Source organism: Thermogemmatispora tikiterensis, from assembly GCF_003268475.1.
Lineage (GTDB): Bacteria > Chloroflexota > Ktedonobacteria > Ktedonobacterales > Ktedonobacteraceae > Thermogemmatispora > Thermogemmatispora tikiterensis.
Genome location: NZ_MCIF01000002.1, coordinates 3,235,639 through 3,293,309, shown reverse-complemented (window position 1 = coordinate 3,293,309; position 57,671 = coordinate 3,235,639). Strand labels below are relative to the sequence as shown.

41 protein-coding genes (1 of these 41 running past the window's edge) are annotated in these 57,671 nt (G+C 60.6%); 11 read left to right on the top strand and 30 right to left on the bottom strand.

All coding sequences use genetic code 11. The annotated features are described in order from the left end of the window. Positions 1-200: 200 nt before the first annotated feature. From A4R35_RS13270 to A4R35_RS24710, 3 genes are all read right to left on the bottom strand, one after another. Complete coding sequence (locus tag A4R35_RS13270) at positions 201-2,480, bottom strand: serine/threonine-protein kinase (RefSeq protein WP_112430112.1); 2,280 nt, start codon at positions 2,478-2,480, stop codon at positions 201-203. Between the two features lie 263 nt (positions 2,481-2,743). Then, on the bottom strand, positions 2,744-3,664 hold the full coding sequence (gene rsmA, locus A4R35_RS13265) for a 16S rRNA (adenine(1518)-N(6)/adenine(1519)-N(6))-dimethyltransferase RsmA (protein WP_223258325.1): 921 nt from the start codon (positions 3,662-3,664) through the stop codon (positions 2,744-2,746). Positions 3,665-3,707: 43 nt separating this feature from the next. Further along, positions 3,708-4,499, bottom strand: a complete 792-nt coding sequence (locus A4R35_RS24710; RefSeq protein ID WP_223258523.1) for a hypothetical protein — start codon at positions 4,497-4,499, stop codon at positions 3,708-3,710. Between the two features lie 258 nt (positions 4,500-4,757). Here A4R35_RS24710 and A4R35_RS13250 point away from each other — a divergent pair, with 258 nt between their 5' ends. Together A4R35_RS13250 and A4R35_RS13245 are read left to right on the top strand one after the other, a co-directional pair. Next, positions 4,758-7,139 (top strand): transglycosylase domain-containing protein, encoded by a 2,382-nt coding sequence (locus tag A4R35_RS13250; protein WP_112430108.1) that lies wholly within the window; start codon positions 4,758-4,760, stop codon positions 7,137-7,139. 238 nt (positions 7,140-7,377) lie between these two features. Then, on the top strand, positions 7,378-7,980 hold the full coding sequence (locus A4R35_RS13245; RefSeq protein ID WP_112430106.1) for a hypothetical protein: 603 nt from the start codon (positions 7,378-7,380) through the stop codon (positions 7,978-7,980). A 139-nt stretch (positions 7,981-8,119) separates the two neighbouring features. Here A4R35_RS13245 and A4R35_RS13240 read toward each other — a convergent pair whose 3' ends face one another. Further along, positions 8,120-10,129: a WD40 repeat domain-containing serine/threonine protein kinase gene (locus A4R35_RS13240; RefSeq protein WP_189361771.1), complete on the bottom strand. Its 2,010-nt coding sequence runs from the start codon at positions 10,127-10,129 to the stop codon at positions 8,120-8,122. An 86-nt stretch (positions 10,130-10,215) separates the two neighbouring features. On the opposite strand from A4R35_RS13240, the gene A4R35_RS13235 reads away from it, so the two are divergent. Further along, on the top strand, positions 10,216-10,956 hold the full coding sequence (locus A4R35_RS13235) for an MBL fold metallo-hydrolase (RefSeq protein ID WP_112430102.1): 741 nt from the start codon (positions 10,216-10,218) through the stop codon (positions 10,954-10,956). A 35-nt stretch (positions 10,957-10,991) separates the two neighbouring features. Here A4R35_RS13235 and A4R35_RS13230 read toward each other — a convergent pair whose 3' ends face one another. Both A4R35_RS13230 and A4R35_RS13225 read right to left on the bottom strand, forming a co-directional pair. Beyond that, complete coding sequence (locus A4R35_RS13230; protein ID WP_112430100.1) at positions 10,992-14,384, bottom strand: glycosyltransferase; 3,393 nt, start codon at positions 14,382-14,384, stop codon at positions 10,992-10,994. A 36-nt stretch (positions 14,385-14,420) separates the two neighbouring features. Then, complete coding sequence (locus A4R35_RS13225; protein ID WP_112430098.1) at positions 14,421-15,218, bottom strand: glycosyltransferase family 2 protein; 798 nt, start codon at positions 15,216-15,218, stop codon at positions 14,421-14,423. Positions 15,219-15,563: 345 nt separating this feature from the next. Here A4R35_RS13225 and A4R35_RS13220 point away from each other — a divergent pair, with 345 nt between their 5' ends. Continuing rightward, positions 15,564-16,535, top strand: a complete 972-nt coding sequence (locus A4R35_RS13220) for a DUF488 domain-containing protein (protein ID WP_112430096.1) — start codon at positions 15,564-15,566, stop codon at positions 16,533-16,535. A gap of 69 nt (positions 16,536-16,604) precedes the next feature. Here the strand turns inward: A4R35_RS13220 and A4R35_RS13215 are convergent, their stop codons facing one another. Next, positions 16,605-17,423 carry a lipoate--protein ligase family protein gene (locus tag A4R35_RS13215; RefSeq protein WP_112430094.1) on the bottom strand — a complete coding sequence of 273 codons (819 nt, stop codon included), beginning with the start codon at positions 17,421-17,423 and terminating at the stop codon, positions 16,605-16,607. 32 nt (positions 17,424-17,455) lie between these two features. Next, positions 17,456-18,694, bottom strand: coding sequence for a tRNA guanosine(34) transglycosylase Tgt (gene tgt, locus A4R35_RS13210; RefSeq protein ID WP_223258324.1), 1,239 nt, complete (start codon positions 18,692-18,694; stop codon positions 17,456-17,458). Between the two features lie 510 nt (positions 18,695-19,204). Here tgt and A4R35_RS13205 point away from each other — a divergent pair. The 3 genes from A4R35_RS13205 to A4R35_RS13195 all read left to right on the top strand — a co-directional run bounded on the left by A4R35_RS13205 (position 19,205) and on the right by A4R35_RS13195 (position 25,695). Then, positions 19,205-19,510 (top strand): zinc-ribbon domain containing protein, encoded by a 306-nt coding sequence (locus A4R35_RS13205; protein WP_112430092.1) that lies wholly within the window; start codon positions 19,205-19,207, stop codon positions 19,508-19,510. 431 nt (positions 19,511-19,941) lie between these two features. After that, positions 19,942-22,572 (top strand): RelA/SpoT family protein, encoded by a 2,631-nt coding sequence (locus tag A4R35_RS13200; protein ID WP_112430090.1) that lies wholly within the window; start codon positions 19,942-19,944, stop codon positions 22,570-22,572. Between the two features lie 540 nt (positions 22,573-23,112). Then, complete coding sequence (locus A4R35_RS13195; RefSeq protein ID WP_189361769.1) at positions 23,113-25,695, top strand: RelA/SpoT family protein; 2,583 nt, start codon at positions 23,113-23,115, stop codon at positions 25,693-25,695. Between the two features lie 163 nt (positions 25,696-25,858). On the opposite strand, the gene A4R35_RS13190 is transcribed toward A4R35_RS13195, so the two are convergent. From A4R35_RS13190 to der, 18 genes are all read right to left on the bottom strand, one after another. Then, the gene (locus tag A4R35_RS13190) at positions 25,859-27,328 is read right to left on the bottom strand and encodes a helix-turn-helix transcriptional regulator (protein WP_112430086.1); all 1,470 of its coding nucleotides are present in this window, start codon (positions 27,326-27,328) and stop codon (positions 25,859-25,861) included. Between the two features lie 243 nt (positions 27,329-27,571). After that, positions 27,572-28,384: a pseudouridine synthase gene (locus A4R35_RS13185; RefSeq protein WP_112430084.1), complete on the bottom strand. Its 813-nt coding sequence runs from the start codon at positions 28,382-28,384 to the stop codon at positions 27,572-27,574. After that, positions 28,381-29,604 (bottom strand): DUF2851 family protein, encoded by a 1,224-nt coding sequence (locus A4R35_RS13180; RefSeq protein ID WP_112430082.1) that lies wholly within the window; start codon positions 29,602-29,604, stop codon positions 28,381-28,383. Before A4R35_RS13180 ends, A4R35_RS13185 begins: the two co-directional genes overlap by 4 nt. An 88-nt stretch (positions 29,605-29,692) precedes the next feature. Further along, positions 29,693-31,705, bottom strand: a complete 2,013-nt coding sequence (locus A4R35_RS13175; protein ID WP_112430080.1) for a hypothetical protein — start codon at positions 31,703-31,705, stop codon at positions 29,693-29,695. Between the two features lie 609 nt (positions 31,706-32,314). Next, the gene (locus A4R35_RS13170; RefSeq protein WP_112430078.1) at positions 32,315-32,809 is read right to left on the bottom strand and encodes a DUF3054 domain-containing protein; all 495 of its coding nucleotides are present in this window, start codon (positions 32,807-32,809) and stop codon (positions 32,315-32,317) included. Positions 32,810-32,927: 118 nt separating this feature from the next. Continuing rightward, positions 32,928-33,074 (bottom strand): CcmD family protein, encoded by a 147-nt coding sequence (locus tag A4R35_RS13165; RefSeq protein WP_112430076.1) that lies wholly within the window; start codon positions 33,072-33,074, stop codon positions 32,928-32,930. Between the two features lie 102 nt (positions 33,075-33,176). Beyond that, positions 33,177-33,869, bottom strand: a complete 693-nt coding sequence (gene ccsA, locus A4R35_RS13160; RefSeq protein ID WP_112434180.1) for a cytochrome c biogenesis protein CcsA — start codon at positions 33,867-33,869, stop codon at positions 33,177-33,179. Between the two features lie 134 nt (positions 33,870-34,003). Further along, positions 34,004-34,690 (bottom strand): heme exporter protein CcmB, encoded by a 687-nt coding sequence (locus A4R35_RS13155; protein ID WP_112430074.1) that lies wholly within the window; start codon positions 34,688-34,690, stop codon positions 34,004-34,006. Continuing rightward, entirely contained in the window at positions 34,690-35,514 is an 825-nt protein-coding gene (ccmA, locus tag A4R35_RS13150) for a heme ABC exporter ATP-binding protein CcmA (RefSeq protein WP_112430072.1), read from the bottom strand. The genes A4R35_RS13155 and ccmA overlap by 1 nt, the downstream gene beginning before the upstream one ends. A 102-nt stretch (positions 35,515-35,616) precedes the next feature. Next, positions 35,617-37,029 (bottom strand): carboxypeptidase-like regulatory domain-containing protein, encoded by a 1,413-nt coding sequence (locus tag A4R35_RS13145; protein ID WP_146747214.1) that lies wholly within the window; start codon positions 37,027-37,029, stop codon positions 35,617-35,619. After that, positions 37,004-37,402, bottom strand: a complete 399-nt coding sequence (locus A4R35_RS13140; RefSeq protein ID WP_112430068.1) for a hypothetical protein — start codon at positions 37,400-37,402, stop codon at positions 37,004-37,006. Before A4R35_RS13140 ends, A4R35_RS13145 begins: the two co-directional genes overlap by 26 nt. Further along, on the bottom strand, positions 37,402-37,968 hold the full coding sequence (locus tag A4R35_RS13135; RefSeq protein WP_112430066.1) for a cytochrome c-type biogenesis protein: 567 nt from the start codon (positions 37,966-37,968) through the stop codon (positions 37,402-37,404). Before A4R35_RS13135 ends, A4R35_RS13140 begins: the two co-directional genes overlap by 1 nt. Further along, complete coding sequence (locus tag A4R35_RS13130) at positions 37,965-40,103, bottom strand: heme lyase CcmF/NrfE family subunit (protein ID WP_112430064.1); 2,139 nt, start codon at positions 40,101-40,103, stop codon at positions 37,965-37,967. The genes A4R35_RS13135 and A4R35_RS13130 overlap by 4 nt, the downstream gene beginning before the upstream one ends. A 138-nt stretch (positions 40,104-40,241) precedes the next feature. Continuing rightward, on the bottom strand, positions 40,242-40,700 hold the full coding sequence (locus tag A4R35_RS13125) for a cytochrome c maturation protein CcmE (protein WP_189361766.1): 459 nt from the start codon (positions 40,698-40,700) through the stop codon (positions 40,242-40,244). Between the two features lie 201 nt (positions 40,701-40,901). Next, positions 40,902-41,381: a CopD family protein gene (locus A4R35_RS13120; protein WP_112430060.1), complete on the bottom strand. Its 480-nt coding sequence runs from the start codon at positions 41,379-41,381 to the stop codon at positions 40,902-40,904. Between the two features lie 125 nt (positions 41,382-41,506). Further along, positions 41,507-42,151, bottom strand: coding sequence for a TlpA family protein disulfide reductase (locus tag A4R35_RS13115; RefSeq protein ID WP_112430058.1), 645 nt, complete (start codon positions 42,149-42,151; stop codon positions 41,507-41,509). 305 nt (positions 42,152-42,456) lie between these two features. Further along, positions 42,457-43,020 carry a type 1 glutamine amidotransferase domain-containing protein gene (locus A4R35_RS13110; protein WP_112430056.1) on the bottom strand — a complete coding sequence of 188 codons (564 nt, stop codon included), beginning with the start codon at positions 43,018-43,020 and terminating at the stop codon, positions 42,457-42,459. A 276-nt stretch (positions 43,021-43,296) separates the two neighbouring features. Continuing rightward, entirely contained in the window at positions 43,297-44,724 is a 1,428-nt protein-coding gene (gene der / locus A4R35_RS13105; protein WP_112430054.1) for a ribosome biogenesis GTPase Der, read from the bottom strand. Between the two features lie 355 nt (positions 44,725-45,079). On the opposite strand from der, the gene A4R35_RS13100 reads away from it, so the two are divergent. Then, positions 45,080-45,556 carry a Clp protease N-terminal domain-containing protein gene (locus A4R35_RS13100; RefSeq protein WP_112430052.1) on the top strand — a complete coding sequence of 159 codons (477 nt, stop codon included), beginning with the start codon at positions 45,080-45,082 and terminating at the stop codon, positions 45,554-45,556. A gap of 82 nt (positions 45,557-45,638) precedes the next feature. On the opposite strand, the gene A4R35_RS13095 is transcribed toward A4R35_RS13100, so the two are convergent. Together A4R35_RS13095 and A4R35_RS13090 are read right to left on the bottom strand one after the other, a co-directional pair. Next, positions 45,639-49,085, bottom strand: a complete 3,447-nt coding sequence (locus tag A4R35_RS13095; protein ID WP_112430050.1) for a hypothetical protein — start codon at positions 49,083-49,085, stop codon at positions 45,639-45,641. Between the two features lie 210 nt (positions 49,086-49,295). Further along, entirely contained in the window at positions 49,296-50,588 is a 1,293-nt protein-coding gene (locus A4R35_RS13090) for an NAD(P)/FAD-dependent oxidoreductase (protein ID WP_112430048.1), read from the bottom strand. 620 nt (positions 50,589-51,208) lie between these two features. On the opposite strand from A4R35_RS13090, the gene A4R35_RS13085 reads away from it, so the two are divergent. From A4R35_RS13085 to A4R35_RS13075, 3 genes are all read left to right on the top strand, one after another. Next, a complete protein-coding gene (locus A4R35_RS13085) occupies positions 51,209-52,153 on the top strand; it encodes a phospholipase D-like domain-containing protein (protein ID WP_112430046.1) in 945 nt (314 codons plus the stop codon). 331 nt (positions 52,154-52,484) lie between these two features. Further along, on the top strand, positions 52,485-53,273 hold the full coding sequence (locus A4R35_RS13080) for a helix-turn-helix domain-containing protein (protein ID WP_112430044.1): 789 nt from the start codon (positions 52,485-52,487) through the stop codon (positions 53,271-53,273). A gap of 708 nt (positions 53,274-53,981) precedes the next feature. Continuing rightward, positions 53,982-56,264 (top strand): transglycosylase domain-containing protein, encoded by a 2,283-nt coding sequence (locus tag A4R35_RS13075; protein ID WP_112430041.1) that lies wholly within the window; start codon positions 53,982-53,984, stop codon positions 56,262-56,264. A 17-nt stretch (positions 56,265-56,281) separates the two neighbouring features. On the opposite strand, the gene A4R35_RS13070 is transcribed toward A4R35_RS13075, so the two are convergent. Then, positions 56,282-57,088, bottom strand: coding sequence for a PHP domain-containing protein (locus tag A4R35_RS13070; RefSeq protein ID WP_223258323.1), 807 nt, complete (start codon positions 57,086-57,088; stop codon positions 56,282-56,284). Between the two features lie 280 nt (positions 57,089-57,368). Continuing rightward, positions 57,369-57,671, bottom strand: partial view of a response regulator transcription factor gene (locus A4R35_RS13065; RefSeq protein WP_223258322.1) — the final stretch only. It continues 432 nt past the right edge of the window; only the last 303 of its 735 coding nucleotides appear in the window; its start codon lies beyond the right edge, outside the window; its stop codon occupies positions 57,369-57,371.

The window sequence follows — 57,671 nt, the reverse complement described above, 5'->3', positions numbered from 1 at the left end:
CGTGAGCAGCCGGTGCCACGCGTTAAGATGGGATGAAAGAAGAGCAGAAAAGAAGGGGGGGGAGAAGAGGCAAGCTGGCCGAGAAAATGAGGCCCGCGATCTGGTGGTCCCGCCGCGCCACCCGCGCGCCAGGGGAGGGAGCGCCTGCACTTTGTTTGAGTTTAGCAGTGCCAGGAGGATGTCCGCGGGCCTGTGGTGGCCTAGCCACGCAAGCGCGCGGCTTCGGCCTCGGCCTGGCGTGCCTCGCGCTTCCGTCGCAGCTTTTTGAGGACCTCGGCTTTCCGTTCCCAGTGATCAGGATCATGGGGGGCGATTTGGATGGCGCGCTCGGCGGCCTCCAGGGCCTCATCATAGCGTCCCAGCTCCTGGCAAAGGAGCGCTTTATTATGCCAGGCTGAGGCAAGCTGAGGATCACGTCGCAGGGCCTCATTGTAGGCTTCGAGTGCCTGGCGATAGTATCCCAAACGATAGAGCGTATTCCCTTTCCCGTTCCAGCAGAGGGTCAGGTCCCGGTTCAGCATCAGAGCCTGGTCGTAGGCGCGCAGCGCTTCGGGAAAGCGTTCCAGCGCATACAAGGCGGCGGCTTTGCCTTGCCAGGCCAGAGCATGGTTCGGGTCGAGAGCCAGGGCGCGGTTATAGCTTTCCAGGGCAGCGGCGTGGCGGCCTTGCTCGCTCAGAATGGCGCCGCGCCGAATCCAGGCTTTGACATAGCCTGGATCGTACTTGAGGGCCTCGTCCAGCATATCCAGCGCCTGGCGCAGGCGATGCTGGCCGTAGTAGATCTGAGCAATGCCATACCAGGCGGGGGCATAGTGAGGATCGAGGGTGCGCGCTCGCTCGAAGGCGCTGAGTGCCTCTGGCCAGCGCTGGAGGTCGTAGAGGGCCGCGCCCTTACCGGCCCAGGCGGGAACAAGGTCGGTCTGCAGTCGAGTTGCCTCCTCAAAGGAGTCGAGCGCCTGGCGTACCTGACCTAGCTCGTGGAGCACCTGTCCCCTGCCGCACCAGGCCAGAGCCTGCTGATTATCGTAGCGCAAAGCTCGCTCGAAGGCGTCGAGAGCCTCGCGCTGGCGCCCCCGGCGACTGAGCAGTAGTCCCTTGTTGTACCAGGCGCGGGCCATGCCGGGGTCGTAGCGCAGGGCAGTCTCAAAGGCGGCCAGGGCCTCTGCCTCACGATGCAGACCGGAGAGCGCTGCCCCTTTTCCATTCCAGGCGGTGGCGTTACGTCCCTCAAGCTGGAGTGCGCGCTCAAAGGCCTGAAGCGCTTCCTGATAGCGATGGAGGGCGTTGAGCGCCGTGCCCTTGCCAATCCAGGAGGTGACCAGCGTGGGGTCCAGATTGAGTGCCTTGTTAAAGGACTCCAGGGCCTCGCGGTGCTGGGAGCGTGCGCCGTAGGTGAGGCCGCGCCCCTGCCAGGCCAGAGCCTGCGAGGGGTCGCGAGCAAGGACGCGCTCATAGAGTTCGAGCGCCTCTGTCAGGCGGCCCTGCGACCGTAGCTGGCGAGCCTGTTCGATCAGGCGACTGGTGTCGCTATAGGCATGCGTTTGTGGAGAGCTGCCTGGCTCACGGCACTCGCGCAGGACCTCCAGCACATCCTGAGTGCTGGCGGGGCGCTTCTCCGGGTCCATTTCCAGCATGCGCTGAAGAAGGGCTTCCAGAGCAGGGGGAACAGCCGGGTTCAGCTCGGAAGCGGGCCGGAAAAAGAAAGGCTGGTCCGAGGGATCAACGCCGGTGAGCAGATGGTGCAACAAAGCTCCCAGGCTGTAGATATCGGAGCGGGGGGTCGATTGCGCCTTGCCATACTGCTCCGGAGCCGCATAGCCTGGGGAGCCGAGGGCCGTGGTGTCGCGCGATTGGCCCGGCTTAAAGAGGCGCGCGATGCCGAAATCGATCAGATAGAGGCGCCCGCTGTTATCGATCATCACATTAGAAGGCTTCAGATCGCGGAAGACAATCGGCGGCTGATGGCTGTGCAGGTAGCCGAGCACATCGCAGAGCTGCTCGGCCCAGGTCAGCACCTGGTCAACTGGCAAAGGACCACCGCCCTGGCGCGCCAGATATTCCTCCAACGACTCGCCCTCGATGAAATCCATGACCAGATATGAGCGATCGTTTTCGGTAAAGTGATCGTAGATGCGCGGCAGATTGGGGTGGCGCAGCTCGGCCAGCAAGTTGGCCTCGCGCTCAAAAGCCTGTTCGGCCTCCTGGACGCGCGCCGGGGTCAGGCCGACTTTGCTCATCTCTTTCACTGCCACCGGACGATTATTCAAGCGCGTATCAGCGGCTTTGTAGACGGCTCCCATCCCTCCCTGACCGATCAAGCTCAGCAGCTGATAGCGCCCGGCCAGCAGTGTCTCCTCTGTCAGGGTTCCTGTCGTATGCTGGAACGGCAGGGCGGCGGCGCAGTGCTGACAGAAACGCGCCGTTGGAGGATTGGCCATGCCGCAGCGATCACAAAAGACTTCCTGCTCCTGCGTTGTCATAAAAAAACCCGTCACTCAGGCTCGAACTGCAGCGGTTCCCACTGGCGGGCAGGGGCGTCGCATCGCACTCTTCACCCACCCTATATCATAGCACAGCTAGCCAGGTCGCGGTCGCTCTGCGGGCACCCACTCTGCCATTCCTCACGATACGATCGCCGCTGATCACACTTCCCCGCCCTGCCCTGCCTCTCGCGCCGCTTCCGTAGCAGAGAGCCAATCTATGTACATGCATCGCTGTGGGCGACACCATCCGCAGCTGCTCTCTAAGTCTCATCCGGTCCCCTCTGCCCGGGTCCTGGAAGCACGGACGCCGTCCTCTCCTCCTGGCTGCCGGGCGCGGAGGAAGGCAGGGTACGCCACAGCTGCAGCCATTCATCGAGGCTCAAGGTTTCGGCGCGGCGCTCTGGCGCGATCCCGGCCTGACGTAGCCAGCTCTGCACTGTCTCAGCTGGCAAGCCCAGTCCACGTGCGAGGGCGTTGTGCAGCTGCTTGCGTCGCTCTCCAAAGCCAGCCTGAACCAGGCGGAAGAAGAGGGTGCGCTCCGCGGGGGTCAGCGCTGCCCGCGGCTGAACCTCGATGCGCACAATGGCGGAGTCGACGCGCGGCGGTGGGTAGAAAGCCCGCGCCGGTACGCGGGCGATAAGCTGCGGACGCCCGAAGAGCTGGACGCTCACGCCCAGCAGACTCAGGTTGCCGGGCGCGGCCACGATGCGCTGCGCGACCTCGTACTGAATCATTACAACGATCAGCTGGGGGGGATGCTCGCTCTCCAGAAAATGGCGAAAGGTGGGTGCGGTGATATAGTAGGGCAAATTGGCCACCAGCTTGTAGGGCTGCCTCTCAAAGAGGGCGCGCGGATCAACAGTCAACAGGTTCTGGGCCACCACCTCGATATTGCCAAAGGGAGCGGTGGTTTCGGCGAGCAGACGCAGCATAGAGCGCTCCAGCTCTACAGCAACTACCCGTCCTGCACGGTGGGCCAGCTCGCGCGTTAAAACGCCAGTGCCTGCCCCTACCTCAAGCACCGTATCAGTTGGGGCCAGCTCTGCCGCGTCCACAATGCGCGCCAGCACGCCGCGGTCGACCAGGAAATGTTGCCCGAACGACTTCAAAGGCCGCATGCCGTGCTGCTGGAGTAAGGTGCGCAAGGTACGCGGGCTGGTCAGATCAAGCTCTTCGGCCATCGTTGAGCGCACTCACCTCATGTCTATCATGGCTAGTGTTATGTTAGAGTTTCCCCGCGCCGGGACGACGCTGTGAGCCTTGTTGATGGGTGTGGACCAGCAGCCAGACGATCACCCCCCCGATGGCGAGGGGAAGCGCACACAGGAGGCAGACCACCAGCAGCGCGATGATGAGACCGACGGCGGCCCCAAGCAGGCCAACAATCAGGCCAATGAAGCCGCCGACCAGCCCCACGATGAGACCCACCCCACCCAGCAGCAGGCCGAAGATAAGCGCGCCAACCCAGGGGAGCAGCTTGAGGAGCAGCGCCAGCAGGATCAGGAAAAGCACGATCCAGATAAGGTGATGGCCCCGCTGTGGCTGAGGCCGTGCCCACCAGGGGGGCGGTGACCATCCAGGGCGAACACTGGCCCTCCAGGCCTGAGGCTGAGACTGATGGACGAAGGGTTTCTGGCCTGGCTCCGCTCCCGGGTGTGCTCTCGGCTCAGGCTGACCTGAGACTGCTGCTGGCCAACGCTCGCCAGCTTCGCCCAGAGATGCAGCAGGCCCGGCTGATTCGGAGGCCGCCGGAGCCAGGCCTTCCTCCTCGCGATGCGGATAGTCTTGGGCCGGATAGCCACGCCGATAGCTGTAGTCATGCAACGGCTCCGCATACTGCCCGGGCGGCTCCTGGTGCAGTTGTCGACTCTGATCTCGCCCACGCTTGCGACTCAGAACGCTCCAGAATGAAGAATGCTGGCTGGCTGCTTCGCCCTGGGAATCAGTGACATGCTGCTCACTCGCCCTTCCTGATTCATGCTGCGGCGCTTGCCAGTCCTGCTCTTGCTGCTGCATAGATCTCGCTCCTTGTTGCCCTCACTTGCTGCTGGTACTGGCCCCTTTTTCCCTGACGCTGACCACGCTGATACAAAGCCCCTCCAGGGAACGATCTATTACCATAGGATACGCAAAGGGGCTACCGGGGTTGCAGAGTGGTCTCGAATTACCTATGATGATACGTGAAAACACATCGATCGTTCTCTAAATGGAAGAGGGCATTGGTGCATTCGCCACCATCCGATCTGCTTGCAAGCCGAGGAGAGGAAGGGAGCAATGGATTACCACGAGAGTCAAGCCGCGGGGGGACCCGAGCGTGGTGGATCGCTCAGCCCCAGGGTCCCGGGGCTGCATCTGCCAGCTCGTCACCTTCCTGGAGCCAGCGGGCAGCCACCTGTCCTGGCTCCGTTACCCACTACGGACGGGGGGAATGGAATGCCTCCGCTACGTCGCTGGCGCGCCAATCGCATTCTTCTGCGCAAGCGCTGGCGCAGGCGTTTCTATCCGCGCCGCACGCCGCGCTGGGCAGTAATGCTCCTGGTGGCCACGCTGCTCGGTCTCGCCCTCTTTTCGAGTAGCGCTGGAGCCGTTTACGCCTATTATGAGGCGCAGCTGCCCTTGCTGCGCAATATTGCCAATAATAATGCGCTCTTCCAGACGACGCGCATCTACGATCGCAATGGCAACCTGCTCTATGAGCTGTTTGATCATAGTGCCGATCATGGTCGCCGCACTTATGTCAGTTATACCGATATCTCCCCGCTCTTGATCAATGCCACGGTGGCCGCGGAGGACCATACCTTCTGGGAGAACTCGGGTGTCGATCTGCAGGGCATTCTGCGCGCTGTCTTCTCGAATCTCCAGAGCCAGAGCGTTGTTCAGGGCGGCAGCACGATTACGCAGCAGCTCATTAAGAACGAGCTGTTCAGCAATCAGCCTCGAACGCTGGGCGTGAAAGCCGAGGAGGCCGTGCTGGCCTATGGTCTGACGCAGCAGTATCCGAAGTGGAAGATCATGGAGATGTATCTCAACACGGTCTACTACGGCGACCTGAACTATGGTGCCGAGGCCGCGGCTGAGAACTACTTCAATCTGCAGCCTAAGTGTACGGCCACGCGCTGCAAGCCAGCGGTGGCCCAGCTCGATCTGGCTCAGGCCTCGCTGCTGGCCGGTCTGCCGCAAAGTCCTTCCTATTATGATCCGACGGTCAATAAGCCAGCGGCCCTGGCGCGCCAGCAGGTAGTCCTGCAGTCAATGGTCGAGCTAGGCATGATTACCCCTCAGCAGGCCGCTGCCGCCGAGGCCGAGAGCCAGAAGTTTGTCTTTAAGCCCTACAGCGAGACCCACCATATTCAGGCCCCCCACTTTGTCCAGTACGTCATCGACCAGCTGACTTCTCTGCTTGGCAGTCAGAATTTGCTCGATGGAGGGTATAACGTCTATACTACCCTCGATCTGACGCTGGAGAAGAAGGTCGAGCAGATCGTTCACGATCGCCTCTACACCGTGCAGTACGACTCCTACCTGGGGCAGTATGAGGGGCCGCTGTACAAAACGAACAATGTGAATAATGCAGCAGTAGTGGTGATGAGTCCAACGACAGGCGAGATTCTGGCGATGGATGGCAGCGCCGATTTCAATAATCAGAGTCCCAAAGTGCAGGGTCAGTATAATTCGGCGCTCGCCCTGCGCCAGCCCGGCTCGGCCTTTAAGCCCATCGTCTATGCTGCGGCCTTCGAGATGGGCTGGTATCCGGCGATGATTGTCCCGGACCACCTCACGATTTATCCGACGAAGGATGCAAATTCACCTTCCGGCTACTATACGCCGAATAACTACGATCAGAAATTCCATACGACCTTTCCGATGACGATTCGCAACGCCATTGCGAACTCGTTTAACATTCCGGCGGTGACGACGGTCGAGTACGTCGGCTTCAACAATGTCCTCAATATGGCCAAGCGTCTGGGAATTACCTCCATCGATACCGCCGACCTGCAGGCCTGTCGCAAGAACTACAATGCGCCGCAGGCGACACCAGAACAGTGCTTCTTTCCCTCAATCGCCCTGGGCACGGCGGAGGTCTCTCTGCTGGAACTGACCGGCGCCTATGCCACCTTTGCCAATCAAGGAGTGAGAGTCCCGCCGGTCTCCATCCTGGAGATTACCGATAGCCTGGGTCACCCCCTGTATCGCTACGATGCTGCCCATCCACATGGGGTGCGCGCTCTGGGGGCGGATGTCTCCTTCCTGATTAGCAGCATCCTCTCGGATAAGGCTTCGCGCTATCACGAATTTGGTCCGGGCAATCCGCTGGAGTTGGCTGATCGCCCGGCTGCCGCCAAAACTGGTACGACCCAGACCTTCCGCGATAACTGGACCGTCGGTTATACCCCCTATCTGGCGGTTGGGGTTTGGGCCGGCAATAGCGATAATAGTGCCATGGATAATGTGATCGGTATCACGGGAGCCGGTCCCATCTGGCATGATGTGATGGAGTATGCTTCGCAGCGCTACCATTATCCGGCTGAGGACTTTATCCGCCCGGACGATGTCCATCTGGGTACGGTCTCCGCTCTCACTGGTCTCTTGCCTCGTCCAGGCGAGCCAACGGTGAGTGATTGGTTTATCGATGGCACGCTGCCCACGACCTCCTGAGCGCAAGCGGGCGCGGGCGCGACCTCCATCTCCTCGTCGCTGACGAAGGCTTCTCCTGTCTGAAACGCGCAGCCAGGCGGCGCCGCTCTCCTCATTAAGGAGGCGGCGCCATACTCTGTCTTCTTTCCCCTGGCTCCCCTTTGGCAGCAGCCTTTCCCCGCATAGCGTGATATCATAAAAAGAGCAGAGTAAGATACTGGATGTTGCAACATGGCTTATTGTGGAGGTTTCTGTTTCTATGAGTAGCGAATCCGGGCAGGAAGCGAGCAAGAAGGGTCCGCAGCAGCCTCAGTCATCAGCCGCTCACACGAACAACGCCAATGCTTCTGCCGCCTCCTCCTCCTCTTCATCATCCTCCGATGCTGAGCAGGAACTCAACGAGGCGCTGGAGAGCGGTTTTCGCCCTCTGACGCGCATGGAGCGTCGTCAACTCTGGTTGAGGGAGTACGGAGAGCAGGATGTGGCGTTGCAGATGTGGATTCAGCTGGTGGAGCAGCATGATCTAGAGATCGAGATGATGCTGCAGATGCATGGGCTGCTCATTTTCGGGGTGATGGTGAGCACTGCCCACTATGCCCAGTTCTACATTGATCTCAATGAGGAGACGCACCGCGAGCACGATCCCGATACTGCCGATGCCCTGCGCAAGTACTATACGGCGCTGGTGCCGCCGCCCGATCAGCCGGAGTATGGGCCAGAGGGCTTACCGATTGTCTACCACTATATCCATATGCGCGACGTGACCATCTTGAGCGGCGGACACAAGTTCAAGGTGCCCTACTGGCGGGGCAAAGCCTCGCGCGTCGATGCCTTTGTGGTTGGGGCGACCGTTGGGGATTAACTCGCCTCGCGCCCACCGTACCGCAAGCCTGCTGCGAGTCTCCCTCTCCTGCCTTTGAACCAGCCATTGATTGGGCTTCTGCTGGCCCAGTCCTCGCCCTTGCCAGGCTGATGGGGAGCTGATCCAGCCCGTTGCACCCTTAGTTGATCTCCCAGACGTAGACGCTTCCATCCTGGCCGCCGCAGGCAAGGTAGCGCCCATCAGGTGACCAGGCGAGGGAGTAAATAAAGCCTTGCTGGCTGTTGTAGGCGAAGAGCTGCCGCCCGTCTATGGCCTGCCAGCAATGGACCTGACCATCGCGTCCGCCGGAGGCCAGCAAGGAACCTCGGGGGCGCCAGCTGAGGGCGTAGACTGCCCTCTTATGCCGGCGATAGGTGATCTGCTGCCTGCCGTGCTGGCTCTCCCAAATCTCGACGCTGCCGCCGGTCTTCCCTGCGGCGACGTAGCGTCCGTCGCGCGACCAGGCAATGGTGTTGATGCGCTGCTGCTGGCCGTAGCAGCGGATCTCTTTTCGTGAGAGGAGCCAGGAGGTCAGGAAGCTGCGTCCCCGGTTAGTAGGACGTGGCCAGATGCGCAGGAGGCTATCGCCGCCGCCCGAGGCGAGGCGCTGACCATCGGGGGACCAGGCCACCGCTTTGACGCTGCGCCAATGGCCGCGATAGCGGCTGCTCTCCCAGGGGCTGGCTGCGGCCCAGACATGGACCGTCCCGTCTTGGCTGGCCGAGGCCAGAAACTGGCCGTCGGGCGCCCAGGCCACACTGTAGACGTAGGAGGTGTGGCCCTGGTAGCTTGTGAGTTCATCGCCTGTACTCGGGTTCCAGAGGCGCACCGTGCCATCGCGTCCCGCTGAGGCGAGGCGCTGGCCGTCGGGGGACCAGGCCAGGCCGTAGACTGATCCTCGATGCCCATCGCAGCGCCGCAGCAAGTGCCCGCTGAGCGCTTCCCAGATCTGGATGCTGCCATCGGCCCCACCGGAGGCCAGAAGGTGCCCGTCGGGGAACCAGGCGAGGGCGTAGATGCTGGTGTTCCGATGATGACCTGTGTAGAGGCAGCGCGTGATCAGGGGCGCCGTGGGAGGGGCGACGACGGGAGCCGCCGTACTCGCTGAGGCTGGTGCGGGCCGGTACTGGCTGGCGCTCGGGCGTCCTGAGACAGTCAGGTGCTGGGTGAGCAGGCTTTCGAGTTCGGCTTTGACCTCCTGGATGCTACCCGGGCGGCGGCTGGCCTCGGTCTGCACCATGCGCATCACCAGTGCCTCTAGCCGACGATGGTCGGCGTCTTGCTGGAGAAAAGGAGCAAAGGTAAAAGGAGAGAGCGAGGGGTCCTGACCGGTGATCAGCTGATGGAGCGTGGCCCCAAGGGCGTAGATGTCCGTTTGCGGTGTCGACTGCGCACGACCGTACTGCTCGGGGGCGGCATAGCCAGCAGAACCGAGGGCCGTTGTATCTTTGCTCTGGCCGGGCTTGAAGGGGCGCGCGATGCCGAAGTCGATCAAATACAGATGGCCGTCCCTCGTGAGCATGATGTTTGCCGGCTTGAGGTCGCGGAAGATGATGGGCGGCTGGTGGCTATGCAGGTAGCCGAGCACATCGCAGAGCTGCAGACCAAGGCGCAGAACCTCGTCAAGGGGCAGTCGCCCATTGGGGGTGTGGCTCAGGCGCTCCTCCAGCGTTTCCCCTTCGATAAAGTCCATCACCAGGTACCAGCGCCCGTTTTCAGAGAAGTGGTCGTAAATACGTGGCAGATTCGGATGAATCAAGCCGGCCAGCAAGAGGGCCTCTTGCTGAAAGGCCGCCGTGGCCTCCTGCAGCTCCTTGCTACTCAAGGACTGTTGGCTCATCTCTTTAATGGCCAGCGTCCGTCTGGCCAGCATCAGGTCTGTTGCGCGATAGACGGCGCCGAAGCCTCCTTTCCCGACCTGGGCCGTGATCTGGTAGCGTCCCCGAAGCAAGGCGTTGGACGGAAGCAGGCCGGTAGTGGTTGGCGAGGTTGGGGCCGAGATCGTCTGGCTCGCTGTCTGGGCCTGGTCGGCCACTAACGAGGGAGGCGCGCCATTCTGCAGCGGACGGCCACAGGCGAAGCAGAAACGGGCCTGGGGACGATTCGCTGCTCCACAGATGTCACAATAAAGAAGAAAGGAACCCTGCATGACGTGCTGGTCCTGTATGCTACCGATGATCTGCCTGCATGGTAGCATCTAGAACGTTCGTCTGTCAAGAAGAGGGATGACAAACGATGAGCTATCTCATGCTGCTTGGTACGGGCACCTGTCAAATCGAGCTGGAGCGTCGCGCCTCCAGTGTTCTCCTGCAGCTGGCCGGGCTGCCCATCCTCTTCGATTGCGGGCGCGGCATCAGCCAGCGTCTTACTGAAGTTGGCCTCAATCCCAACGCCCTGGAACATATCGTCATCTCGCACTTTCATCCCGATCACGTCTCCGATCTCATTCCCTTGCTGCATGCGGGCGCCTGGTCGCGGCGGCAGCCACGTAAATATGACCTCCACCTCTACGGGCCGCCCGGACTGCAGCGCCTGATCGATGGACTGATGCGCCTCTTCAGTCCACACAGCTTCCGTCAGCCCCATTATCAGATTCTGGTCCACGAAATTACAGAAGATGCATTTCAGATCGGACCTTACCTCTTTGATTTCATCGAACTACCGCCTGCGGGCAACCACGGCCTGCGTTTCAGCTGGCAGGGGCAGCGCTACGCCATTACCGGCGACTCCTCCTTTCATGAGCAAGAGCGCCTCTTTCTGCAGGGCGTGGACCTGGCCATCATCGACTCTGGCCATCTCAGCGATGACGAGATCATCCAGCTGGCCGCTGCTACCCAGGTCAGGACGCTCGTCTGCTCGCATCTCTACCGCGAGCTTGACGTGGTCCGCCTGCAGGAGCGGGCGCGCGCCGAAGGCTATCGCGGCACCATCATCGTCGGGCGCGACCTCATGACCTTTGTCCTGCCCGACGAATGAGTGAGCACACGAACGAGCAGACGAGCACTGAGACCTTAGTCGTTTGGACAGAGGCGATGAGCGGTTAAGAGTTCCGGTGGAATCGGGCGATCTGGCAGCGGCGGGCGCCCGCGATGATGGTAGAGATGCATACCGCTGCGGGAATCGATCAGCACCAGCGTGAACTGACGCAGCAGGGGACTGCCCGGCGGCAGCGCTCGCGCCACGCGATCGCCCGGGAGCCGTGGATTGAGGACGATCCAGTCGACGCTGGCTGCGGGATTGCGCAGGGCCTGCTGCCAGAGCCGGCCCGAGCCATCGTAGATCACACTACGGAAGTTGATGCCGGCCTCCGAAACGTCGAAATTGGTGGGAGAGACGTCCTCTAAGATCAGGCCGCCGTTGTAGTGTCTGGCCAGGTAGATGCTGACCGGGTGGGTGCCGGTGCAGGAGTTCCCGTAGAGGCCATCCTGCAGGGTCACAATGCCGGTCGCAGCAATGAAGCAGGCCTGACCGCAGATCGCTCCGGCACAGGCCAGGCGCCCCAGGAGATGGAGCCTTCCCCGCAACAGGCGCAGCCCACTGCTCATCAGAGTGGCCAGCAGCAGGGCCGCCGGCACCACGACCGCTGCGCCGTGCCGATCGTTGTAGAGGCGCCCGGGATCATGGCCCGGCCCGATCTCCGGTAGCAGGATCAGTGCCTGCCCACTGTAGATCGAGAGCACATAGAAGCCGAGCGGGGCCATGAAGGCAATCAGGGCCAGGGTCTCCGGCCTCAGCCGGTGACTGAGCAGAAAGAAGATGAAGGACAGCAACGAGAGAAAGAGTAAGAATGGCCCGAAGGTTTTCACTGAGAGCAGTATGTAGGTCAGTAACGAGAGGCTGACGTTGTGATAGGTATAGAAGCGGCCAGCCCGGGCAAAGCTGGAGAGCAACATCTCAGAGGAAAAAGGGCCGTGCAAGAAAAAGAAAGTGTCGCCGAAGATGATGCGGTTCCAGGCCAGCCAGAGCGCGATGCCGAAGCCTCCCAGGAGGGCGAAAACGAGGGTATTGGCGCAGATCTCGGCGAAGGAGCGCCGCTTGAGCAGGCTGGTCAGGCTGACCAGGAGAAGCAAGCAAACGAAGAAAGACCAGCCTTCGTAGCGGGAGAGCGTTGCCAGGAAGGTGCTGGCCGCCGCCAGAACCAGGTAGCGCGGGCGATTCTCCTGAGCCCAGCTCAAGAAGTAGTAGCCGGCCACCGTCATCATGCAAATCAGGGTCAGCTCGGTCAGCGGTGTCGACTGCAGGTAGAGGATATTGGGATTGAGCATGAAGACCAGGGAACAGAGGAAAGCGGCCCAGCGATCGCGAGTCAGGCGCAGACCACCGCGGTAGAGGTAGAGGGCAGCGATGATATAGCAGAGCATCGAGACGAAGCTGCCAGCCAGCCCAGAGTGCCAGAGGAAGTCATTCCAGACGAAGGGCAACATCAGTACGTGAGGCAGTGGCAGCCAGACGCCGCCGAGCTGGGCCAGGCCGGGCGTAGCGCTATCGAAGACGCTGCGAGCAATGCGTAGATGGGCGTAGGCATCGCCGTAGAGCAGAATCTCCTGATGCAGAAAGAAGTAGAGGCAGGCCGAGATGCTGCTCAGGCAAGCGCAGAGGAAGGTCACCAGTGCTCCCAGGTCATGGGGACGCGAGCGGCGAATGCGTGGTAAGGGACGGATACTCGTCTCTGGTGTCAAGACCAGGCGCAGCGGCTTGAAGGGAGTATGGCCGCCCAGGCGGATGGGGGTCAGGCCGATCTCGATCTCGCTCGGCCCACGCTGAGGAGTCGCGGGAACCACGGTGGCACTGAACTGGTTGACAGGTTGCTGCTGCTTGAGCAGATGGAAGCCGTGGAGTGTCTTCTGCCAGTAGTGAGGCCGGATCAGCAGCTCGGCGAGGGCCAGATAAGCGGCCAGGCTGTCCAGCAACCAGCAGCAGGGCATCAGTAAGGCCCAGGGCACCAGCGCATAATAGCGGCGATGCAGCAGCGCCAGCAGGTTGAGGTAGAGGTGGAAAAAGTTGCCGAAGATCAGACAGAAGGCGCCCATGTAGAGAATGGGGCCAGGGAAGAGCAGATGGTAGAAAGCCTGGTAGCGACCAGCAGTGCAGACATAGAAAAGGGAGAGCGCCCAGACGAGAGGGTTCACGAGCAGGCTGGCGGCGCTGGCGCCAATCACCAGTTGCACACTGCAGAGTTCACGCAGGCGCCGCTCGCGCCAGTAGACCAGGGGATGGCGCATATAGACCAGGTAGGTCTGCATATAGCCTTTAATCCAGCGCGAGCGTTGGCGCAGCCAGTTGCTAAGGCGAGAATTCGCCTCCTCATAGGTCGTCGAATCGAGAATCACCGTCTTGAAGCCATGCTGAAAGAGGCGCAGGCCGAGATCGCAGTCCTCGGTAACATTGAAGGCGTCCCAGCCGCCGACGGCGCGCAGCACCGAGACGCGGAAATGGTTTGAGGTGCCACCGAGCGGCAACGGGAGACCGAGCCGTTGCAGGCCCGGCAGCACCAGATCAAACCAGAGGGAATACTCAGCGGTAAAGAGGCGAGTCAGGAGATTTTGTGAAGGATTATAGCAATTCAGACGTGCCTGCACACAGGCTAGCGAATGGTCGTGCTGAGCGAAGGTCAGCACAGCTTTTTTCAGCTGCAAAGGATCGGGGATATCCTCGGCATCGTAGATGACCAGGTAGTCGCCCCGAGCGTGGAGCAGTCCGTAGTTACAGGCGCGGGCCTTGGTACGGGGATAGCCGCGTGGCACGACAAGCACCCGGAAGTGAGCGGGGAGAGCCAGCTGCTTGAGAGCGGCGCGCGTCTCCAGGTCGTCTTCCTCTGTCAGCAGCAAGATCTCCAAACGATCGCGGGGGTAGTCCAGGGCACGCAGTGCGCTCACCATCTGGCCAACCACGGCGGCCTCGCGGTAGAGCGGGCACAGGATGGTGTAGTGAGGCCAGTCGGCATTGTTGAGAGCGCTGATCAGATGCTCGTCGATCCCCTCATCGCCGCTGGCCTCGGCGGGAGCCAGCAGATGTGTCCCCACAATGGCAAACTGCAGCAGCAGATGGGCCACATAGAGCAGCGTGATCAGGGTCGAGGCCACAACGAGCAGCGTTGGCCCTTTCCAAACCAGGGCACCGCCCCAAAGCAGCAAGAGGCCGCCCAGTATCGCGAGCTGCGCCCGGCTGAAGGTGTGCAGGGCGGCGCGCTCTGGGTGGAATGGTGCGAAGACGGTCACCTCCTTGCCATGAATCAGGATCGGACGGCAGGCCGCACGCTGGTATTCGGCAAGCTCGCGACTGTTGCTGCGCGTCGCGCTGGGGCTGACGTTGCCCTCTAGCCAGCGCCGATAACGCGCCACACGGTTGCGAAATTGTAGCTCGCTGAATTTAGGGGATTCTTTTGTCAGAAGACCGGACGCCATTGAATCCTCTCCTCCACACTCCTCCAGTGATACTGCTCAAATACATCCATGCTCTTCTTGATAGCAGCGACCGCTATAATTGCTCAGCTCGCAGAGGGCTTCCCAGTAGAGGGCAAGCTTGCGCCGCAGTGACGGCCTGACGGGTTCGCCTGCTTTCTCCGGGCCAATGGCGATCTCCGTGTAGACGTAGCCAGCGCGCACAAATTTATGGATCATTTCGGCATTAATGAGGTGTCCCTGCATCTCCAGGGCTTGCTGGCGGAAAAACTCGGCGCGGTAGAGCTTAAAGGGACAGGAGAGATCGCGCACACGCAGGCCCAGGGTGAAGCGCAGCAGCCAGCTCCAGAGCAGCGCGGTCAACTGCTGCCAGCCCTGGCGCTGGCGAAAGCCGAGCACTGCGTCGTAGTCGCTCAGCAGGGCAAAGCTGCGCTTGAGGAGGTCCACATTGAAGCCAGGCTGAGCCTCCGTGAGGAGGACGAACTCTTTGCTGGCTTGGCTCAGGGCACTGACCAGGGCCTGGCCATAGCTGCAACTCGCGGGCTGGTGCAGGACGATCAGACGCGGTTCCTCCGCGGCAAGGCGTTCGAGCAGTATGCCGGTGCGATCGTGGCTCCCGCGATCGACAGCGAGAATCTCCAGGTCATCGGCCCAATCTGCCAGGCTGCTCAGCAGCGAGCGCACAACCAGTTCGATGCTCGCTTCGTCGTTCTGCGTCAAGAACACGATCGAGAGGCTGCGTGGAACAGCGGCGGCTCCACTATTGGACAGGGCTGGCGCCCTGCCCGCTGCCTCCGTATCCTTGGTATCACTGTGTGCCAGGGACGATATGCTCATGGTGCTAGATATCCTTTCTCTAGATATGTGGCTACAGGTGCTTATCACCGTCTTTCTTCACACCGTAGAAGAAAGCTTTCCTTGCCTTTCTTAAGCTATTATGCGGGTGAGGAATTTAATATGTATTTGAATATGATCAAGGTCGGGATAAGAGAGAATGACTGGTTGCTTCTGGACGAAAGACTTGTACGGTTCCTTTGATATGCAGTACAATTAATTGATACAAGAAAGCGAAGAGAGCGTCGCTGATGAGAGAGGGGACTGAGAGATAGGGCATAGGACTCTTGCCGGGAGCGAGTAGCGGGGCGGACAGCTTTTCGTCGTAGTACCTGAGAGGATAATCAGATGAGAGGAAGGTTCCGACCCGTGGCTATGCTCTATCGTCAGCGGCTCATCTTAGCGCTGGCTGAACTGGCTGAGGGAGAGTTAGCGGAGGAGGAGGCGCAGCTGCTGCTGATGCTCTTATGCGATCGTGTGCGGCGCGAACAAAGAGAGGCTCCTTATGAATTCGTTCTTAGGGGGAGGCGCTGGCGCAGCTTTGTTCTGGAGCATGACCTGCAGACGCTGCGTCTGCGTCGCTATCTGACGCCGCCGCCGCGGGTAGCGCTGCTTGCTCCTGTGGCAGGAAGCTCCTACCTGTCCCAGCTCCGTCAAGAGGATCGCCGCTTGTTGTCGCAAGTGTGGGAGGAGGGCCGGGGCCTGATGGCTGAGCGGGGTGGAGTTTTGCCACTGCTGAGATGGCAGCGGCAGCCCAGTGCTCTCCCCTCGCTGGAGGAGGGCCGTGGCGAAGCAGAGGAGAGCGCCTGTCTCTTCACGCTCGGCTACGAAGGCTTAAGCCTGGACGCCTATCTAACTCTGTTGCTCTCCCATCAGGTGCGTCTTCTAGTCGATGTACGACGTCACCCATTTTCGCGCAAGTTTGGCTTTGCCAGGAAGCGCCTGGCTCAGGCCCTCTACGAGGTGGGGATCGCCTATCTCCATTTCCCAGCTCTGGGAGTACCCTCCGAGCTGCGGAGAGAGCTGGAGAGCGAAGATGCGTATCGCGCGCTCTTTGCTCGTTATGTCACTGACTTGCTCCCGCAGGCAAAGGAGAGCCTTGAGCAGCTAGCCGCTCTCATTGCTGAAAAGAGACGAGTGGCGCTGACCTGTTTTGAGGCTGATCCCCGCCACTGTCATCGTGCTGTCCTGGCCACGTACCTGTGTCAGCACGGCTACATCACTGTTCCTATCGTGCACGTAACCAGTACAATGTCTCTGTCGAAGTGCAAGAGCCTGGCTAGTTGCAGCCGGCAGACACTGGCTGTGCTGGAAGGCTAGACGGCTGTGGCCGGCCAGGGCTTGAAGTGAGGGGACCGACCCCGCTAGGAAAACAGTAGTAACAACAGTTCAGACCAGAGTCACGCGCTCCTTGCGCCACTCCAGCTTACTATACTTCTCGGCCACGAGCTGCTCGGCCAGCTCCAGCTCGGAGCGGCTCAACTCACCGGGCACAAACTCCCGCTCCAGCGCCTGACCAAAGCCCTTGCGGAAAGCCTCTGCTACCTGCTCCCAGCTCGCGTCTGGAGCGAAAGCGTGTAGCGGCTGCGTCTTCTGGCGATAAAAGGCCAGGGCTGCAGCCCGGGCGGCCTCATCGGGGAAGCGCAGCAGCGCATAGAACTCCTCTGCCCGATCGTCCAGCGGCAGAGAACCCTGTTGCAGCAGGGCATCCTCGCGCCAGACCTGGGCGCTGCCCACCAGCTTGTAGCCGCCGCTGGTCAAATCAGCCTGGGTTGAAGAAGCGAAGCAGGCCGCCGAGGGATGCTTCTGCACGCGACCATCGCTGATCTCTGCCTGCACGCCCAACAAGGCCAGCGCCTCTAATAAGCCGTGGGCCAGATAGGCGTAAGCTGCCACCACTCCGGAAGGCACCCCATAACGTCGACTGATCACGATGCTGTAGGTGAACTCATCGCGGTGATAGACTGCACGGCCCCCGGTTGGACGGCGCACCAGAGCCACACCACGTTCGCGGCAGAGATCGCTGAGAATCTCGCGCTCCACATTCTGAAAGCGGCCCAGCGAGATCGACGGCTGTGACCAGCGGAAAACACGCAAGGTTGGCGGTGCCTCGCCGCGCAAGTGGTGAATGAGAATGGCCTCATCGATGGCCATATTCAGAGCCGCATCGTGCACACCGCTATCGAGAAAGCGAAACATCTCGGCCATAAGCTGCTATCCTTCTTCTCTCCAAACCGGGCTTAGGACGACGTTGCGCGGGAGGCCATTCGGGCCAGCCACTTCACTCGCTGTTCCTCGCGTGCCGTCTCTGAAGCTGGCACATAGCTGGCCAGGAAGGCATCGCGGAAAGCCGGGAAGGTCCCGGCCAGAATCGCTGCCCGCGCCTCCGCGGCCAGGCGCAGCATGAAGCGCAGATTATGAATGCTCCCCAGGCGATAGTAGAGCTGCTCCTCTGCCCGTGCCAGGTGGTGCAGGTAGGCAGCGCTATAGTTGCGACAGGTATAACAATCGCAGCCCTCCTCGACAGGGCCATGCTCTGTGCGAAAGCGGGCGCGCTTAATATTAACCCGTCCGCGGCGTGTAAAGAGGCCGCCGTGGCGCGCCACCCGCGTTGGCAGCACGCAGTCGAACAGATCCATTCCCAGATCGATCCCCATAATCAGGTCCTCGGGAGAGCCGACTCCCAGCAAATGGCGTGGCTTCTCGCGGGGCAGCGCGGGCGTTGTCGCGCGCAGCAGCTCCCACATCAGCGCTTTCGGCTCGCCGACCGACAGTCCCCCGATCGAGAGGCCGAAGAAAGGCAGAGAGCCGATGAAGCGAGCGCTCTCCTGGCGCAACTCAGGCTCGAAGGCCCCTTGGACGATGCCAAAGAGGGCCTGGGGACGCTCTGGGCGATGTGGACGCTGAGTGAAGGCTTCCAGGGCGCGCAGGGCCCAGCGGTGAGTGCGCTCCATAGCCTGGCGGGCCTCCTGGGGCGTACAGGGATAGCCGCTGCAGATATCCAGAGGCAGGACAAAATCGGCGCCCAGCTCGGCCTCGATCTGCAAGCCCCGCTCAGGAGTCAGCAGGTGCAGCGAGCCATCCAGGTGCGACTTAAACGTCACGCCTTCCTCGGTAAGCGTGCGCAGATGGCCCAGACTGAAGACCTGGAAGCCGCCGCTGTCGGTCAACATCGGGCCGGGCCAGCGCATAAAAGCATGCAGCCCACCGAAGCTATCGATCAACTCTGAACCGGGGCGTAGCATCAGATGGTACGTATTGGCGAGAATAATCTGCGCGCCCGTGGCCTGCACCTCCTCGGGGGTCAGACACTTGACCGTCGCCTGCGTGCCAACAGGCATAAAGATCGGCGTCTGAATCTGGCCGTGGGGAGTCTGGAGCGTACAGGCGCGGGCCCAGGTCGGGGCCGACGGCACTGGAGGATTCTCAACGTCGATCGTAAAAGCAAACGAGCTGGAACGAACCGCGAGTGCGTCCACTGGCCACTCCCTTTGCAACAACGAGCTTGCCTGATGAGAGGGGGCCGGCCCAGTCAAGTCAGCGCCGCCGGGTGGCTATGCCGGGCCGGGTTGACGAAGCCCTGAGTCACCAGGCAACCTCACTCACACCTATCTGCCGGGCGCGACTCCTCTGTTGAGAGAGTATAGCGAATTGGCAGGGTTTACGCAACGTTTCGCCCGAAGCACGCTCTATCTGGCGGCGACGCTGGCTCTTTTTGACAAAGCGAGAAACATCGTGAAACCAATGTAAGGCCGTCCACTTCACATGAAAAGCGCGTAAAAATATCAAAACGCTGACTGATTGGGACTAGAATCACTTGAAAAACAGCAAAAGTTGGTGTATGCTTTCAAGCGGTAATCCGAGACTGGTCTTGCGCACAGTGCCATCAGGCATGGGTCCCACGCTGCTCAGGGCGACAAACAGACTGGTGACAGAGGCCAGAAATGGACCTGAAAGGATACCGACCATACCACTAAGGAGGTCCTTGGTTGAGTTTCGTCGACAAAACTCTCAAGTGCCGTGATTGCGGAAACGAATTCGTCTTCACAGCAGGGGAACAGGAGTTTTTCCAGCAGAAGGGCCTGCTGAACCAGCCTGCGCGTTGCCCGGCCTGCCGGGCCTTGCGGCGTCAGGCAGCGGGAGGAGGCAGCCGGAGTGAGCGCGCGCCGCGTGAGATGCACACGGTGATCTGCGCCGAGTGCGGGCAGGAGGCCAAAGTGCCCTTCCTCCCTCGCAACGACCGGCCTGTCTACTGCAGCAGCTGTTATGATAAAGCGCGCGTAGCGCGACGCTAGCCGGCGACGTCCGCTGCAGATCAGTCCCTGATCGGACGAGCTGGACAGGTCAGGTTCATTGCCTGCATCCGGGCTGTGAGATGGCCAGGAGCGCAGGAGAGATGGGGACAGATAGCGTGCCCCTTGTTCGCCTCCCTCCACTGCGCGGCTCTGCTTGTGGCTCGCGCTCTTGTGAGGGAAGGTGATCCTGGAACGTAGGAATCATTGTAGCAATTTATCTGCTTCACGGACAAGACCAAGGTCTGCTCTTGGCCTTGTCTCTTTCTTTTCTTCGTTCATCGGCGCTCGGGTGCTCGCCGTCGACTGCTTGACAGTAATGCCTCGCACCTTATAATTACAAGGTAATACACAGGCAGGTGTCTAACATTTCTCAACGGCCAGCTAAATTTGTTGAACAGTATACGCACAGGCAGAGGATCGGGTACCCAGATATGGATTCACGTGAACAAAATGGAAGCCGGCATGAGGCGGGTACCCTGATGGGGCCAGAGGGAACTGATGGCCGACTCGTGGCCTCGATGGTTTCCCCAGATATGAGCGTGGACACCGATGCACTCATCACTGCAGCCCCGGATGCCGCCAGTCAGGATCAGGATCGGCAAGGGCGGCGACAGCGAACCTGGACGGTGATCTATCCATATCAGCCCTCTGATGGGCATCTGGAGGGCGATGCCCTTAAGCAATTGCTGGCGGAGACGCGGGCTTATCTCTCGCCACAGGATCTGGCGAAGATCGAGCGGGCTTACGAGCTGGCGAATCGGGCCCATATGGGGGTACGGCGTCGCTCGGGCGAGCCATATATTCAGCATCCGCTGGCGGTGGCGCTTATTCTGACTCAGATGCGCATTGACGCCGATGGCATTGTGGCCGCCTTGCTCCATGATGTGGTTGAGGATAGCGATTATACCCTGGAGGAGGTGCGGGCCCAGTTTGGTCCGGCGGTGGCGACCATTGTGGACGGGGTGACAAAGTTTGATGCTCTGGCCGGCAAGCCTGGGTCCGGCTCCCCGTCCGAGAGCGGGGCGTGTGCGCCTGCCCCCGAGTCCGAACGCGCAGAGGAGGCTGGGCGCGATCTCAAGAGCCGCCTGCGCTCCGAAACGGTGCGCAAGATGCTCCTGGCAATGGCGGAAGATCCGCGCGTGGTGGTCATTAAGCTGGCCGACCGCCTGCATAATATGCGTACGCTCAGCGCCATGCCGCCGGCCAAGCAGCAGATTATTGCCCGCGAGACAAGCGAGATCTATGCGCCACTGGCGCGACGGTTGGGCATGGGCCTGGTGCAGGCCGAGCTGGAGGATCTGGCTTTTTATTATCTGGAGCCGGAGCGCTACGAGCGTCTGGCGCGTGAGGTCGAGGAAGAGCGGCGCAAACGTCAGCCGTATGTTGATGCCGTCTGCAGCGCCATTGATGAGGAGATGCGCCGCGCCGAGATTCATGCCGAGGTGCTGGCCTGGCAGAAGCATCTGGCCAGTATCAACCGCAAGTTGCTGCAGAGCGGCGGCGAGGTTAGTCAGCTGCATGACCTGGTCTCGTTCCGTATCCTCGTTGATAGTGACCACGACTGTTATCTGGCCCTTGGCCATATCCATGCTCTCTGGCGGCCAAAAGATGGGCGCATCAAGGACTATATCGCTACCCCCAAGGTCAATGGCTACCAGTCCCTTCATACGACGGTCTTCTGCCTCGATGATCGCCTCGCTGAAATCCAGATCCGCACCCATGAGATGCAGCGCACGGCGGACTATGGGATCGCCAGCTATTGGTACCTGCGTGAGCGCGGTGGCTCTCGCCTCTCCTATCGGGAGATGATCGCCTGGATCGAGCAGCTGCGCGAGTGGCAGCGCGAGCTGCCGCAGAGCGCCGACGATTTCATAGAGGCCGTCAAGGGCGATATCTTCCAGGAGCAGATTTTTGTTTTTACCCCCAAGGGGGAAATTAAGGATCTTCCCCGCGGATCGACCCCGGTCGATATGGCCTATCGTATCCACACGGATATCGGCGATCACTGCGCGGGGGCGCGAATCATCACCAGCCTGGGCGACAGCGAGCGCCTGGTGACGCGCCTGGTCCCGCTGGATTATGAGCTGAAGAGTGGCGAAATTGTCGATATTGTGACCAACCAGGCGATTCATCCGACACGCGACTGGCTGACCTTTGTGCGTACGGCCAATGCGCGAACCAAGATTAAGCGCTACCTGAAGAATCACGAGCGTGAAATCAATCTGCAGCTTGGACGCGAGCGGCTGGATCTGGCGCTGAAGGCGGCGGGAGCGGTGGGTCTTGAGGCTCTGCGCGATGAGGAGCTGCTGCCCTTGGCGAGCGCGCGCAAATATCAGTCGGTGGAGGCCCTCTATGTGGCTCTTGGACGAGGTGATCTGCCAGTAGAGGACCTGGTCGAGCAGCTGCTACCAGTCTTGCGCGAGCGTGGGGCGTTGCGGCAGGCCGAAACCATTGCTGGATCATCTGACTCCGGAGGGCTGCCGGTGGTCGCTGGCCCGGCGCTCAATGGGCACCGTTTGCCTGCACCAGGTGCGGAGGCTCAGACCAGCGCACGGCCTCCGGCCCCTGGTGTGGCCACACGCCTCGCTCATTGCTGTTGTCCCCTGCCAGGGGACACCATTGCTGGCTTTCTCAGCCCGAATAAGGGATTGATCGTTCACCGCCAGGATTGCCGTACGCTCCAGCGCTTCCGCGAGCGTGTCAAAGGTCGGATCTTTGCTCTGGACTGGTCGCAGGTCAAGACGCAGTCCTATCTAGCCCCTATCACTATTGTGGCCCGTGATCGGGCTGGCCTCCTGCGTGATGTAGCGGCGGTGGTCAGTGATGCTGGCATCAACATGACGGCGGTCTCCTCAACGACGAATCCAGCCTTGCAGAAGGCCGTGATTACGGCAACGATGGAGATCCAATCGGTGGACCAGATCGAGCGCGTTTTCAAACGCTTGCTCCAGGTCAAAAGCGTGGTTAGCGTGCGGCGCAACCTGGGGCATCGGGCCGGCCAGAGTGGTAGAGTCAATAGCCGCATAGGCGAGGAGAGCACCCTTTCTGAGCCACTCAGCTAATCCGGCAGGGCAAAGAGCGTTTTTGAACAGCAAGCGAGCGGAACGCTGCTCTGTGGCCGCTCTCTTGCTGGTGCTCTCCTTCGTTGCCAGGCGACGTGCTCCCTACCTTTGACTGAGTAGGTAGACGTGGGCGGCTGAGCTTGCCGCTGTTGCCGCTGTGACAGGCTGGCTGCGAGCCATTTCTCTCCTCTCGTGTGATGGTACTCTTTACCCTGGGGTTGTCCAGGAGATGTCATCTTTGTTCGCCGAACTGATTGCGCTTTGATTCCGCGCTGGCAGGGGTTCCCCTGGGGTCTGTGCCTGCTGAGGGCAGCTAGACAAGGCTATCTGCAAGGTCTATAATCTGAAAGGATGTACTGCTAGAACCTGTGGAACTCTAGGCCCGGGATGCTGCCAGGAACGAGTGAAGGGGCACATTGGTCGAAAAGAACGGTGGCAGGGCCTCTGACGATTCTTGTAAAGCTACCCTGGAAGAACGATAAGTGAATCTGCACGAGACCATATCCTGCAGTTTTCTGCATGAAATATAGAAATGTGCACATGGTAGAGATGACGATCGAGCCTGAGTCAGGCCGGCAGTTGGGAGAGCGCTTATCCGTATCCGTGTCTGCGGCGGGGGCGCCGGGGGAAGTGGAAACCGGCGGAGGTCTGACCATTGCTGTTGGAGAAAAGCCCCCCGACGAGCGTGCGGCAGAAACCTTGCTGGCTCGCGTCCGCGAATATATGTCTCCCGCTGAAATTGAGCAGGTGCAGCATGCTTTGCGCCTGGCGCAGGAGCGCTGTCGCGGCGTCAGGGGAAAGCGTGCCCTTCCTCCCCTGGAACATGCGCTGGGGGTGGCCCTGATCCTGGCCGAGATGCGCATCGATGCCATCGGCGTCGCCGCGGGCCTGATTTTCGAGGCGGTTGATGCCGAGCTGCTCTCGTTGGAGCATGTGGCTGAGGAGCTGGGGCAGCCGGTGGCGCGAGTAGTGAGCAGTATGCTGCGCCTCAACATTCTGGAGCGCAAGAAGCATGTTGGCGCTCAGCTCTTGCCGGCGGGCCGTAGCGAGGTGGAGAGCAGCCGCGAGAGCCGCAAGCGGCGCAACCGCGATGCGCTGCAGCATCAGCAGGCGGAGACGGTGCGCAAGATGTTTCTGGCCATGTCTGATGACCCGCGGGTCGTTCTGCTGAAGCTGGCCTATCGCCTGCATGCGATGCGTATGTTGCGCGATCCAGTTTTCCAGTATGACCCGCAGGAGCGGCTGACAATGGCGCGCGAGACGCGCGAGATTTATGCACCGCTGGCGGGCCGCCTCGGGATGTCGCGCGTGGAGTGCGAGCTGGAGGACCTGGCTTTCGAGATCTTGCAGCCTGTGCAATATGCCTGGGTCCGCGATCAGATGGAGGCCGAGAAAAAGCAGTGGGGGGCCTATGTGGAGAAGGTCTGTGAGATTCTGCGCCGTGAGATGGCGGCCATCGGCCTGAAACATGTGGAGGTCTCTGGGCGCATTAAGCACCTCTACAGCTTCTATAAGAAGATTCTGCGCGCCGCTGGTCTGCCAACCCAGCCGAGCCTGCTTGGCACAGAGAGCCTGGAGGACTTGAAGCGCGGCCTGGATCTGAATCAGATCCATGATGTGATCGCCTTCCGCATCCTGGTGGAGACCACCCAGGATTGTTATCTGGCCTTGGGCCATGTCCATAGCCTCTGGAAGCCTAAAGAGGGCCGTATTAAGGACTATATTGCCAATCCCAAGCCGAATGGCTATCAGGCCCTCCATACGACGGTCTTCTGCGTCGACGAGCAGTTGGTGGAGATTCAGATCCGCACCTTTGAGATGCATCAGATCGCTGAGTATGGGGTGGCCATGCACTGGCACTATAAGGATGTGGGGGATCACGCTTCTCCTTCGGCCAAGGAGCTGTTGACCTGGCTACGCCAGCTGGCTGAGTGGCAGCGCGAGCTGCGGGCTTCGCAGAGCGGCGAGTCTGAGCCGCCGGAGACTTCGCGCAGCGATCCGTTCTCTGAGCAGATCTTTGTCTTTACGCCCAAGGGTGAGGTCAAGGATCTGCCAGTTGGCTCGACGCCGATCGATTTCGCCTATCGCATCCATAGCGAGATCGGCAACCACTGCGCTGGCGCGCGCATCATTACGGAGATGGGCGCTGGCGAGAGTGAGCGGCTGGTAGCGCGCATGGTTCCCCTCGACTACGAGCTGAAGAATGGAGAGATCGTCGATATTACGACAAGCCGCACGGCTCATCCGAGCCGTGACTGGCTCAATTTTGCGCGCACAGCCACGGCTCGCAGCCATATTCGTCGTTATCTGAAGGCCCATGAGCGCGATATCAATATCCAGATTGGGCGGGAGCGCCTGGATCGCGAGCTGAAAGCCCTCGGCGTCCGCGGACTGGAGGTGCTGACGGAGGATCTGCAGGATCGCTTGCTGGAAGAGTACAACGCTCAGCGCGAGCAGCGGGAGCCGCGCCTGGCTTCCTTTGAGGATCTGCTGGCGGCTATTGGCAGCGATAAAATCCGCCAGCACTGGGTGGCGGTGCGCCTGGGCGAGTATCTGCAGATCCGCGACCGCGATGGACGTGAGCGTGAGAATGGCGCTCACCAGGAGGAGGAGCCGCTGCTGCCAACGAGCGGTACGAAGGAGGCTCCAGCGGTCAATCTCTGTGTCGATGGCGTCACTGGCCTGCTGACACGTCTGGCGAACTGCTGCTGCCCTCTGCCCGGCGATCCTATCGTGGGCTTTATTAGCCGTGGCCGCGGCGTGATCGTGCATCGGGCCGATTGCCCCAATATCGCCCGCTACCGTGAGCATAGCAGCGAACGCTTGATTACGGTGAGCTGGGCCGGCGTGGAGCAGTCGCACTATCTGGCCCCGATCGTAGTGACGGCCCGCGATCGCCCGGGCCTGATGCGCGATATTGCTGGAGCCATCGCCGAGCTGGGCATCAATATGGCTGCTTTGTCTACTCATACCAACGGCTCACGTGAGTTGGCGGTGGTCAATGCAACGCTGGAGATCGAGAACCTGGAGCAGCTCCAGCGTGTCATCGCCCGCCTTGAACGAGTAAAGGATGTATTGCAGGTAGGGCGCGATTTGAAGCGTACCCGCAGGCGTCAGGGTTGAGGCCGCGTCGCCGTCGCTGACGCTCGCGACCTTGAGCTTCGGCTGGCTGCGCTGCCATTGCCGGTGCTTGTCGGTGAATGCGCGTCGACTGCTCGCCGTGGTTGCTCCTCGTCTGCCATCTCCCTGGTAACTCTTCCCCGGGCCCGGGGCGAGGATACGTCGTCTACTCCAACCAATGGAGACGCAGGGCGCTGACTATCGCCTGAGTCCGATTGCGGGCCTTGAGCTTGCGCTTGATGGCCTCGATATCTGCTTTGACGGTCTCAACACTGAGCGCAAGCTGCTGAGCGATGGTCTGGTTACTGGCTCCAGTGCTGAGCAGCTGCAGTATCTGGCGCTCGCGCGGCGTGAGTGGCGAGTCGGCGCTTCCCTGGGGAAAGCGAGCTTCAAGGCGTGTGCCCTGCCGGGGGGCGCTCTGGATCGTCAGGCTACCACCGGCCCGCTGGACGCGCTCGCGCATCAAGTAGAGCCCCAGCTGGTGCTGTAGGCCACTCTCGCGTTGCTCTGGCGTAAAGCCCTTTCCGTTATCTTCAATCCTCACCACGAGTGTTCCATCCTGATGCTGCATCCTGAGACTGACACGGCTGGCCTGCGCATGCTTGCGTACGTTATTGAGTGCCTCTTGCACGAGGTGGAAGATCGTTGGCTCGAGATGGTGAGGGATGGCCAGCGGCTGCTCTATCCTTTCTTCCAGGATAATGGATGGCTCGGCTCGCTGGAAGTCTTCCAGCAGCGAGTGCAGGGCCAGCTCAAAGCTGACCTCACCGAGCGGCGCGGGGGCCAGGGTAGCGATGGTTTCGCGTAGGCGCTCCAGGCTCTGGCGCAGTTGCTGCTGGGCTTCTGTCAGGGCGTGTCTGGCTTCCTCTGGCTGGCTCTCCAGCTGGCGGCTTGCGGCCTCTAGCTGATGAAGGATGTGCGCTAATTCCTGAGCCAGACTATCGTGGAGCGTGTGGGCAAGGCGCGCTCGTTCTTCTTCGATGGCCGCTTCTGAGGGCGGTAAGGGGCTGGGCGCAGCGGCTACCGCTGCGGAGCCGCTGCGCCTTCTATGGGGACGGCTCTCGGTCGCCTGCTCATAAGCGACTGCCACTGTTGGCGACGAAACAGAGGGGAGGTAGTGGGCGAGCAGCGACAGGCAGAGCTGGAAGAGGTTGCTCTTGAGTAGGGTCGCAGGATCACTTTGAGTGGCTAATTGGCTGCCCTGGCGGCGAGTGAAGCAGAGGACCAGGAGAGCGCTGGCGGGCTGACCAGCCTGCCCAAGAGGACAGAGGAGCAGGCTCCCAACGGAGCCGCTCCAGTAGCGCTCGCTGGGCAGGGCCTGCGGCTCTTGCTGGATAGAGGAGATGAAGCGCGGGGCCTGGCTGCGCATGACGCTGCCGAAGATGCCGCTCAGGGGGATGAGTTCGATAGTACCAGCCTGGCGCTGGCTGTGGCTGTGAGCAGGAGGGCGCGAAGGCGGGCGGCCACTGCTCGCCAGCAGGCGCAGATGCTGGGTGTCCTCTTCACTGAGGAAGAGCAGACTGCGCCGGGCAGCGCTACCCTGGCGCAGAAAGTCGAGAAGCAAACGTCGCCCTTCTCCCTCGGGCAGGCGTTGGAGGCGCTCGATAATCTCTAGCAGCCGCTCCGCTCTGAGCATGGGAGGTCTCTCTCGATCAGGGCTGTGGTGAAGAGCAGGCACGCTCGCTGGTGAGGTTGGTACGACGGCATGGCCTCTGTTCTGGTTTGCGATGCTCTTGCTCTTACCATACCCCGGGGATACAAGCTATGTCTTCCTATGTAAAAGGAAGCTTCTATGGCGAGCAGTGGGTAGCCATCAGGGGAGGGGATTCTCTGTTGTCCTCCGCTCTCCTGGGAAGCGATCAGAGGCCAGGACGGATGACTAGGAGCGGCCTTTTTGGGACTGGGCCGAGGGTGCTGCTGCGCTGGAAGAAGCTGTCTGGTTCTTCGGAGAGCGGAGAGCAGCGATTTCGGCCTCAGTCAGCGGGCGCCAGGCGCCGGGTGGTAAGTCACCCAGGGTCAGGGGGCCAATCGCGACCCGTTGCAGCTCCAGGACGGGATGACCGACGCTGGCCAGCATGCGCCGTATCTGCCGTTTTCGCCCCTCGTGCAGGCATAGCTCTAACCACGTGCCGGTAGCGGTTCGGCGTAGCTGCCGTACGCCAACGGGAGCGGTGCGGTAGAAGCGGCCATTGTCTTCCTTGATCATCACTCCCTGGCGGAGTTGTTCCAGGGTGGTGGGGGAGGGATGGCCCTGCACGAGTACGCGATAGCGTTTCTCTGGAGCAAAGCGTGGATGCGTCATCTGCAGCGCAAACTCGCCATCGTTGGTCAGCAGCAGCAAGCCGGTGGTCTCCAGGTCGAGCCGCCCCACGGGATAAAGACGCAGGTGGCGCAGCTGCTTGGGCAGCAGGTCGAGCACTGTGGGCCGTCCCTGGGGGTCACTCACGGTGCTGACGTAGCCCGCTGGCTTATGGAGCATGAGATAGAGATGGTGCTTCGGCGCCTGGATAGGCCGACCGTCAACGGTAATCCTGTCTCGCTCGGGATCGATGCGTGTCGCCGGCGTGGTCACGGTCTCTCCATTGACCTGTACTCGCCCGCTGAAGATGAGAGCTTCGGCGTGGCGACGCGAGGCGACGCCGGCATGGGCCAGAAAGCGAGCGAGGCGCTCTGTGCCTGTCGATGCGCTCATAGCAACTTCTTTCCTGCCATGCAGATGCCGCAGCGTTTGGCGCGGCAGGTTTCTTGATAGATGTGGTGTAGGCCCTGTTGCTGACAGGCGAGCCGCGGCTCGACGGGGAGCAGAAGCTGCCGAGACATGGCCCGTGTGACCTGGTTGGAGGGCAGGGCTGGATACGACTGGTAGAGCTGCTGGGCCTGGTGAGCAAGAGGCTCGCTCCTCTCGATCAGGGCGACAGCGTAGGCAAAGGGCAAGACAACGTTACAGATGAGAATATCGCTGCGCGCACTGCTGAGAGGGGCCAGGGCGGCCCGCAGCTCGGCGATTGCCTGTTTGGGCTTCTCGATGCTCAAGGCGGGCTGCAGTCTCGCCCAGGCACCCGTCGTAGACCAGCGGGCTACCAGCAGACCCAGGGTCTGGAGGCGCGCCGCATCCAGCGGAGGCGGTTTCGACGCTCGTCCTTCTGGCTCGGGCAGCGCCGTCGTGAAACCAAGCAGACGCTGACCGCAGGCGCGGAAAAAGCGACGATTGCGCCCATAGCCCAGGCCCTCGGCCAGCGCTGTGATCAGGCAGACGTCGTAGGCCGAGAAGGGATCCCGGGCTTCGGCCTGACGCAGGGCTGCTACAAAGCTGGCGGCTTTCTCTTCAAAGCGCAGAGTGCCGGCCAGAGTCAGGAGACGTGCACGGTCCTCCGCTGTCATCTCGGGCCAGAGACGCTGACAGGGCCAGCGCGCTGGAGAGCCATCGGCGGCCAGCGGGAACAGTCGCAGCTCGGCAGGAGTGATCACTGCGTCGTAGAGAGAGCAGACGGGGACGAGGCTGCCGTCCTGACGCCGTGGGGGTATGGTTTGGTCGCAGATCAACACGACATGGAGAATGACCTCGTTGTAGCGTGTGTCGCGATGGTGACCATGCGTCTGCCAATCGCTGGAGCGCACGTGCAGCTCGACATCGCCGACCAGCTCCTGCTCTCCATTGTGCAGGACGGCGTCGCGAACATCCGGTCCACAGCGGCCCCCGGGTCGCCCAGGAAAGAGCAAGAGCAGCGAACCGCCCTGACTCAACGGGAGCAAAGCCCCGGGCTGGAGTGCCCACCAGCGACGCGCCACCTCATCCTCGCTCAAGTTGCTGCCTGGACCTGGGGCCTGACTCTCGGCCACCGCTGGCGCACCGCTTCTCCCTCTCTCCGATCCCGTGAACTCCTTTCTTCGTTGCCTCTCACCCATTTGCATCCCAATCACAGTCCTGCCTCTCCTCTACTTGTTCTCTTCTCCTCTGGAGGTAGCTTGCGCGGGCAGCGTCGTCACCTTGCCAGTGACCTCAGCTGCTCTCACTCTGTTCCGCCTCGCTGGCTGTCTGGGCCGGCTCAGCGCTAAGCATTTCATGCCGGGTCTCCTCCTGTCCAGCAGTCGGCAGTGGGGTCTCAGCAATGAGGCTCTCCTCTTGCTCTCCCTTTTCGTGGTGGGTCGTGGTCATCACTGTCTCCGCAGCCCCCTCATGGTCCTCGTGAGCCTCGCTCTCTGGTAGAGCGTTCGTCTGGGCGGTCTCTGCCGCTGTGCTCTCTTGCGCCTCGACGGGGACCGACAAAGGCTCTGGCTCTGGGATGGCAGTTGCTATCTCGCTGGGAGCAGTTACCTCTGGGGAAGTTGCTGTCTCGGCCTCGGGAGAGGCTTCCTCTTCAGCGCTCACTGGCTCCTCTCTTTCCTGGGTGCTCAGTGTTGCCTCCCCGGCTTCCATAGCTTCTGCTGCCTGCTCCTGGGGCAGAGCCGCAGGCGGGGCTGCTTGCGCTGCCGAGCCTGTCTCCGCTGGCTCTAGCTGCTCTTCCCCTTGAGACGCTGCTGGCTCAAGGTCAGCTTGCTCTTCCTCGGGCAGCGAGATGGCCTCTGCCGGCTCCTTCTCCTGGCTGAGTGCAGGCAGCTCCGAACCGGGCTGTACCGCCATTGACGTTCCTGCCAATTCCACTTCAACTGTTCGAATAGTCTTTTCTGTCTCACTATAATAGTCTTGATTGTTTTGCTCTTTTTGCTTATCTGGCTCGACTGGTTGGCTAACTGCCGTGTTCTGGGCAGGGGCTGGTACGTTAAGATCATCCACTGCCGGGGCAATGGCCTGGGCCCAGTGCTCGACCTCGCGCGCCGTTGTCTGGGCCACCTCGGCGGCGTGGCTTGCCTGAGCTACCGCTTGTTCAACCTCTGCCAGCTCCTGCGCGAGATGACGGCCTGACGGCAGCAGTTCGAGACGAGCCACGGCCAGGGTTGCGCGTTCGATTGCCAGTCTGGCAGCCTCCTCTGCGGCCTCTGCAGCGGCCCGCGCCTCGCGCACCAATTCGGCGGGCGAAGCCGGTAGCAATGACGAGGCAAGCACTGCCGGCGTCACGCGAGAGAAATCAGCCTCTTCATCGTCGCTCTCGGTCTCGGGTAGCTCAGGGGGTTCATCGAAGCCATAGAGGGCTGCCTGGCGCAGACGCTCAGCCGAAGGTGGCGCTGGGGAAGCTGGCTGACTGGTCTGCTGCGGCGCGGCAGGCGCCGAAGAGGTAACTTCCTCAGCAGCATAGGCAGGAGGCTCGTTCAGCGACTCCTCCTGCGTCGAGACAGCGCTATTCCTGTCAGCTGCCAACTGGCTCACCCAATCTGGATCAGGCGGTCGCTGCCCTCCAGGAGCTACCTCCTGATCCTGGTCAGAGGCGTGCCAGGCAGTGTTTGCCGGTTCAAACGCAGCTGGAGTCTGGTCGATGCTGCTCTCGGGGACCCCTTCCGCCGTATCTGCTGGCGAGGGAGAAGACAGGCCAGGCCGTCCCCAGCTGGCCCGTAGCTGCTCCTCACGCCGTCCTTCCTCCAGGAGCAGGTGTGTCAAAGCCTGCAGCTCCTTAAGCGCCGGATTGCCACTAGCAGTCTCACCGATCTCAGCTGAGATTCCGGGGGCAGCCGCTTCCCTCTCCGCCGAAGGAGGCATTGGAGAGACCTCTCCCGAGGAAACCGCCGTTTGCTCTCGATCCCTGTCATCCTCTCCTGCGGAGGGCGCCGTCTCTGGCAGTCTGCTGGTGGTCTCGAACTGGGGCTGGGGCGCTGAAGCTGGTGCTCCCTCAGTCAGCGCCTCCAGGGTCTGTAGTTGCTGACGAACCAGCGAGAGCCGTTCTTCAAGACGTTGTAGGCGGGCTGTCCGCTTCTCCAGGCGAGCCTGCGCCCGATTCAAGCGCTCGACCGCTTTCGCTCGGGCCGTCTGGGCTTTCTGCAGGCGTTGAAGCAGGCGGCGCTCGCGCTTGCGCAGCTTCTTTGTCAGGTCGACCAGAGCCTCTTGTGGCTCTGCCTCATGGTCAGATGGCACCTGCGTCATGGCGCTCTTCTCTCCTCTTGTCTTCTCTGCTCTGAGACTGGTTGGTGACTGCCGCTGGATAAAAGCAGGCGAATGAGCGAACGCCCCTGCGCCCTCAGTCTCGCCTGGCTGCACTGAGGCCGGTCGGACAACCCGCCGCTCTTTCCGGAGTCAACTCATCCACCTATCCAGCTCTTTAGCCACCAGACCACGCGATCAATCAAGCTACCTGCCTCGCTGCCATCTGCCTACTGCCTACCTCAGTTTGCTGCGCTCACGGCACGACTGCGGCGGCTGGTGAAGGGAAGGGGGTCGCTTCACTGGCCGGGCCGGATCGTGTCCGGCCATAGCCTGAGTCGGGCCAGGGTCTACTTGCGGTAATGAGCTAACGAATCGTCAATGAGTACGAGTGTGTGCCCCACCCTCCTTTCGGAGAGGATAGCGCATCGTCTCCGAGATTGCAATAGACGCCTGCTGGAGGCCAGTGGGCTGGTAAATCTGGGGGAGAGCCAGAGACAGACAGACGCCCTTGCCAGGCAGGGCAGAGAGGAAGAAGCGAGTGTGTTGAGGAATCTATTGACGGGCACAGGCTTCCTTCCACTGTCCAGTCAGCTCTGCCCCTGCTGGCGGCTAGTGAAGACCACGGGTCCGCCCGCTCCGGTACCAGGCGAATGGCCAGCGCCAGACCATCAGGAGCACCAGGACAGTGAAGAAGACCACCAGCGAGAACGTCAGGAAAGCATCGAGTGGGACAGGATGCAAGCGCTCGACGAAGAGCCAGCGCATTCCCATTGCCACCGGCCAGGAGATGATCCAGGCGCGCAGCGTATAGAACGTCATGAGGCGCGTGCTCGTCTCCAACTTGCGACGATAGACTCCCAGCCAGGGGGCGACCAGGAACCAGCCCAGCATGAAAGGCAGAGCCACCGTCACGATTTGAGCAGGAAGGACCCCGCCGTTCAACTCATGATGGCTCGTCAAGCCGAAGAAAGCAAACAGTAGAAAAACGAGTACATCCCCAACTACCAGGTTGGCCACGTAGCCAGGCGTCGTCTTCAGGGGGGCAGGGGACGACGCCGGTGGCTGCTGACCAGGCTCTTCGAGGTTTCTCTCCATTGCTGCCATTATTCTGTTTCTCCTGAACAATCTATGCCAAAGATCATATCACAAAGGAAAGGCAAGAGGGACCTGGCCCCTTAACTCAGGCAGATCACGCCTCTCTCCACGTCTGGTAGCGTGGCGGCTACTCTTGTCGCGCTTCGTGCTCACGCACCAGCTCCTCGACCGCCGCCAGCTCAGTGCGCACCGCGCGAATGCGCAGCGCGATGAAGGCCAGATAAGCGAACAGCCCGGCCCACACCAGGGCGTAAGCGATGACCATATACACCATGTTGTCAGTACCTCCTCTTCCTCGACGCTGGCTCCGTGCCGGACAGGCAGCGGGCCGCAACGTAGGCCAACATCATCGACGCTTTGCACCTTCCTCTTATTATCAATCGACTACCTGCAGACGGGCGCGCAGCCGCGACGTCAGATGTTGGAGACGTACCAGCTGATAGAGTTGGATCAGCAGCACGCAGTAAAAGAGCGTGAAGCTGGCCAGGGAGAGCATCAGGACCAGTACGACCGAGGGGGGGAGGGCCCCAGGGGTGCCGATCTCCGCTGCTGGGTGGAGGGTACGCCACCAGTTTACCGATTCATAGATAATAGGGACATCGATCACGCCGAGGATTGCCAGCACCGCGCCGGCGCGCGCACTCGTAGACGTTTTGCCAAGATAGCTGCGCAGCATCAGATAAGCGATGTAGAGGAACCAGAGAATCAGGCTCGTCGTCAGGCGGGCGTCCCAGGTCCACCAGGTGCCCCAGGTCGCACGGCCCCAGAGTGAGCCAGTCACCAGCGTCAGCGTCGTAAAGATGGCGCCGGCCTCTGCGGCAGCCAGCGCCAGCCAGTCCCAGCGCTCGTCTTCGCGCCACAGATAGACAGCCCCTCCCAGGGCCACAATCACGAATGAGAGCATGGCCAGCCAGGCCACTGGCACATGAAAGTAGAAAATACGCTGTGAGAGGCCCTCGATAGCATCTGTGGGGGCATAGAGAAAGATCACCCAGATAGAGATCATCATGCCCACAAATGCCAGGGCGCCTAGCAGCAGCGAGGCAATAGGCAAGGTGGGCCTTCTCATCGGCGCTGCGGCCTCCTGAAGGGGCGCGCCTGTCTTATTGATCACAGCCATACGTGCCGTTTTCCTCCTGGCGGGCTGGCAGCCCGCCATCCCTCGTCAACAACAACAACAACAACAGATCACTCACGCTTCATTTACTCCTCAATCACATAGGAGAAGGTCAGGAGTGCCAGGCTGAAAAAGATCACGTCGAAGGCGGTCAGCAGTCCCAGCCAGGGCGGCTCGTCAGGAGCCGCGATCATCAGCGCCCCCGTGGCCCGCACTGCAGCGATCACGACTGGCACAATCAGCGGAAAGACTAACAGCGGCAGCAGCAACTCACGCGCGCGCGTGGCGGCGGTCATCGCCGAAAAGAGGGTGCCAATGATGGCCACGCCGAGGGTGCCGAGCAGGACGATCGGGAGCAGCTCGCCGCTGAAGAGAGGAACCGAGAAGAGGGCGGCGAAGATTGGCAGGGCAACCAGTTCAACGACGCCGATGAAGAGCAGGTTGCCGAGCAACTTCGCCAGGTAGATAGCGCGGCGATCTACTGGACAGAGCAGCAAACGATCCAGAGAGCCACCCTCGCGCTCAGCGGCAATAGTGCGTCCCAGGCCGAGCAAGCTTGCGAAGACAAAGGCCACCCAGAGGGCCCCAGGGGCCACAGCCGCCCGATTCTCAACGCGCAGATCAAAGGCGAAATTAAAGATCACAAAGACCAGCAGGGCGAAGAGGCCCATACCCAGCCAGGTTTGCTTGCTGCGCAACTCATAACGGATATCTTTGCCAAGAATCGCCAGCACCTGGCTGCACAAAAGACGCAGAGTGCTCAACGTACTCATCAGCCAACCACCTCCTGATAGGCCCGGCGCACCTGTGCCAGCTCCAGGCCCGCCACGGTCTCGTGATAGACGATCCGCCCATCTTTGAGCATTACCAGGCGATCTGCCTGTTGCAGGGCAAACTCGGGCCGATGGGTCGTCAGAATCAGCGTTCCGCCTTCAGCCATATGCTCGGCCAGCAATGTAGACAGGAGGGCCGTGCCAGCTTCATCCAGCCCTGTTTCGGCCTCATCCAGCAGGAGCAGGCGCGGCCCATGCAGCAATGCGCGAGCCAGGGCCAGGCGTTGCAGCTGGCCGCGCGAGAGCGAGCCAACACGGTCACGGGCACGCCGGGCCAGACCGACCCGCTCCAGCAGCAAGAGTGCGCGCTCGCGTCCTCTCGCCACCCCATACATGCGCGCGAAGAAGAGCAGGTTTTCCAGCGCGGTCAGCTCCTCGTAAAGATAGGGTTGATGCGCCACGAAGCCCACCAGCCGCCGTACCTCCTGAGCATCGTGGACACAGTCCAGGCCCGCCACCAGGGCGTGACCTGCTGTAGGACGCGTCAGACAGGCCAGGATACGCAGGAGCGTCGTTTTGCCAGCTCCGTTGGCGCCTAGCAAAGCAAGCCGCTCGCCGGCCCGCAGGCTCAGATCGATCCCACGTAGCACTGGGCGAAAGGCGAAACTCTTCCTCAGCCCCTCGATCTCCACTAAAGGCCGCTCCGCCTCTGGCCGGGGAGACGCCTCCTGCCTTCTGGCGTCCTGGGCCAGCGAAGACCCCTCTGTACAGGTCGGATCAGATCGTCGCTTGCTTATTCTCTCATCGCTACCTATGTATGTCATCCCGCTTCGCTTCTCTTCTTAATCGTAAGCCTCTCGCGCCTGCTCTCTGCAGCAGCCTGGCCAGTCAGCTCCAGGTATCCGGTCTCACGTGGTGGCTGCGCCTCAGCTTTTCCCTGACCGACGTTTGGCATTGGAAGACGAGCGCGAACTCCCCGCGGTCGGGCGCTCCTTCGCTCCACGGCGGTGCTCTTTTTCCTGCTCAAGGCTCAACAGAACGCGCAGGCGCTCCTTGATCCTGGCGCGCTCCTCGGTATACTCCGTCTTCTTGAGCCGTCCCTCCTCGAAAGCCTTATCCAGCTCCAGCAACTGGTGCAGGAGGCGATCCTGCTCGCCGCTCCCGGCGTCGGCCTTGTCGCGGGTGCGCGTTGCCTCTAGCTCAGCATGCGTATGAGCAGGGCGCTTCTGGGCATGGGGGTGCCCCCGAGGCTTGCTCTCGCGCCAGCGCTGGAAGAGGTGGTAGAGCAGCGAGGATAGCACAATGATCGCCAGCATTACCAGCACGCCACCGACCAGCCAGACCCAGGTTGGAACCAGGAACAACCCCTGGTGTTGGCTCTGACTGCTGCTCAGTGGCAGACCCTGCAGCCTGACATGAACCTGGTCGCCGCTGCGGAAATTCTGATTTTGCAACAGCAGGTAGGGATGGCTATTCGCTGTCATCAACCCCTTGGAGGACAAGGCGCCCGAGCTGGCCTGCAGGGCAGGTGGTGTCAAGACCGAGAGCTGAACCGTTGGATAGAAGAACGTATAGGCAAAATCATAGCTGGTGCTCTGATAAGGCACCTCGAATGAGAAAGAAAATTGTGTCTCGCCTGGAGGTACCGCCGCATCGCTGGCGAAGCCACCTGCGACCTGAATGGCCTCGACGCTGTTAAAACCCTGGTCCAGGGCCACGTTACGCGCCCCCTGGGGCAGCGAGAAGAGCAGGGCATTCGGGCGTCCCTGGCTGGCATTCAGCGACCCCACATAGGTTGTCTTCCCCACGTTCTGGAAAAAGTAGATCTCCGAAACCGTGAACGTCCCCTTGCTGGCATCCGGCTCATGAATCAGAATCGTAGCCTGGACCACGGCCAGATCAGCGCTACTACTGGTAGCATCGTAGACTATTAGCTCGATCTGCTGTACTGCCTGTTTACTGAGATCGACCAGGTCAGAGACGTACTGAGCCCCCTGGTAGCGGGTATAGACCGCGTACTTGACCGTGCTGGCAGTGGCCAGGCCGGTGAAGAGAAAAGCCCCCTGGCTATCAGTCTTGAGCGTAGTCAGATCGCGAGCCGAACCGTCCTGCGCCATCTGCAGCGTCACGCTTTGTCCCGCTACCGGCGCATTGTTATGGGTTCCGTTGACCAGATGACCGCGGATCGTGCCCGTGCTGGCGCTGCTCGCTGCCTGGGTTGGGGCTACTGGTATCAAGAGCCAGAGCAGCGCAAGGAGCGATAACAGAGGTATCGTCACGGTCAAGATAAGGCGACCACCGGCAGGCCCACCACTAGACACCGTTGCTTCTTCCGACATCTTCCTCCCTCAACAGGCGCAATCGCTCTTCAATCAGGGCATCGAGTTCCTTTTCGCGTGTATGGCGCTCCTTGATAGCGAGCAGCGCGCGCCGCAGATAGCGCTCCCGCAAGGAGCGGTAATCAGTTTCCGTCAGATTGCCAAGTTGATATTCCAGCTCCACCTCATGGAGGGCGGCACGCGCTGCTGTCTCCTCTTCAGACGGAGCCAGCGGTGGTGAGGCAGCCCCGGCCAAATCTCTCCCTGCTTCAGCGGAGACGCCTGCTTGGCGACCTGCAGGACGTGCCAGCGGATAGAGCACCAGGGCCAGGGCCAGCAGCCCGAGCGGGACAGCTAGCAGCAGAGCCAGCGGCGAACCAGGGAAGATCATCATTACCCCCTCTGCACATGCGACGGTTGGAAGAGCGGATCATCGGCGGCCAGCTCGGCCTCCAGCTCAGCGCGATAGCGTTCCAGCTCCTCGTCCGGCACGGCCTCCGAGGGCACTATCGCCGCGGCAGCCGAAGCGGTGAGAGAATCAGCCGCCCGGCGTTGACGCCACTCACGCACGACAAAGAAGATGAGCACAGCGCCACCCAGCAGCATGGCCGGCGGGATCAGCCAGACCAGTAGACTGAAGCCCTGGCGAGGCGGATTCCAGAGGATCGTCTCCCCGTAGCGATCCACAAAGTACTGGATCACTTCCTGCTCCGAGCGGCCCTCTTGAAGCTGTTGGCGGATGACCGCGCGCATCTGCTGCGCCAGCTCTGAAGGCGAATCCTGAACTGACTCGCCCTGGCAGATGGGGCAGCGCAGCTGAGAAGCCACCTCGGCGACCCGCTGATCCAGAGTCGTCGTCTTTGGATGGGAGAGATAAACAAACCACCAAACGAGCGCGATGCTCACAACGAGCAGCAGCCCCACTGCCGGGACCAGCGCTCGGATCGGCAGTCGTCTCATTGGCTCACCTCCTCGCCGGGCTCCCTTGAACGAGAGTCCGAAGGGCCTGGCGTGGGCGACGTTGCGGAGCGCTCAACAGCCTGGGCCGAGGCAACGACGGCTTTCTCCTGCGCGGCCTGAACAGGCGACCTGTCAGAGACCGTGGTCGCCTCAGCGATGGTGAGCGGGCGCACCAGACGGCCTGAGCGCAAGGACGTGGGTGGCTCCGGCCACCAGCAGACCACGCCGCCCAGTATCAAGACCAGTCCGCCGAACCAAACCAGGACCGTCAACGGATTCACGTAAATATGGATGGTTGCCTGGGCAGCCCCCTGCCAGTCTTCAAGGAAGACGTAAAGATCCGTCAGCCCGTAGGTTGTAATCGAGATCATACTGGCCGGCTGGTCGCTGAAATTATGGTAGATCTGGCGCCCGGGGTAGATATAGCGGAGGAGCTGACCGTGTTGCCAGATCTGGAACTGAGCTACCACCACATCTTTCTCGGGATAGAAGTCCTCGATATTGCCCAGATAGACGAGCTGATAGCCGGCGATGCTCACCTGCTGGCCAGGCTTCAAGGTCGCGTCGCTCTGTTGCTGGAAGAAGTGGGAGCCAATGACCCCGACGGCCAGAATCAGCAGGCCGAGATGAACCAGGTAGCCTCCGTAGCGGCGGCGATAGCGTGCAAAGAGCATCAGCAGCGCGCGCACGTACGACTCGCCGTGGCGGTGGCGTACCCGTACCCCGCGCCATAACTCATACAGGATCGCGCTGCCGGTGAAGCTACAGACTGCAAAAGCCACATTTGCCCACAAAGACGGAACCCCAAGCAGAGGCAGAATGGCGGCGCAGAGAGCCGCCAGCAAGGCGGGTAGACCCAAATTGCGACGCAATGCCTGGAATGACGTACGGCGCCAGGCCAGCAGCGGGCCGATCCCCATCGCCAGCAGGAGCAGCAAGAAGAGCGGGCCGGTCACCTGGTTATAGAAAGGCGCCCCAACACTCATCTCCTCGTGGCGCATAGCTGCCGAAATCAGGGGGAAGAGCGTCCCCCAGAGCGTGGCGAAGGCGATCCCGACCAGCAGCAAATTATTCACCAAAAAGATGCCCTCGCGCGAGACCACCGAATCAAACTCCTGCTCCGCGCGCAGGCGGGGTAAGCGGAACAGGAAAAGGCCCAGGCTGAAGACGATCACCAGCGCCAGGAAGGCCAGGAAATAGGAGCCGATGGTCGAGTAGGCGAAAGAGTGGACCGAGCTAATGACACCACTGCGCACCTCGAAGGTGCCGAAGATAGACAGGGCGAAAGAAGCGATGACCAGCCCCAGATTCCAGACCTTCAGCATGCCGCGGCGCTCCTGCACCATTGTTGAGTGCAGGAAAGCCGTCGCCGTCAGCCAGGGCAAGAGCGCCGCATTCTCCACCGGGTCCCAGCCCCAGTAGCCGCCCCAGCCGAGGACATGGTAGGCCCACCAGGCACCCATGAGCAGCCCGGCGCTCTGGATCGTCCAGGCGGCCAGCATCCAACGTCGGAGCGCCCGCAGCCATTCACTATCGAGCCGCCCCGTAATCATCGCTGCCACTGCGAAGGCAAAGGGTAGCGAGAAGCTCATATACCCCATCAGCAGCAGCGGCGGATGCAGCAGCATGCCCGGGTCCATCAGCAGTGGATTCAGCCCCACACCGTCGGCGGGAGGATGGGCAAGACGTACAAAAGGACTGGAGACTGTCGCCAGTACCACCAGGAAAAAGGCCTCGATGGCCATCAGTGTCGCCAGGACATAGGGGACCAGGGCCGCGGGCGCGCGGCGCGAGGTCACCACGAAGATGGCTGAGAACAATGCCAGCGTCAATGCCCAGTAGAGCAGCGAACCCTCCTGACCGCCGTAGAAAGCCGCTGTCACGTAGTACCAGGGCATGCTCAGGCTGGAATGCTGAGCCACATAGCTGACGCCAAAATCGTGCAATAGAAACGAGGCCACCAAGGCCCCCGAAGCCAGCAGCAGGAAAGCCGCCACCGCCAGTGTCGCCCGTCGGGCGCTCGCCACCAGCGCCTCACTCTGCCGCAAAGCTCCGGCCACCGCCGCCACCGGCGTGTAGATCGCGAAAAGCAGCGCCAACAGAATAGCGCTCGCGCCCAGATCAGAAACGTACACAGCTCTCTTCTCCCTCGAAAACACTCCCACAGTTGGGCAGTCTCTCAAGTCAGGCGGGCTGCCGCTGTGGCGGGCAGAGAAGGCAGAGATCAGTCAAAGACAGAAAGAAACATAGCGGAGCCATTACCAGATGCAGCCTCAACTGCTGCTGGGCGTTGGTGTCGCGGCCTGGAACTTCGAGGGGCACTTGGCCAGCAGCGTCTGAGCCTCGAAAGTGCCCTGGCCATGGTAGTAGCCCTCGACCACCACCTGGATGCCCGCCTGGAAAATATCAGGAACGACGCCACTGTACACCACTGGCAACGACTGCCGATTATCTGTAATCACAAAGCTCAGCGTCTGATCGTGGCGCTCGATCGAGCCGGGCTGCACCACACCCATCACCCGTACTGCCTGGCTGCTGCAGGTCGTACAGTGCTTCAACTCGGCGATCGTCATATAGTAGACAGCGCTGGAGCGCGTATTCGCCACAATCAAATAGACGACAGCAGCGGCAATTGCCAGGCCAGCGACCAGCAGACCAGCCGGCAAGCGCCGGCGCGCTGGAGCCTGGACGGTGTCCTTCTCAGTCTGAGTAGAAACCACAGCCGACTGCACGAAGGGAACCTCCATACAACTAGAAGGCGAGCCTGAGTCACAGGCGAACAAGCTCGCGCTTCTCTCTCATGCCTACTTCCATGCGCTCGCTCTTGCTCGCGTCGCCCGCTCCTCTGGCTGTCGAAGCGCGACGCCCTGATCGTGACCACCGCCAGCGGGGTGGCGTGGGTAGTCAGCCAGAAACGCGCCACCTGAAATCGGCTAACGATTGGTGAGGCTAGCCTCGAACAGGATATTGAGCAGGGCGCCGAGGGCGAAGACTACCACGCCCAGGGCCAGCATCAAGCGAGGGGCGACCTGAGCAAAGCGAGATGAGCGACGAGCCAGCCGGCGGATCGCACTTTGTCCCAGATAAAAAGCCAAAGCGAACAAAGCCAGCGCCAGCGCGATTTTCACACTCAACGTCAGCAGATAAGGCCAGCCGAGGCTCGTCTCCGTCAGGCGGTCCACCGTTAAGAAGGCTCCGCTCACCAGGAGCAGGCCGACGCAGCCATTGACCAGGCGTCTAAAGCGCGCTGCGATTTTAGCGGCCAGCTCAGGCGCGGGAGCCAGGCGCAAGGCCGGCTGAACCACCAGCAAATACATGGCACTGCCACCGACCCAGGTAGCGGCAGCCAGCGTATGGATCACCCGCATAATCAGCAGCAGCCCCTGCGGCAGCAGCGCCGGCAGCCAGTCCATAGCCAGCCCCTTTTATCCTCGTAGGTCAACTTCTCGTTTTCTTCCTTGCCTGCCTGGGTAAGGTATCCTCCTCTCCCAGCTTCCAAACGTCTTTCTCACCAACAGGAGCCTGCTGTCCCCTTATCTCAGTGGTTCAGCAGTTGCAGGCCCTGCTCCAGTAGCTGCACCGTCAGCTCTCCCGCGTGCCAGCCCACGATCGTGCCTGTGCGATCGATGAAGATCGTCGTTGGCAGATTAGCCACGCCGTAGCTGATGGCCGTCGCGCCACTGCTATCGCTCACATTCGTATACGTAATTCCATGCGCCTGCAAGAAGCTCAGCGCATCGTTGCGGTTATCCTGAAAATCGAGGCCCAGAAAGACGATGCCCTGCCCCTGGACGCGTTGCCAGGTTGCCTGGAGCACTGGGGCCTCACGCTGGCACGGCTCACAGGAGGATTGCCAGACGTTGAGTACAATCGCCTGTCCCTTAAAATCGGAGAGAGCGACCGAGCTATTAGACCCGGTGCCCGCAGCCAGCAGAGGCAGGCGGAAATCCGGCGCCTTCTTTCCTACCATGGGGCCACTGAAGCCCGCTGAGGCCAAGCTGCTGCTTGCATTCTGCCCCGGGGCGGGAGTCAGCAGCTGCGACCAGAGTACGGCCAGGAGCGCCACATTCAGCAGACTGACAATCACAAAAATTGCAATGCTGCGCTTCCGTCTGCGCTGTGCCAGGGCCAGCTCGCTGGCCGTCGCGGGACTATCGTTAGCCGGTAGCGTTTCACTGCTCATCGGTGCCCTGTTCGTTCTGCGTCAAGATGATGCCAGGCTAGATTATGAGGGTGCTGCCTGATAGCGGGCTTGCAATCGTTGACCCATACCTTACAATAGCCTGAATATCAATTGCTGTCAAATGACAGATGACAGTGGCCGGGGAGGCGAATGGCCAGCTCCCGTAGCGCTCGCTGGCTTGTGACCATACACCAGCGCATAACCAAACAAAAAAGGCGCCCGCCAGAGCGCACTATGGCTCTGCGGACGCCCCCCTTGTATTTTGACGCAGAATCAGATCCCCGATCGTCGTTGGATGGTTCGAGTTAGCCGCGGGCGCTCACGCGGCTCTGAGCGAACAGCTCGATCATCGCCCGATTGAAGGCGGGAAGATCGCGAGGGCTGCGGCTGCTCACCCAATTGCGATCGCGCACAACCTCCTGATCAACCCAGTTGCCACCGGCGTTGCGGATGTCATCCTGGATCGTATGGTAGCTCGTTAAGGTACGCCCGCGTACCAGCCCTGCGGAGACCAACAGCCAGGGGCCATGACAAATGACGGCGATAGGCTTGCCGGCGGCGTCAATGCGCCGTACAAATTCCTGGGCCTCGCGCTGCACACGCAGGGCATCAGCGTTCAAGGCTCCGCCTGGCAGAAGGACGGCGTCAAACTCGTCGGGGTTGGCCTGCTGCAGTGTCAAGTCGACTGGAAAGCTGTCCCCCTTCTCGACGTGGTTGACGCCCTGGATCTGGCCCGCCTTTGGGGCCACAATGGCCGTGCGCGCTCCCGCCTCCTCCAGGGCCTTCTTTGGCTCGCTCAGCTCAACCTGCTCAAAGTAATCCGTTGCCAGAATAGCCACACGCATGCCTTGCAGATTCGTCCCTTGCATCGATCGCAACCTCCTTTGCAAAGGTCAACAAGCAAAGACAACCATTGCCAGGGAAACGTGTGCTATGCGCACGTTGCTTCCTCCACCCACAGGTACACGCATGGCCCCCCATGTAAGGAGACTCTGCCATTGATGCTGGCCGCCGGCGTGCTGGGTCTATAAAGTGGGGATCTCCCAGGCCCGGGTGGTTAAAGCAAAAAAACAGACAAGAGGGCGAGCAAAAACGAAAACAATCCCCAGCCCAGTCTTTGGAGCAGGCTGGCCAGGCCCACTGGCCTAGCCCAGGCGCGGCAGCTCTACCTTTGACCGCGCGCGGAAGATTAAGCGAATCCCTGTTCCGGCGAAGCCGAAAGCCTCGCGTAGACGATTTTCTAGATAGCGCTCGTAGCTAAAATGAAGGTAATCCGGATTGTTCACGAAGAAGACGAAGGTTGGCGGATTAACCTGAACCTGAGTGGCATAGAAGATCTTGAGCTGGTGCCCGTGAACTGTGGCCGGGTGATGGCGACGGATGGCCTCCTGCACAACCTCGTTCAGACGCGCTGTGGGAATGCGCACGAAGCGCGTGTCGGCAATTTCGATGGCCTTACGTAGCAGCGATTGAACGTGGTAGCCGGTTTTGGCCGAGGCGAAGACCACCGGGGCATAGGGAATGAACTTGAGGCCCGCGCTTAGAATCTTGCGATACTCTTCGGCCTCGGCGATTTCCCTCGCCAGGCTGAGAGGCTCTCCCCGGCGGGCAGCACGGCGCTGCTCCTGAACAATATCCCACTTATTGACCACGACGATGATACCTTTGGCCTGCTCATGCACATAACCCGCGATATGTGTATCTTGAGCCGCCAGTCCCTCAACCGCATCGATCAGCAGGAGGGCCACATCGCAGCGGTCAATAGCGCGCATCGAGCGTATCACACTGTATTTCTCAATGCCTGGCACGATGCGTCCGCGTCGCCGGATGCCGGCGGTGTCGATGAGCACGAGCTTGCGATCATCAAAGAGCAGCCCGGTATCGATCATATCGCGCGTCGTTCCGGGTACATCGCTCACAATAGCGCGCTCGTAGCCCAGGATGCGGTTAAGCAGCGACGACTTGCCGACATTCGGACGCCCGACGATGGCGATGCGCACTTGCTCTGTCTCGTCCTCTTCGGTGTGCTCCTCGGGCGTCTCCGGCGGTAGAGACTCGACGATCTTGTCCAGCAAGTCGCCGGTTCCCAGACCGTGCAGGGCTGAGATGTCGATCGGTTCGCCCAGGCCGAGGGCATAAAACTCGGGAGCGTACTGGCGCTGGCTATCGTTATCGGCCTTATTGGCAGCCAGGATCACGGGCTTATTGGTACGACGTAGGAGGGCCGCCACCTCCTCGTCGGCGGTGGTAATGCCTGTGCGCACATCCACCATAAAGACAATAACATCGGCCTCCTCGATGGCCAGCTGTACCTGCGAGCGCACATGCTCCATCAGGTCGCCGCTCAGGCCGCTCAAACCAACCTGACCTGGCGGTGTCCCCTCGCCGAGGGCCAGGCCACCGGTATCAATCAGCGTAAACGTTCGTCCATTCCAGTCTGTATCTCCGTAAAGGCGGTCGCGCGTTGTCCCAGGCAAATCCTCGACAATAGCGCGCCGCTCACCGATCATGCGATTGAAAAACGTGGATTTGCCGACATTCGGTCGGCCTACAATGGCGACAAGTGGCTTCATAGCCCCTACCACCCCTTTCTTGCGATCCCGCAGAGTAGTAAGTGAGAGAACAAACAGCCTGGACTTGATTATAACACAAACTCAGACTGGCTTTGAGTCCCTATTGCCCGCCTCTAGGCAACAGTGCAATCGTTATTGCGATATGCTATAATGTCAGGGTTGGTACCCTACCTGGCCTAGCGCAGCCAACTGAGAAAAAGGAGGGCGAAAGCTGGAGAGCGGGGCGCGGCTCTTAGTGCCAGGGCAGGCTAAGCCAGCGATGCAAAAGCAGTGAGTAGTTTATTCGGGCTGAGAGCAGGAGAGAGATCATCTGTGGCACGATCTTCTGCTACTTGGCAGCAAAGGCAGGAGAAGCATGGTCCAGAGTCGTTTTCACTACTTTACAGACAGCGCTAAGCTTGCCCTCAAAGAAGCGCAGCAGTCCGCAGAAAGGTATCAGCAAACGTATATTGCTCCAGAGCATTTGCTGCTGGGAATAACCACCAGTGGAACAACAACCGTTTCAAAGCTGCTAGAGCGGCTGGAGGTTGATCAGTCGCTGCTTCATGCGGCCACGGAGCGAGCCATTGCAGACTGGCTGGCGGCTCATTCTGGTGGTGAGACGAGCTGGCAGGGCCTGACCCCAGAAACCCGGCAAGCAATTGAGTTAGCAGTCGGTGAGGCCAGCCGGGAGCAGCAGGGCTTTATTGGCAGCGAGCATCTACTCCTGGCTCTTTTGAGCCAGAGTGGAACCCTGGCCAGTGAGGTTCTTGAGCGAGCCGGTCTTGACCTGGAAAGGGCACGGGTGAAGCTTCACCGTCTGCGGCAGGAGGGACATGCCTCTGAGCCTTGAGCGACGCAGCCGGTGAGATCTGCGAACCAGGGGGAGCAGTCGGAGCTGTAGGTCCGCCGACTGCTCCCCTGCTATGTTAAGGCTACTTGAGAGCGATGGCAAAGACATGTAAATGACCACCCAGAACCGTGGTGGGCAGCGTAATGCTCTTGACTGTCTTCTCCGGGTCGAGTGGCAGCTCGGCGTAGAAGACGTAGGCTCGTTGGAGCTGCGGGCCGCTGGGGCGGTTATAATAAGCGGTCACGATGGCGATGCTATTGCCGCAGCTGGGAGCAAAGGAGCCGCCCCCGAGGGTCCAGTCGCTCAGGCAGAGCGGCAGCGGCTGAGCCGAGCCATCGCTGTAGCGCACCAGCACCTGGCCGTGGGCGCCCGAGGCATCGCTATGGTCTGCGGCGCCCAGCAGGGCCAGCGCAGTCTTATGAGCGTTTCCACTCAGAAGAAGCGTCTGGCCGCTGGCCAGGTAATTATTGTTGGCTCCTGAAGCGACATTTGGCCAGCTAAAGGTCACGCCATTGTAGGTGAACGGCTGCCAGGGAAAGATCCCGACCGCGGCCAGGGCCTGGGCGGAATAGCTGGCCCCTGTGCCGTCGAAGTTAGCGGCCTGGGGGTTGCTATCATCGCTTGTGCCGGCATTATTGTATGGAGAATCCTCCGCCGTCTTGGTGGCCACGGCAAAGACGTGCAGCAGGCCCTGGTTGACCGTGGCTGGTAGTGTCACGCTTTTGACCGTCTTGCCGCTCTGCAGGGCCACCTCGGCATAGAAGATGTAGGTCTTGACAAACTCCTGTCCCGTTGGCTGATTGCGGTAGGGCAGGGTAACAAAGATGCCATTCCCGAACGATGGCTCGCGGGCCTTGCCCTCATTGAGGGTCCAGTCGCTGAAGCCAAGGGTAAACGGTTGGCGGCTGCCATCGCTGTAGTTGACGTAGGCGGTGCCATACGAAGGACCGCCCGAGGCTGCTCCCAGAAAGGCCAGCAGGCTGGCGTTCTTCTGAGGGGCCACTGGCAGCGTCTGCCCGGTGGCGATATAGTTGTTGAGCTGGCTGGCGGCGGCGTTGGGCCATTGAAAGACCACGCCGGAGACGCCACGGTAGAAAGCATTGTCGCCGGGATTGATTCCCGCCTGCTGCAGGGCTTGCAGCGAATAGCTGTGGCCAGCGTTGTCGAAATTGGCCTGAGCGGGCAGGTGGTCGTCGCTTACCCCAATGTTGTTGTAACTGCCGTAGAGTCCTTTGGTGGCAATAGCGAAAATGTGCAGGCGGCTGGGGCCAGAGGGTTCTGGGGGCAACGTCACACTCTTAATCGTTTTGCTTGGATCGACCGTCACGTCGGTGTAGAACAGGTAGACTGTCACCGGTTGCTGCCCACCGGGTCCATTGCGGTAGCTCATCGTCGCCACCAGCTTATTGTTAAAAGCGGGTGGGCTGGTAGTCCAGTCGGTCAGGCCGAGTGTAAACGGCTGGGTCGAGCCGTCGCTATAGTTAATGCGAGCGGTGCCGCTGGTTGATCCCTGGGTAGCTGAGCCGAGGAAGGCCACCAGCGTCACGCCTGGTCCGCTATTCAGTGGGATCGTCTGACCATTGGCCTGGTAATTATCCTTGACCCCGGCGGGCAGATCTGGCCAGATGAAAGCCAGGCCGTTACAGAGGACACTTGCCCCTGGGGTAATGCCGGCCTGGGCCAGAGCTGTTGCAGAGTAACTATAGCCCAGGCCATCGTAGTTAGCGGCCTGCACATTCTGGGTAAAATCATCGCTGATGCCGACGTTGTTGTAGGTCACTGGAGGTGGGGGGGCGCTGCTCTTATTAAGCAGCCCGTAGATGGTCAGCGTTGTCTTGGTTGGCACGAAGACCCGGCCATCGGCGATTGTTGGCGTACTGAACTTCACGTAGCTATCGAGCGTATCGTAGTCCGGGTCCTGGGCGCTGCTATATAGCTCATGGCTCAGGTTCGTCGCATCGTAGGCGCGCAAAGCGCCGCCTGGATCGATCAGCCAGAGAATCCCGTTACTCGTCCCATTGCTAGAGAGCGAGGGATTGCCGCCGGAGAAGAGGAAGCTTCTCTCTGGGGTCTGGGAGCTTGGTGTTGGTGAAAGCAGGACCTGCCCTTTACTGTTGCGCTGCAGGCGATAGGCCAGGGTCGGGTGTCCGACGCTGGAGACGTAGACGTACTCTGCATTAGCGCTGCGCCAGTAGGCGGGGGTTCCATACAAGCCGCCGACGGTGCTGGGGGGTGTTTCCTGCAGCACCTGATCCAGATCGGTGCGACGCCGATTAGCCTCCGTGCAGGGTTGGCTGACCGTCGTAAACTGGCCCAGCTTATTAGTATCCAGCACATAGATGCGGCCTTCCTTGCCGCCGCCGATCAACTCCGGGTAAGAGGGAAGCAGCAGCGGCCCGCCCGAGCCGAGGTCGGCGTCGGCCTCTCCCAGGCACTCCTGGTTGAAGGGGGCGAAGTAGTCCAGCAAGCGCAAATCGGGGCTTAGCTTGACAAAGCTATCGCCGAGCGATGGACGAGGGGCGGAAGGCTCAAAGTCGCCGTTACCGCTGATGAAGTAGATATTGCCCTCGCTATCGGCGGCCAGGCCGCCACCGCCGTGCCAGACGCCAGCGCCGGCTCCATCGGGGGTCACGTTGAAAGCATGGGTTTGGCGGAAGCTGCTGCCATCGTAGGCATAGCTGATGATCCAGCCGTGGTACGGCATATTATCGCAGAACGATCCCCAGGCGATGTAGATCTGGCCATTGGCCAGCAGCAGGGCGGCGCGCTGGCGCTCGTAGCGGGGGTCGAAGCTCACACTGCCGTTCTGGCTGCCGGCGCCCTGGCCAGGGACGCTGGCCCGGACCACCACCGGACTACCGGGGCGCTCGCGGCCCGTGCTGATGTCAATGGCGTGGAGCCGATCGAAGAACTGCCCACTACTATTTTCCGAGAAGGTCACAAAGAACATTGTCCGTGTGGCAAGATCGATGACTGGTGTACCGGTAATCCCGATCTCCGGCACCGTATCGCCGCAGGCCACATCCTCCCAGGCAACTGTCGTCTCCCCAGGGAGCAGATAGTTGACGTGCCAGAGCGGAGGAGGAGCGCCATTGGTGGCCTGGGTGTCGGCGTCAAAAGCGTAGATGCTGTCGTGCTCGGTTGCCACAAAGACCACATTGTGGAGTGCGCCATTGACGTTGAGATTGGGCACATAGAGTGGCTGGGTATAGATCTGGCCATCGACGGGGTAGGCCACGCGCTTGCCGAAGGTTTGGGCATTGACATTGCCTGGGGTCAAGAGTGTTTCCGTTGTATTCTGACCGCTACGCCAGTTATCGTTTTTGTAGGTCAATACGGCGGTATGGCCGCTACTGCGTGGGGCTTTGGCCTGGCTCTGGCGAGTGGTGATCGCCCAATGGGCGCCGGGCCGCTGGGGATGTAGCCAGGCGCTCACGAAGGGACCAGGCAAGAGTGTTGTGGCAAGTGCCAGCAGTGTCAGCAGCCCAAGCAGTGGGTGCTGCTGACGAGAGAAGCGAGCCTGGTTCATCAAATCCTCCTCCTCCTCTTCTACTGTACCAGGATATTGCTGCTTCCATGCAGCTGTGAGCGTAGTATTTTCTGAATGGTAGTCTGCATTCGACAGGATTCAAAACAAGAATAGAGGAGCAAGTCTGCTGAAGTATGAAGCTGCTCTAATTGTAGTGTAGGATGAGGAAAAAGAGAGGAGGGAGGCAGAGCGGGGGAGAAGGGAGCTTTCTCAGCGTCGAGAGGGAGCTGCGTCCTCCTCCAGGATCTGGCGAACCAGGCGCTCGGCCAGAGCGATGGAGTAGTTCTGGCCGCGATCGTGGGGATAGACCTGGAACATATTAGCCAGCCAGAGGCCGGGCAGGGGGGTCTTCAGGGGTGGAATATGCTCGCGGTAGTCTGGGGTCACGATCGGTTGGGCGAAGGGAGCGCGGAACATCCAGCTTTCGCGCACCCAGGAGGGATCGAAATCGGGACGGATGCGGCACAGATGGGGCAAGAACTGGGCCAGGACCTCGGCTTTCTCCATCTGGAAGAGTGGGTCATCCATTGGGCGATAGTTGCCCAGGTAGAGCAGATGGCGACCGCCGTACTCCTCGGGAGGGCGCAGGTTGGTATGTTCGACGATGCTCAGGAAAGGATAGCCCGGATCGCAGATATTGAGCCAGTAGGTAGCCGTCAGGCGACGGTCGAGGGCCAGAATCAGGCAGTGGGCGCCGTAAGCCTGGCCCCACTCGTAACGAGCGCGGTAGTCTGAGGGCAGGGCTGGAATCAGGCGCAGGGTCAGGCGGGTAGCCAGGGTAGAGATGACCCGATCGACCGTCCAGGTGCCGCGCGTGGTGCGTACCTGCCAGCCGCCGTCGGCCAGCGGCTCGGCGCCTTCGATGCGGGTGCCGAGCAGAACCTTGCCGCCGAGAGAGGTGATGCGTTCCGCCAGGCGATCGTAGAGTTGTTGGAAGCCGCCTTTGAGGTAACCCAGGCTGGTGGTGCGATCGTGGAAGCGGGCCCAGAACCAGGGCAAGGCGATCTGCTCATGGAGAGCGCCGAACTTGCTCACAAAGAGCGGTTCGAAGACCAGCTCATAGGCACGTTTCCCCATCCAGCGTCGCAGCCAGGGGGCGGCGGTGCGGCCCTCCAGGGGCCAGGAAGGAGCGAGTTTCAGGAAGGCGGCCACTGCTCCGACGCGCAGGCGCTCGTAGAAGCGCAGGGGACGGAAGGCCAGCAAAGAGGTAGGCGAATCGAGACGATAAATCTGGCCCTCGATCAGCGACTCTGTGCGTGGAGTAGACCAGACCAGCTGTGGGCCGAGGCCCAGCTCGGTAATCAGGCGAATAGCGGCGCGATCGGTACGGAAGAGGTGGTGATAGAACTTCTCCAACCAGATGTCGGGCGCGACCTGGAAACCAGCGGCCAGGCCGCCGGGGACCTCCTCCTGCTCGAAGACCATGACCGACTGACCGGCCTGAGCCAGGCGATAGGCGGCCACCAGGCCGAGGGCGCCGCCTCCAAAGATAGCGTATTGCATAGTGAATATTGCTCCTCTCCCTGGTGCTTGCGATAGCCCTTACGTCTATGCGCGTCGCGCATTGTGATCAGTATCTTTGTCCTGGGCGAAGCTAGCGGAGTGGCCTGCTATCCTATTCTCTCCTCTCTTGTTGCCCGAGCCGCAGTAGTGGTTTGTGGCGCGTGCCTTGCGGGCGAACGACGGGTTTTGAGAGGAGGCGATGCGAACGCCAGTCAGCCAGCGTGCCTGCTAACCAGCCAGCAAAGTGAGCCAGCCGGGTTACTTGATCTAGCGGTGGAAGGGCCTCGCCTGCGTCCTTGCTCTCGTGCTGATTGGCATCTATTGTACCATAGCCATGCTTGCCATACCAGCCCCCTCCCTTAACAGCGCAGATGGCCAGATGCCCGCTGTGAACCATTCAGCTTTGTCTTTCCCGCTCTCTTTGGCTTCATCAATGACAAACATGACCAGGTTCGTTAGCGGATTCCTTTCCTGGACTGTAAGTCGAGAAAAAAGCAAGCCAGAAGGAGTAACTGGCAAGCAGTATTATAGATCCCTCTCACTCAGGGACTCCTTGCTTTTCTCGTTGCCGGAGAGAAGAGAGAGGCTGAAAGGCACCTGGAGCAGAGGAGGAGCAACTCATGGCCAACGTGAGTGTCTGCCTGGTTCATCAGCCCCTGGAGAAGCTGGAAGAAATAGCTCAGCGTTATAGGGGTATGGATCTAGAACTAGCAGTAGCCTATATCTCGCCTGGTGGAGTACTCAATCTCAGTCAGCTCATCAAAGCCGCCAGATGCACGCGGATCACCGTAGGCATCGCTCCCATCAATCGCGTAGTGGCCTTCAGACAGCTTCAGGAGCTGGGAGCAGAGGTTTTTGTCGACCTCGCCGAGTCTGGCAGCACCTTTCAGCCCAAGGTCTATTATGGCGTTAACAAGGGGTTAGCCTGGGCTATGATCGGCTCATCGAATCTGACCAGTAGCGGTCTTGACCTCAACATCGAACTCAATCTGCTCATTGAGGGGCAGCGATTCACTGAGCTATTTACCAGGCTAGAGGCATTGCTAGAGGGTTACCGGCTCCAGGCTCATCCCCTTACAGAGGATCTGTACAGAAGTTTGGAAGCTACTGAACAGGGATTGGGACGTCATATACGAGAGCGGGACTACACCGATTATTTGCGCAAAGAAGGGATGCCTGCGGCGGTGTGCCCTGCATTCGTCGTACCGGAACCGCTACAGCGCCAGGCCTGGAAGAGCTGGAGCACGATCTACAGGGGACGCGCCTGGTCTACGCCTATCAAATGCTTCTTTGTATTGTCATGCTGGATCATACTGATGATTGCGACTTCTTTTTGCAATATCATGCTGTTGCCTGCTTTCATCTCTTCTACCAGTTTTGAGATCAGAGAGGGTTACCGCGTGAGAAACAGCGAGGTAGGAGTAGAGCAGCGATTGATGATTCAGAGCTTGAAGAAAGCGCCTTCATTGACATCATACGTATTGATCCCTTTCCACGTTTTGAACGTTGAGGGCGGCTGGAAGCCAGTGCCGAAGGGGACTACTACATTGTCAATCCGGCATTGAGGCGGGCGCTCACTCCTGAAGTGCCTGCTCGGCTAAGGGATCTGGCGATTCAGCGTCTGGAGCAGCATTTGGCGGGGATCGGGCCACTATCGAAAGGTTAGTAGAGGAAGCCATTGGTTGATAGCAGCGTAGTCGGTCTTAGGGCCTGAAGAGAGCGGCCTTGACGGGCATGCACAATTCCCATACAATCTATTTACAGGGGAGAGACGTGCTGTCAGTTCGTGAAGCTCGGGAACCATTACGTATACAAGGTACTCCAGACCTTTGTTAAGCCGTTTGCCGTTCATCTGTCGGCACCACACCGGCCCTGGTTCTGAAGGGAGGTCGGGCCATGACGTCTGCTTCTACACCACGGCCAGAGGAGGAGTGGCTGAGTCTGCGCGAGGCCGCAGAATTACTGGGGATGCATCCAGCGACGGTGCGCCTGTGGGCCGACCGCAATGCCCTGCCCTCACGACGTACCAGCGGAGGCCATCGCCGCTTTCGCCGCTCCGACATCGAGGCCCACCTGCGTCAGGAAAGCGAGCGCAAGCCGCGCCCGGCTGCGCGCCTTCTCGTGCAAAGCGTGCTGGGGCGCGTGCGCGAGGCCTGGGCCGAAGGCGTGCTGGATCGCTTGCCCTGGCATCGCCATTTCGATGAGGCTGCCCGCGAAGCCTATCGCCGCCTCGGACGACGCCTGCTGGAGCTGCTGCTGCGCGCTCTGACAGATGCTGGCGCCTATCCCGAGCTGCTGCATGAGGCCGCCCGCCTCGGCCACGAATATGGCTCGATTACCCGCTCTTCCCATGTGCCAGTGGCCGACGCTGTACGCGCCTTCCTCTATTTTCGTAGCCTCGTCGACGAGACTCTGATCCAGCTAGCCGAAGTCCAGGGAACTCGCGATCATCAGGAGATACCCTGGGCCGAAAGTCTCTACCAAATCCAACGCCTGACCAACGAGATCTTGCCCGCCCTGATCGAGGCCGCCCTCGGCGAGAACGAAAGTCGGCCACCTGCCCCTGCCCAAACAACGGGCGATCCGAGCGGAAACAGCCTGGCTCAAGAGGAATCCCTGTGCCAGCCCTCCGACAACATACTCTCAGCCAGAGAAGGAACAGCGCACTCAGGCCGGTCGGATTGACTCCCTAACGGCCAGCTCCGCTACTATCTCCCCTCGTCTGGCCTCCGACTGACTCCTTCTCTACCACCCCACCCCTGGTTTCGTCAGCCCCGTCGGCCCGCTCTAGCTGCCTGCTTACCTTTCTCTCCTATGGAGCCAGCCCACCCGATACGAAACAGGAAGGATCGACGTATTACCACCTGTAAGCAATACAGGTTCGCCACGCTCCGGGGGATGGGCCGGCGATAGGTCTCAGCAGTAATCTAGAAAGTATTCCGTAACTCCCGATCCGCAATTGAATTAAAGATACATTCTGTGTTACAATATCAATATAACTCGGGAAACGGTGCGGAGGAGGGGCTGGTGACTGGCAGTGCCGCTCATTCGTTCGTGAATAAGGGTACGACCAGAAGCAAGCACAGCAGTAGTAAAGCCATGCTCTTGTGGCGACTCCAGCCTGGAGGGCGGAGCGGCAAGAGCAGACATAATTCTGCATTTCCTGTGAAATTCACTCCATTGAGATAAACTGTCAGTTTCTGTTATCTGCTATCCTGGATATAAGGACCCGCTTGACTCTCAAGCGACTCCCCGTCTTGGAGGGCGCGGGTCGGTGTGAGAACTGTCTCCGAGGAGCAAGATCAGCGGCGAGCAGTGCAGGCAGGGGAAGCCCCAGTGCAGACCCTGCCGTGCAATCAGCAAGCAAGCAGGAGAGAGAAGAAGGGGTAGACTATGTCCGACGAGAGGCAGATAGAGGTTCTGGAAGAAGAGTCGGCAGGAGAGAAAACGGAGGTGCTCCACCTTCCTGCCCGTCTGCCGGCCAATAGCCGGGCAGCTGCCGCCCAACGGCTAGAGGAACGCCCTGAGAAACCTCCGGTGGGTGTCTACTATGAGGCTCCCCATCTGGTGACCCACCCGCGTGGCTGGCGTCTCAGGCGTCACTATAAGCGCAAGAACCTCCATCGCAGTAATTTGCGTTACGCGCTCGCTGAGAAGATTGGCACCCAGTGGACGCTGATGCCGCTAGCTGTCATCTCCCTGGCGGTGATCGTTGTCCTCGCCAGCGTGCTGGTTGGAGTAGCGGGCCTGGTCAGCGCTACCCAGGAGCGCTTCGGACAACAGGTTGTCACTTTGGCTGATATTCTTCCCAAGGATAACCTGAAGATGTATGATGCCAGTGGCGATCTGATCTATCAGATGACAAGCGAAGGGCTGCAGACGACGGTCCCGCTCTCGCAAATCTCTATCCATCTACAGCATGCTGAAATCGCTATCGAAGACCAGAACTTCTGGAATAACCCAGGCTACGATATCACTGGTATTGTGCGCGCCGCCCTCGACGATCTGACCCACGGTCGCATCGTCTCTGGTGGTAGCACCATCACTCAGCAGCTCATTAAAAATGCCATTGTTGGTAATAAAGATACCATTATTAGAAAACTTCAAGAAATCATTCTTGCTCCGCAGGTAACACGGTACTATACCAAGGAGCAGATTCTCTCCATGTACCTGAACACCGTCTACTACGGTGAGCAGGCCTATGGAGCCGAAGCAGCAGCTTTCACCTACTTCGGTCTCAAGGATACTCCGACAAAGAAGGCTGCGGCTCAGCTCGACATTGCTCAGTCGGCCATGCTGGCTGGCATCCCTAGCTCTCCGATCGCGCGTGATCCTTTCATCAATTGGCCAGCTGCCTTCCAGCGTGCCAAGGATGTGCTCCATCAGATGCGGGTTCAGGGTTACATCACTGCCCAGCAGGAGCGGGCTGCTATTGTGGAGATGCAGCAACCGAATTTCCTGCACCGCGGCGTGGTACAGAACAGCCCCGATGCCCCACACTTCATCAATTACGCCCTCAACGAGCTGGCCCAGGTCTTGCATGTGAAGGTCTCCCAGCTCGCACGCAGTGGGTTGATCGTTCACACCACACTGGACCTCAATCTGCAGAAGCAAGTCTTCAAGATCGCGCAGCAGCAGATTCAGAAGATGGCTGCCCACCATATGAGCGATGCCGCGGTGGTCGTAATGGACCCGCATACGGGGGCCATCCGCACCCTGGTCGGCAACATTCATCCCAATGATCCCAACACAGGCCAATTCGATGTGGCAACCCAGGGCTATCGCCAGCCCGGTTCGGCCTTTAAGCCGTTCATCTATGCCACGGCCTTTGCTCAAGGAATCAGTCCGGGCATGCCGGTCTACGATGGCCCGTTGACCATTCAGATGTGCTGCGGCCTGCCGCCCTATACGCCTCATAACTACGATATGAGCTATCACGGCCTGATCACGTACCGCTTCGCTTTGCAGAACTCGTTTAATATCCCGGCGGTCAAACTGCTGATGCAGGTCGGTGTTGATAAGGCCCTCAAGACGGCGGAGGCAATGGGCATTACAAGCTATGTTGGTACCCCCAACTACACGATGGTGCTGGGCACACTCGGCGTCCATCTGCTGGACATGACCGCCGCCTACGCCGTTTTTGATAACGGTGGCATTCGTGTCCCACCGCATGCTATCGACACGGTGACCGACTCGCAGGGGCGTCTGATCTATCGCTTCGTGCCCCAGGGCAAACGGGTCATTAGTCGCCAGGTGGCCTTTGTGGTCACTAATGTGCTCAGCGATAACAACAACCGCACCTATGAGTTTGGTAAGTGCAGCGCCCTCTACCTCTATAGCAACACTCAGCAGCAGTGCTATGCTGGCAATCCCGGCGTGGTCCGTCCCGCGGCAGCTAAGACGGGTACATCAGAGAACTTCATGGATAACTGGACGGTAGGCTATACGCCCGACGCGGTGGTGGGGGTTTGGGTTGGCAACGATGATAACTCGCCGATGATCAACGTCATTGGGGTCGACGGTGCTGGTCCCATCTGGCACGATACGATGCTACTGGTGGAACAGGGCAAGCCGGTCGAACAGTTCCCTGGTCCGCCGCCGGGCGTCGTGAAGAAGACGGTCTCCTATCAGGGACTGACCTCAACCGATTGGTATATTGTCCACAATGGCGAGTAGGATAGAGGCAGCTGCCTCTATCCTACCTGGACGCCGAGACGCTCCAGCAGACGCTGGCTAATCTCGGCGCGGTACTTGATAGGCATGCGCCCGGCATGCCCATGTGAGTCCGAGCCGGTGCTCAGTAGCAGGTCGTGCTTGTTGACGTAAGCGAGATAGCTCTCGATCGTCTCGGGACTATGATAGGGATGATAGACCTCAAGACCGTCTAGCGGCACCTCGGCCCGCACCTCCTCCAGGAGGGCGGTATCGTAGAAGGTAAAGCCTCGCTCCCTCCGCCCTGGATGGGCGATCAGAGCCACTCCCCCGCTGCGGTGAACCGCCTCGACGGTCGCAGCCATCTCAGCATGAATGCTGTGTTGACCAGCCTCGCGCAGAATCTCCATTGCATGCGGCCAGTCTGGAGCGTAGCCGTGCTCGATGAGGAGAAGGACGGTGTCGCGCAGTTGCTGCGGCTCGCCTCCGCTGGCGGCGAGCAGCTCGGCGGCGCGCGGAAAGTTATAGCCCCGCCTCTTGAGGGTCTCGTAAACTTCGCATGTATGTTCATGCTGCCGACGCTTGACGTCTGCAATGACCTCGCGCAACAGGGTGGTTTCGGGATCGAAGCCGTAGCAGAGAACGTGCGTGGGGTGGTTGCGCCAGGTGGTGCTCATTTCTACACCAGCGAGTACTGGCAGCCCTCTGCTTGCTGCTAGCTGACGCACCGTGTTGATGGTGTCAACACGGTCATGATCAGTGACGGCAACCAGCGCGAAGCCTTCTTGTACCAGATAGGCGATCAGTTGCTCGGCTGTCCAGCGCCCATCGCTGTAGGTTGTGTGCATGTGGAGGTCAATGGGTGCTTCTGGAGAAAGCTTGAGTGGTGCTGTAGTCAACAGGTCCAATAGTGAACTCCTTCTGCCGATGAATTTGGGTTGCTTTGGTTGGCACACTCCCCGCCCGCCCATCTGCTCGCGGAATGCCTGCCCTGGAGCCGGAGAAGCGGCGCCTTCTTGGGGGGAAGGGGGTACCGCTCTGCTCGCTTCCCCCCAAAGCAGATGGAAGTATGGGCGGACTGCTGGCTTGGCTCACGCTCTTCCTCGCCCCGCCTTGCCTCCTCAACTCCTAGCGACGGAAACAGTAGCCGACGCCACGCACGGTCTGAATGAGCTTGGGGTTGGCGGGATCTTCTTCGATCTTCTCTCGCAGCCAGCGCACGTGTACGTCCACGGTGCGTGTGTCGCCGACATAGTCGTAGCCCCAGACGTTATGGAGGAGCTGGTCGCGAGTGAGCACTGTGCCACGGTTACGCACCATATAGACAAGCAGATCGAACTGCTTGGGTTGCAGTTCAATTTCTTGATCGCGACAGAAGATGCGTCGGCCGTCGAGATCGATGCGCAGGGGGCCAGCTACAAGCTCGCGCCT

Bases quoted from the DNA above. Each gene is read 5' to 3' on its own strand.
- A4R35_RS24710 (WP_223258523.1), bottom strand. From the start codon at position 4,499: ATGCAGCAGCAAGAGCAGGACTGGCAAGCGCCGCAGCATGAATCAGGA.
- der (WP_112430054.1), bottom strand. From the start codon at position 44,724: ATGAAGCCACTTGTCGCCATTGTAGGCCGACCGAATGTCGGCAAATCC.
- A4R35_RS13240 (WP_189361771.1), bottom strand. From the start codon at position 10,129: ATGCAGGGTTCCTTTCTTCTTTATTGTGACATCTGTGGAGCAGCGAAT.
- A4R35_RS13085 (WP_112430046.1), top strand. From the start codon at position 51,209: ATGGCCAACGTGAGTGTCTGCCTGGTTCATCAGCCCCTGGAGAAGCTG.
- A4R35_RS13180 (WP_112430082.1), bottom strand. From the start codon at position 29,604: ATGCAAATGGGTGAGAGGCAACGAAGAAAGGAGTTCACGGGATCGGAG.
- A4R35_RS13070 (WP_223258323.1), bottom strand. From the start codon at position 57,088: ATGCACACAACCTACAGCGATGGGCGCTGGACAGCCGAGCAACTGATC.
- A4R35_RS13175 (WP_112430080.1), bottom strand. From the start codon at position 31,705: ATGACGCAGGTGCCATCTGACCATGAGGCAGAGCCACAAGAGGCTCTG.
- rsmA (WP_223258325.1), bottom strand. From the start codon at position 3,664: ATGGCCGAAGAGCTTGATCTGACCAGCCCGCGTACCTTGCGCACCTTA.
- A4R35_RS13245 (WP_112430106.1), top strand. From the start codon at position 7,378: ATGAGTAGCGAATCCGGGCAGGAAGCGAGCAAGAAGGGTCCGCAGCAG.
- A4R35_RS13220 (WP_112430096.1), top strand. From the start codon at position 15,564: ATGAGAGGAAGGTTCCGACCCGTGGCTATGCTCTATCGTCAGCGGCTC.
- A4R35_RS13090 (WP_112430048.1), bottom strand. From the start codon at position 50,588: ATGCAATACGCTATCTTTGGAGGCGGCGCCCTCGGCCTGGTGGCCGCC.
- A4R35_RS13185 (WP_112430084.1), bottom strand. From the start codon at position 28,384: ATGAGCGCATCGACAGGCACAGAGCGCCTCGCTCGCTTTCTGGCCCAT.
- A4R35_RS13170 (WP_112430078.1), bottom strand. From the start codon at position 32,809: ATGGCAGCAATGGAGAGAAACCTCGAAGAGCCTGGTCAGCAGCCACCG.
- A4R35_RS13115 (WP_112430058.1), bottom strand. From the start codon at position 42,151: ATGAGCAGTGAAACGCTACCGGCTAACGATAGTCCCGCGACGGCCAGC.
- A4R35_RS13200 (WP_112430090.1), top strand. From the start codon at position 19,942: ATGGATTCACGTGAACAAAATGGAAGCCGGCATGAGGCGGGTACCCTG.
- A4R35_RS13140 (WP_112430068.1), bottom strand. From the start codon at position 37,402: ATGATGATCTTCCCTGGTTCGCCGCTGGCTCTGCTGCTAGCTGTCCCG.
- ccsA (WP_112434180.1), bottom strand. From the start codon at position 33,869: ATGAGAAGGCCCACCTTGCCTATTGCCTCGCTGCTGCTAGGCGCCCTG.
- A4R35_RS13155 (WP_112430074.1), bottom strand. From the start codon at position 34,690: ATGAGTACGTTGAGCACTCTGCGTCTTTTGTGCAGCCAGGTGCTGGCG.
- ccmA (WP_112430072.1), bottom strand. From the start codon at position 35,514: ATGACATACATAGGTAGCGATGAGAGAATAAGCAAGCGACGATCTGAT.
- A4R35_RS13095 (WP_112430050.1), bottom strand. From the start codon at position 49,085: ATGAACCAGGCTCGCTTCTCTCGTCAGCAGCACCCACTGCTTGGGCTG.
- A4R35_RS13225 (WP_112430098.1), bottom strand. From the start codon at position 15,218: ATGAGCATATCGTCCCTGGCACACAGTGATACCAAGGATACGGAGGCA.
- A4R35_RS13250 (WP_112430108.1), top strand. From the start codon at position 4,758: ATGGATTACCACGAGAGTCAAGCCGCGGGGGGACCCGAGCGTGGTGGA.
- A4R35_RS13110 (WP_112430056.1), bottom strand. From the start codon at position 43,020: ATGCAAGGGACGAATCTGCAAGGCATGCGTGTGGCTATTCTGGCAACG.
- A4R35_RS13135 (WP_112430066.1), bottom strand. From the start codon at position 37,968: ATGAGACGACTGCCGATCCGAGCGCTGGTCCCGGCAGTGGGGCTGCTG.
- A4R35_RS13165 (WP_112430076.1), bottom strand. From the start codon at position 33,074: ATGGTGTATATGGTCATCGCTTACGCCCTGGTGTGGGCCGGGCTGTTC.
- A4R35_RS13120 (WP_112430060.1), bottom strand. From the start codon at position 41,381: ATGGACTGGCTGCCGGCGCTGCTGCCGCAGGGGCTGCTGCTGATTATG.
- A4R35_RS13230 (WP_112430100.1), bottom strand. From the start codon at position 14,384: ATGGCGTCCGGTCTTCTGACAAAAGAATCCCCTAAATTCAGCGAGCTA.
- A4R35_RS13195 (WP_189361769.1), top strand. From the start codon at position 23,113: ATGGTAGAGATGACGATCGAGCCTGAGTCAGGCCGGCAGTTGGGAGAG.
- A4R35_RS13190 (WP_112430086.1), bottom strand. From the start codon at position 27,328: ATGCTCAGAGCGGAGCGGCTGCTAGAGATTATCGAGCGCCTCCAACGC.
- A4R35_RS13270 (WP_112430112.1), bottom strand. From the start codon at position 2,480: ATGACAACGCAGGAGCAGGAAGTCTTTTGTGATCGCTGCGGCATGGCC.
- A4R35_RS13080 (WP_112430044.1), top strand. From the start codon at position 52,485: ATGACGTCTGCTTCTACACCACGGCCAGAGGAGGAGTGGCTGAGTCTG.
- A4R35_RS13100 (WP_112430052.1), top strand. From the start codon at position 45,080: ATGGTCCAGAGTCGTTTTCACTACTTTACAGACAGCGCTAAGCTTGCC.
- A4R35_RS13145 (WP_146747214.1), bottom strand. From the start codon at position 37,029: ATGTCGGAAGAAGCAACGGTGTCTAGTGGTGGGCCTGCCGGTGGTCGC.
- A4R35_RS13075 (WP_112430041.1), top strand. From the start codon at position 53,982: ATGTCCGACGAGAGGCAGATAGAGGTTCTGGAAGAAGAGTCGGCAGGA.
- A4R35_RS13235 (WP_112430102.1), top strand. From the start codon at position 10,216: ATGAGCTATCTCATGCTGCTTGGTACGGGCACCTGTCAAATCGAGCTG.
- A4R35_RS13215 (WP_112430094.1), bottom strand. From the start codon at position 17,423: ATGGCCGAGATGTTTCGCTTTCTCGATAGCGGTGTGCACGATGCGGCT.